Annotated in this window: 63 protein-coding genes (1 of these 63 running past the window's edge); 34 read left to right on the top strand and 29 right to left on the bottom strand. The window is 72.1% G+C overall.

Features of this window, described 5'->3' with window-relative positions:
• The 4 genes from KK097_RS11225 to KK097_RS11240 form a co-directional block, all read left to right on the top strand.
• Positions 1-1114 (top strand): sortase (locus KK097_RS11225; RefSeq protein WP_214544808.1); only part of this gene is annotated, 1114 nt, incomplete at its 5' end.
• Positions 1115-1212: 98 nt separating this feature from the next.
• Positions 1213-1989 (top strand): phosphate ABC transporter ATP-binding protein, encoded by a 777-nt coding sequence (locus KK097_RS11230; protein WP_228513776.1) that lies wholly within the window; start codon positions 1213-1215, stop codon positions 1987-1989.
• A 111-nt stretch (positions 1990-2100) separates the two neighbouring features.
• On the top strand, positions 2101-2640 hold the full coding sequence (locus tag KK097_RS11235) for a hypothetical protein (RefSeq protein WP_214544809.1): 540 nt from the start codon (positions 2101-2103) through the stop codon (positions 2638-2640).
• Between the two features lie 55 nt (positions 2641-2695).
• Entirely contained in the window at positions 2696-3274 is a 579-nt protein-coding gene (locus KK097_RS11240) for a TetR/AcrR family transcriptional regulator (RefSeq protein WP_214544810.1), read from the top strand.
• An 82-nt stretch (positions 3275-3356) separates the two neighbouring features.
• Here KK097_RS11240 and KK097_RS11245 read toward each other — a convergent pair whose 3' ends face one another.
• Complete coding sequence (locus tag KK097_RS11245; RefSeq protein ID WP_214544811.1) at positions 3357-4001, bottom strand: GntR family transcriptional regulator; 645 nt, start codon at positions 3999-4001, stop codon at positions 3357-3359.
• A 97-nt stretch (positions 4002-4098) separates the two neighbouring features.
• Here KK097_RS11245 and KK097_RS11250 point away from each other — a divergent pair, with 97 nt between their 5' ends.
• From KK097_RS11250 to KK097_RS11265, 4 genes are all read left to right on the top strand, one after another.
• The gene (locus KK097_RS11250; RefSeq protein WP_214529932.1) at positions 4099-4806 is read left to right on the top strand and encodes a DUF969 domain-containing protein; all 708 of its coding nucleotides are present in this window, start codon (positions 4099-4101) and stop codon (positions 4804-4806) included.
• The gene (locus tag KK097_RS11255; RefSeq protein WP_214529933.1) at positions 4803-5885 is read left to right on the top strand and encodes a DUF979 domain-containing protein; all 1083 of its coding nucleotides are present in this window, start codon (positions 4803-4805) and stop codon (positions 5883-5885) included. Before KK097_RS11250 ends, KK097_RS11255 begins: the two co-directional genes overlap by 4 nt.
• The gene (locus tag KK097_RS11260; RefSeq protein WP_250896668.1) at positions 5872-6927 is read left to right on the top strand and encodes a DUF2891 family protein; all 1056 of its coding nucleotides are present in this window, start codon (positions 5872-5874) and stop codon (positions 6925-6927) included. The genes KK097_RS11255 and KK097_RS11260 overlap by 14 nt, the downstream gene beginning before the upstream one ends.
• A gap of 62 nt (positions 6928-6989) precedes the next feature.
• Positions 6990-7172 (top strand): hypothetical protein, encoded by a 183-nt coding sequence (locus tag KK097_RS11265; protein ID WP_214529934.1) that lies wholly within the window; start codon positions 6990-6992, stop codon positions 7170-7172.
• Between the two features lie 45 nt (positions 7173-7217).
• Here the strand turns inward: KK097_RS11265 and KK097_RS11270 are convergent, their stop codons facing one another.
• The 4 genes from KK097_RS11270 to KK097_RS11285 form a co-directional block, all read right to left on the bottom strand.
• The gene (locus tag KK097_RS11270; RefSeq protein ID WP_214544812.1) at positions 7218-7520 is read right to left on the bottom strand and encodes a putative quinol monooxygenase; all 303 of its coding nucleotides are present in this window, start codon (positions 7518-7520) and stop codon (positions 7218-7220) included.
• 63 nt (positions 7521-7583) lie between these two features.
• Positions 7584-8468, bottom strand: a complete 885-nt coding sequence (locus KK097_RS11275; protein ID WP_214544813.1) for a 5-oxoprolinase subunit C family protein — start codon at positions 8466-8468, stop codon at positions 7584-7586.
• The gene (locus KK097_RS11280) at positions 8465-9097 is read right to left on the bottom strand and encodes a 5-oxoprolinase subunit B family protein (protein ID WP_214544814.1); all 633 of its coding nucleotides are present in this window, start codon (positions 9095-9097) and stop codon (positions 8465-8467) included. The genes KK097_RS11275 and KK097_RS11280 overlap by 4 nt, the downstream gene beginning before the upstream one ends.
• A complete protein-coding gene (locus KK097_RS11285; protein WP_214544815.1) occupies positions 9094-9864 on the bottom strand; it encodes a LamB/YcsF family protein in 771 nt (256 codons plus the stop codon). The genes KK097_RS11280 and KK097_RS11285 overlap by 4 nt, the downstream gene beginning before the upstream one ends.
• A gap of 170 nt (positions 9865-10034) precedes the next feature.
• Between KK097_RS11285 and KK097_RS11290 the strand changes: the two genes are divergently transcribed.
• The gene (locus KK097_RS11290; RefSeq protein WP_214529939.1) at positions 10035-10205 is read left to right on the top strand and encodes a hypothetical protein; all 171 of its coding nucleotides are present in this window, start codon (positions 10035-10037) and stop codon (positions 10203-10205) included.
• A gap of 106 nt (positions 10206-10311) precedes the next feature.
• On the opposite strand, the gene KK097_RS11295 is transcribed toward KK097_RS11290, so the two are convergent.
• The 3 genes from KK097_RS11295 to KK097_RS11305 all read right to left on the bottom strand — a co-directional run bounded on the left by KK097_RS11295 (position 10312) and on the right by KK097_RS11305 (position 12399).
• Complete coding sequence (locus KK097_RS11295) at positions 10312-10656, bottom strand: hypothetical protein (protein ID WP_214544817.1); 345 nt, start codon at positions 10654-10656, stop codon at positions 10312-10314.
• A 146-nt stretch (positions 10657-10802) separates the two neighbouring features.
• Entirely contained in the window at positions 10803-11624 is an 822-nt protein-coding gene (locus tag KK097_RS11300) for an alpha/beta hydrolase (RefSeq protein ID WP_214544819.1), read from the bottom strand.
• A gap of 109 nt (positions 11625-11733) precedes the next feature.
• Complete coding sequence (locus tag KK097_RS11305; RefSeq protein ID WP_214544821.1) at positions 11734-12399, bottom strand: hypothetical protein; 666 nt, start codon at positions 12397-12399, stop codon at positions 11734-11736.
• Between the two features lie 57 nt (positions 12400-12456).
• On the opposite strand from KK097_RS11305, the gene KK097_RS11310 reads away from it, so the two are divergent.
• The 3 genes from KK097_RS11310 (at position 12457) to KK097_RS11320 (ending at position 14408) form a co-directional block, all read left to right on the top strand.
• The gene (locus tag KK097_RS11310) at positions 12457-13488 is read left to right on the top strand and encodes a YeiH family protein (protein ID WP_214544823.1); all 1032 of its coding nucleotides are present in this window, start codon (positions 12457-12459) and stop codon (positions 13486-13488) included.
• A gap of 78 nt (positions 13489-13566) precedes the next feature.
• Positions 13567-14178: a hypothetical protein gene (locus KK097_RS11315; RefSeq protein ID WP_214544825.1), complete on the top strand. Its 612-nt coding sequence runs from the start codon at positions 13567-13569 to the stop codon at positions 14176-14178.
• Complete coding sequence (locus KK097_RS11320) at positions 14178-14408, top strand: helix-turn-helix domain-containing protein (protein WP_214529945.1); 231 nt, start codon at positions 14178-14180, stop codon at positions 14406-14408. The genes KK097_RS11315 and KK097_RS11320 overlap by 1 nt, the downstream gene beginning before the upstream one ends.
• Positions 14409-14487: 79 nt before the next feature.
• Here the strand turns inward: KK097_RS11320 and KK097_RS11325 are convergent, their stop codons facing one another.
• From KK097_RS11325 to KK097_RS11340, 4 genes are all read right to left on the bottom strand, one after another.
• Positions 14488-15564: an ABC transporter permease gene (locus KK097_RS11325; RefSeq protein WP_214544827.1), complete on the bottom strand. Its 1077-nt coding sequence runs from the start codon at positions 15562-15564 to the stop codon at positions 14488-14490.
• Positions 15561-16442 carry an ABC transporter ATP-binding protein gene (locus KK097_RS11330; protein WP_214544828.1) on the bottom strand — a complete coding sequence of 294 codons (882 nt, stop codon included), beginning with the start codon at positions 16440-16442 and terminating at the stop codon, positions 15561-15563. Before KK097_RS11330 ends, KK097_RS11325 begins: the two co-directional genes overlap by 4 nt.
• Positions 16443-16800: 358 nt before the next feature.
• On the bottom strand, positions 16801-17526 hold the full coding sequence (locus KK097_RS11335) for a response regulator (protein ID WP_214544830.1): 726 nt from the start codon (positions 17524-17526) through the stop codon (positions 16801-16803).
• Positions 17508-18785, bottom strand: a complete 1278-nt coding sequence (locus tag KK097_RS11340; protein ID WP_250896669.1) for a sensor histidine kinase — start codon at positions 18783-18785, stop codon at positions 17508-17510. The genes KK097_RS11335 and KK097_RS11340 overlap by 19 nt, the downstream gene beginning before the upstream one ends.
• A gap of 64 nt (positions 18786-18849) precedes the next feature.
• On the opposite strand from KK097_RS11340, the gene KK097_RS11345 reads away from it, so the two are divergent.
• The gene (locus KK097_RS11345; protein WP_214544831.1) at positions 18850-19203 is read left to right on the top strand and encodes a YciI family protein; all 354 of its coding nucleotides are present in this window, start codon (positions 18850-18852) and stop codon (positions 19201-19203) included.
• Here the strand turns inward: KK097_RS11345 and KK097_RS11350 are convergent.
• Positions 19109-20311: an MFS transporter gene (locus KK097_RS11350; protein WP_214544833.1), complete on the bottom strand. Its 1203-nt coding sequence runs from the start codon at positions 20309-20311 to the stop codon at positions 19109-19111. The two genes, KK097_RS11345 and KK097_RS11350, sit on opposite strands and share 95 nt — an antisense overlap.
• A gap of 62 nt (positions 20312-20373) precedes the next feature.
• Here KK097_RS11350 and KK097_RS11355 point away from each other — a divergent pair, with 62 nt between their 5' ends.
• On the top strand, positions 20374-20961 hold the full coding sequence (locus KK097_RS11355; RefSeq protein ID WP_214544835.1) for a TetR/AcrR family transcriptional regulator: 588 nt from the start codon (positions 20374-20376) through the stop codon (positions 20959-20961).
• Positions 20958-21851: an alpha/beta hydrolase gene (locus KK097_RS11360; RefSeq protein ID WP_214544836.1), complete on the top strand. Its 894-nt coding sequence runs from the start codon at positions 20958-20960 to the stop codon at positions 21849-21851. Before KK097_RS11355 ends, KK097_RS11360 begins: the two co-directional genes overlap by 4 nt.
• 118 nt (positions 21852-21969) lie before the next feature.
• On the opposite strand, the gene KK097_RS11365 is transcribed toward KK097_RS11360, so the two are convergent.
• Complete coding sequence (locus KK097_RS11365; protein ID WP_027465989.1) at positions 21970-22452, bottom strand: ATP-dependent zinc protease family protein; 483 nt, start codon at positions 22450-22452, stop codon at positions 21970-21972.
• Between the two features lie 87 nt (positions 22453-22539).
• Between KK097_RS11365 and KK097_RS11370 the strand changes: the two genes are divergently transcribed.
• From KK097_RS11370 to KK097_RS11385, 4 genes are all read left to right on the top strand, one after another.
• Positions 22540-23718, top strand: coding sequence for a RimK family alpha-L-glutamate ligase (locus KK097_RS11370; RefSeq protein ID WP_110861118.1), 1179 nt, complete (start codon positions 22540-22542; stop codon positions 23716-23718).
• A gap of 69 nt (positions 23719-23787) precedes the next feature.
• Positions 23788-24861, top strand: a complete 1074-nt coding sequence (locus tag KK097_RS11375) for a 3-oxoacyl-ACP synthase III (protein WP_182064995.1) — start codon at positions 23788-23790, stop codon at positions 24859-24861.
• Complete coding sequence (locus KK097_RS11380) at positions 24858-27575, top strand: alpha/beta fold hydrolase (RefSeq protein ID WP_307858797.1); 2718 nt, start codon at positions 24858-24860, stop codon at positions 27573-27575. The genes KK097_RS11375 and KK097_RS11380 overlap by 4 nt, the downstream gene beginning before the upstream one ends.
• A gap of 160 nt (positions 27576-27735) precedes the next feature.
• Positions 27736-28731: an NAD-dependent epimerase/dehydratase family protein gene (locus KK097_RS11385; protein ID WP_214544837.1), complete on the top strand. Its 996-nt coding sequence runs from the start codon at positions 27736-27738 to the stop codon at positions 28729-28731.
• 86 nt (positions 28732-28817) lie between these two features.
• Here the strand turns inward: KK097_RS11385 and KK097_RS11390 are convergent, their stop codons facing one another.
• From KK097_RS11390 to KK097_RS11430, 9 genes are all read right to left on the bottom strand, one after another.
• Positions 28818-29471, bottom strand: coding sequence for a gamma-glutamylcyclotransferase family protein (locus tag KK097_RS11390; RefSeq protein WP_307858431.1), 654 nt, complete (start codon positions 29469-29471; stop codon positions 28818-28820).
• Between the two features lie 86 nt (positions 29472-29557).
• Positions 29558-29998 carry an Asp23/Gls24 family envelope stress response protein gene (locus tag KK097_RS11395; RefSeq protein ID WP_214544838.1) on the bottom strand — a complete coding sequence of 147 codons (441 nt, stop codon included), beginning with the start codon at positions 29996-29998 and terminating at the stop codon, positions 29558-29560.
• Between the two features lie 78 nt (positions 29999-30076).
• Complete coding sequence (locus KK097_RS11400; RefSeq protein WP_214530785.1) at positions 30077-30250, bottom strand: CsbD family protein; 174 nt, start codon at positions 30248-30250, stop codon at positions 30077-30079.
• A gap of 83 nt (positions 30251-30333) precedes the next feature.
• Complete coding sequence (locus tag KK097_RS11405) at positions 30334-30897, bottom strand: hypothetical protein (protein WP_214530784.1); 564 nt, start codon at positions 30895-30897, stop codon at positions 30334-30336.
• Positions 30894-31469 (bottom strand): DUF6286 domain-containing protein, encoded by a 576-nt coding sequence (locus KK097_RS11410; protein WP_214544839.1) that lies wholly within the window; start codon positions 31467-31469, stop codon positions 30894-30896. The genes KK097_RS11405 and KK097_RS11410 overlap by 4 nt, the downstream gene beginning before the upstream one ends.
• A gap of 9 nt (positions 31470-31478) precedes the next feature.
• A complete protein-coding gene (locus KK097_RS11415) occupies positions 31479-31793 on the bottom strand; it encodes a hypothetical protein (RefSeq protein WP_214530783.1) in 315 nt (104 codons plus the stop codon).
• A complete protein-coding gene (locus tag KK097_RS11420) occupies positions 31790-31981 on the bottom strand; it encodes a DUF2273 domain-containing protein (protein ID WP_214544840.1) in 192 nt (63 codons plus the stop codon). The genes KK097_RS11415 and KK097_RS11420 overlap by 4 nt, the downstream gene beginning before the upstream one ends.
• The gene (locus KK097_RS11425) at positions 31978-32436 is read right to left on the bottom strand and encodes an Asp23/Gls24 family envelope stress response protein (protein ID WP_214544841.1); all 459 of its coding nucleotides are present in this window, start codon (positions 32434-32436) and stop codon (positions 31978-31980) included. The genes KK097_RS11420 and KK097_RS11425 overlap by 4 nt, the downstream gene beginning before the upstream one ends.
• A gap of 160 nt (positions 32437-32596) precedes the next feature.
• Entirely contained in the window at positions 32597-33826 is a 1230-nt protein-coding gene (locus KK097_RS11430) for an AraC family transcriptional regulator (protein WP_214544842.1), read from the bottom strand.
• Positions 33827-33908: 82 nt separating this feature from the next.
• Between KK097_RS11430 and KK097_RS11435 the strand changes: the two genes are divergently transcribed.
• The 6 genes from KK097_RS11435 to KK097_RS11460 all read left to right on the top strand — a co-directional run bounded on the left by KK097_RS11435 (position 33909) and on the right by KK097_RS11460 (position 40991).
• Positions 33909-34199, top strand: coding sequence for a metal-sensitive transcriptional regulator (locus KK097_RS11435; protein WP_027466001.1), 291 nt, complete (start codon positions 33909-33911; stop codon positions 34197-34199).
• 32 nt (positions 34200-34231) lie between these two features.
• On the top strand, positions 34232-34450 hold the full coding sequence (locus KK097_RS11440) for a heavy-metal-associated domain-containing protein (protein ID WP_214544843.1): 219 nt from the start codon (positions 34232-34234) through the stop codon (positions 34448-34450).
• Complete coding sequence (locus KK097_RS11445) at positions 34447-36678, top strand: heavy metal translocating P-type ATPase (RefSeq protein WP_214530780.1); 2232 nt, start codon at positions 34447-34449, stop codon at positions 36676-36678. Before KK097_RS11440 ends, KK097_RS11445 begins: the two co-directional genes overlap by 4 nt.
• Before the next feature lie 241 nt (positions 36679-36919).
• Positions 36920-38641, top strand: a complete 1722-nt coding sequence (gene pgi, locus KK097_RS11450; RefSeq protein ID WP_110861107.1) for a glucose-6-phosphate isomerase — start codon at positions 36920-36922, stop codon at positions 38639-38641.
• A gap of 235 nt (positions 38642-38876) precedes the next feature.
• Positions 38877-39377: a hypothetical protein gene (locus tag KK097_RS11455; protein WP_214530778.1), complete on the top strand. Its 501-nt coding sequence runs from the start codon at positions 38877-38879 to the stop codon at positions 39375-39377.
• A gap of 156 nt (positions 39378-39533) precedes the next feature.
• Positions 39534-40991 (top strand): sugar porter family MFS transporter, encoded by a 1458-nt coding sequence (locus KK097_RS11460; protein WP_214544845.1) that lies wholly within the window; start codon positions 39534-39536, stop codon positions 40989-40991.
• A gap of 70 nt (positions 40992-41061) precedes the next feature.
• On the opposite strand, the gene KK097_RS11465 is transcribed toward KK097_RS11460, so the two are convergent.
• The 3 genes from KK097_RS11465 to KK097_RS11475 form a co-directional block, all read right to left on the bottom strand.
• Positions 41062-42036, bottom strand: a complete 975-nt coding sequence (locus tag KK097_RS11465) for a zinc-binding dehydrogenase (protein WP_071406109.1) — start codon at positions 42034-42036, stop codon at positions 41062-41064.
• Between the two features lie 27 nt (positions 42037-42063).
• Positions 42064-42486 (bottom strand): organic hydroperoxide resistance protein, encoded by a 423-nt coding sequence (locus tag KK097_RS11470; protein WP_027466009.1) that lies wholly within the window; start codon positions 42484-42486, stop codon positions 42064-42066.
• 105 nt (positions 42487-42591) lie between these two features.
• Positions 42592-43080 (bottom strand): MarR family winged helix-turn-helix transcriptional regulator, encoded by a 489-nt coding sequence (locus KK097_RS11475; protein ID WP_214544847.1) that lies wholly within the window; start codon positions 43078-43080, stop codon positions 42592-42594.
• A gap of 107 nt (positions 43081-43187) precedes the next feature.
• Here KK097_RS11475 and mvk point away from each other — a divergent pair, with 107 nt between their 5' ends.
• The 5 genes from mvk to KK097_RS11500 are packed head-to-tail and all read left to right on the top strand — an operon-like array spanning position 43188 to position 48483.
• Positions 43188-44171 (top strand): mevalonate kinase, encoded by a 984-nt coding sequence (gene mvk, locus KK097_RS11480; protein WP_214530775.1) that lies wholly within the window; start codon positions 43188-43190, stop codon positions 44169-44171.
• A complete protein-coding gene (mvaD, locus tag KK097_RS11485; protein ID WP_214544849.1) occupies positions 44165-45178 on the top strand; it encodes a diphosphomevalonate decarboxylase in 1014 nt (337 codons plus the stop codon). The genes mvk and mvaD overlap by 7 nt, the downstream gene beginning before the upstream one ends.
• A complete protein-coding gene (locus KK097_RS11490) occupies positions 45175-46257 on the top strand; it encodes a phosphomevalonate kinase (RefSeq protein WP_214530773.1) in 1083 nt (360 codons plus the stop codon). Before mvaD ends, KK097_RS11490 begins: the two co-directional genes overlap by 4 nt.
• Entirely contained in the window at positions 46250-47314 is a 1065-nt protein-coding gene (locus KK097_RS11495; protein ID WP_214530772.1) for a hydroxymethylglutaryl-coenzyme A reductase family protein, read from the top strand. The genes KK097_RS11490 and KK097_RS11495 overlap by 8 nt, the downstream gene beginning before the upstream one ends.
• Entirely contained in the window at positions 47311-48483 is a 1173-nt protein-coding gene (locus tag KK097_RS11500; RefSeq protein WP_214544850.1) for a hydroxymethylglutaryl-CoA synthase, read from the top strand. Before KK097_RS11495 ends, KK097_RS11500 begins: the two co-directional genes overlap by 4 nt.
• 171 nt (positions 48484-48654) lie before the next feature.
• Here the strand turns inward: KK097_RS11500 and KK097_RS11505 are convergent, their stop codons facing one another.
• Positions 48655-49638: an SRPBCC family protein gene (locus tag KK097_RS11505; protein ID WP_214544852.1), complete on the bottom strand. Its 984-nt coding sequence runs from the start codon at positions 49636-49638 to the stop codon at positions 48655-48657.
• On the bottom strand, positions 49638-50021 hold the full coding sequence (locus tag KK097_RS11510) for an ArsR/SmtB family transcription factor (protein WP_214544854.1): 384 nt from the start codon (positions 50019-50021) through the stop codon (positions 49638-49640). The genes KK097_RS11505 and KK097_RS11510 overlap by 1 nt, the downstream gene beginning before the upstream one ends.
• 79 nt (positions 50022-50100) lie before the next feature.
• On the opposite strand from KK097_RS11510, the gene KK097_RS11515 reads away from it, so the two are divergent.
• Genes KK097_RS11515 through KK097_RS11530 form a run of 4 tightly spaced genes read left to right on the top strand, consistent with a single transcriptional unit; the run spans position 50101 to position 53126 of the window.
• A complete protein-coding gene (locus KK097_RS11515) occupies positions 50101-50568 on the top strand; it encodes a hypothetical protein (protein WP_214530768.1) in 468 nt (155 codons plus the stop codon).
• Positions 50568-51473, top strand: a complete 906-nt coding sequence (locus tag KK097_RS11520; RefSeq protein WP_214544856.1) for a hypothetical protein — start codon at positions 50568-50570, stop codon at positions 51471-51473. The genes KK097_RS11515 and KK097_RS11520 overlap by 1 nt, the downstream gene beginning before the upstream one ends.
• Before the next feature lie 4 nt (positions 51474-51477).
• Positions 51478-52698: an alpha/beta hydrolase family protein gene (locus KK097_RS11525; RefSeq protein WP_214544858.1), complete on the top strand. Its 1221-nt coding sequence runs from the start codon at positions 51478-51480 to the stop codon at positions 52696-52698.
• Between the two features lie 8 nt (positions 52699-52706).
• Positions 52707-53126 carry a DUF7882 family protein gene (locus KK097_RS11530; RefSeq protein ID WP_214530765.1) on the top strand — a complete coding sequence of 140 codons (420 nt, stop codon included), beginning with the start codon at positions 52707-52709 and terminating at the stop codon, positions 53124-53126.
• A 366-nt stretch (positions 53127-53492) separates the two neighbouring features.
• On the opposite strand, the gene KK097_RS11535 is transcribed toward KK097_RS11530, so the two are convergent.
• Positions 53493-54608 carry the 3' portion of a sulfite reductase subunit alpha gene (locus tag KK097_RS11535; RefSeq protein WP_214544860.1) on the bottom strand. The gene runs 675 nt beyond the window's last position, so only the last 1116 of its 1791 coding nucleotides appear in the window; its start codon lies off the right edge, out of view; the stop codon is at positions 53493-53495.

The following is a 54608-nucleotide window of genomic DNA, read 5'->3' on the forward strand; positions in this document are numbered from 1 at the left end:
ACCCCGAAGACTCCACCCCCGAAGACACCACACCCCGAACACCCCGAACACCCCGACGGACGGATCGATGACGAGCTTCACCTCCTGGTTGCCGGGCCGGCGACCCACCGGCGAACCGGACGCGAGCGGCCGCCGTCGCGCCGTCCGGACGTGGCGGCCGATCCGGGCGCTCCGTCCGTCCCGCACCCGGCGTCCGACCCGCCCGGTCAGCGGCTGGTCCCACGAGTCCGTCGGCCCCGCCGCCCGGGCGATCCCGGTCCTCGGCGCCCCCGACCGCTGGCGGTTCAGCGGGTCGGCGATCGTCGTCGTCGGTCTGTTGCTCGTCGGCTTCGCGCTGCAGTTCACGGCCGTGTCGCAGGTCACGTACTCGCGCGACCAGCAGCTCGCCCGTGACGCGTTCCGCTACCAGCTCGCCAACGCCACCGCCCCCGTCGGCCAGACCGGCACCGACGGGCGCCTGGTCCCCGAGGGCACCCCCGTCGCGATCGTCCGGGTGCCTGCACTCGACCTCGACACGGTCGTGCTGCAGGGCACCACGTCGGAGACCACCCGCTCCGGCCCCGGCCACCGTCGGGACACCCCGCTGCCCGGTCAGGTCGGCGCGAGCGTCGTCTACGGGCGCCAGACCGCCTACGGCGGCCCCTTCGGTCGCATCGACCAGCTCGACAAGGGCGCCGTCATCACCGCGACGACCGGGCAGGGGACCGCGAAGTACCGGGTCGTCGACGTCCGCCGCACCGGCGACCACGTCCCCGCACCGCTCGAGGCCGGCGACGGTCGGCTCACCCTGGTCTCCGCCGCCGGGCTGCCGTTCCTGCCCGACTCCGTCGTCCGCGTCGACGCCGAACTCGTCTCGAAGGCCGCTCCCACCCCGACGCCGTCGCTCGGTTACGCCGCACTCGCCCCCGCCGAACTGACGATGGCCGGTGACGGCTCGGTGTGGCCGTTCCTCGTGCTCGGCCTGATCGTCCTGGCCGGCATGGTCGCGCTGTTCGCGGTCGGGATGCGCTTCTGGGGCCGTCGGCAGACACTCGTCGTCGCCGTCCCGGTGGTGCTCGCCGTCGGGCTCTCCGCGGCGTCCCAGCTCACCGTCCTCCTGCCCAACCTGATGTGACCGAAGAGACCACGATGCCCGGAACAGAAACCGAAACCCTCCTCGCCGAGTTCGACAGCTGGTTCGACCGCGTGCCCCCGGCACCGGATCCGTCGACCCTGCCCGCGACGCTCGACGCCCGATCCGTCTCCGCCTGGTTCGGTGACCACAAGGTGCTCGACCGTGTCTCGCTGACCATGCCGGCCGGCCAGGTCACCGCCCTGATCGGGCCCTCCGGCTGCGGCAAGAGCACGTTCCTCCGCACCCTCAACCGCATGCACGAGCTGGTCCCCACCGCGTCGCTCGCGGGCGAGGTGCTCCTCGACGACGTCGACATCTACGACGCATCCCGGCGGATCACCGAGGCCCGGCGGCAGATCGGGATGGTCTTCCAGAAGCCCAACCCGTTCCCCGCGATGAGCATCCAGGACAACGTGCTCGCAGGACTCGCCCTGACGGGCGTGCGGCTCGACAAGGCCGCGAAGGCGGCACTCGTCGAGGAGACGCTCACCAAGGCGGGCCTGTGGAACGAGGTCAAGGACCGTCTCCGGCAGCCCGGCGGCGGCCTGTCAGGTGGGCAGCAGCAGCGGCTCTGCATCGCTCGTTCGCTCGCCGTCCGTCCGCGGGTGCTCCTGATGGACGAGCCGTGCTCCGCCCTCGACCCCACGTCGACCCGGCGCATCGAGCAGACGATCACGGAGCTCGCCACCGACGTGACGATCGTGATCGTCACGCACAACATGCAGCAGGCGCAGCGCGTCTCCGACCGCTGCGCGTTCTTCCTGGCCGAGGCCGGGACACCCGGTGCGATCGTCGAGCACGGCCCGACCGACGCGATGTTCCAGACACCGCAGGATCCGCGCACCGCCGACTACGTCAACGGTCGCTTCGGGTGACGGACTGGAGGCGCGGTGCGGGTTCGCGCCGCGCCTCCCGTCCGGCTGTGGTCGCGGACCACGGCACCAGCGGATGCCCGTCACGCCTGTCCGGGCAGTACGGTCGGGGATGTGAAACATCAGAACCGAGCGATCGAGCAGATGCGGCGGAGTGGGGTCCGGGCGATCCTGATCGCCAGCATGGCGCTCGGGGCCTCGATGCTGAGCGCTCCGAACGAGGCGTCGTGGAATCCGGGGGCGTTCCTGCTCGTCGGTGGCGCCCTCTGCGCCCTGCCGTTCTTGCTGGGACGGCATCGGCGCAGAGGCACCGTGCGGGCCGGGATCTCCACGTCGGACTGGGTGGCTCTGTCGACCGGTCTCGGGGCAGGGCTGCTCGTCGGCCTCCTCTTCTTCGACGGCTCGGCTGCCTTCGCCGCGCTCTTCCCGGTCCCGTTCGTGGCGATCCACGCCGCCGTGAGCCGCTCGGACGGGAGCCTGCGAGCCCGGTCGATCGTGCTCGCGGTGACGGCGGCGTTGGTCGTCGCGATCCTCGTCACGGGTGACGATCTGCAGCGCGGCTTCGCGGACCTCGTCCAGGGGGCCGTGGTCGCCGGCGTCCTGTTGACGCTTGCGCTGGTCCTTCGGAGCGCTGTGCGGAGACAGCGGGCCTGAAGCTGCTGCGGTGCACTCCAGCGCTGCGGGCTGCGTGATCAGTACGGTGGTCGCCATGGCCCGATTCACGCCCCCAGCCGCTGACGCGATGCGCGCCCGGCTCCTGCTCGCCGCGCGGGACGAGTTCGCCGCGGTCGGACTGGCCGCCGGCAGGGTCGAACGGATCGGTGCCACGGCGTCGAGCAACAAGGCACAGGTCTTCCACTACTTCGGCAGCAAGGAGGGGCTGTTCGACGCCCTCGTCGCCGACACCGTGACCGAGACGTTCGCCGAGGCTCCACTCGACACCGCCGACCTCGCCGCCTGGGCCGGCCGGGTGCACGACTCGTACGTCCGTCGCCCCTGGGCCCAGCGGCTCGCGACCTGGCACCGACTCGAGCGTGCCGACGTCCCGCTCGAATCGGTCGTGAGCGCCTACGCCGATGCCGTGGCCGAGGTCGAGCACGCCCAGCGTGCCGGGGTCCTGCCGCGGGCGTTCCGTCCGGCGGTGCTCCTCGGGCTCGTCCTGCACACCGCGGCGTTCTGGAGCGCGACCGCTCCGGAGTACGACCCGCTGGTGCAGGCCGTGACGCCGCCGCGGCGTCGCCAGGTCGTGGTCGACGCGGTCACGGCCCTGCTCGGCGGGAAGTCCTGATTGAGGGGTCCGCAGGGATCAGCGTGAGCGCGCTCGGACCGCGCGTGTGGGGCGGAGCCGCACCGGGCCTCCTGGCCGCCCCTCAGTCGGCTGCGTCGGCGGCGACCCGCAGCGTCCGCTCCGCATCGTCGAGGTAGTCGGCGAGCAGCGCGGAGGCGGCGTCCTGGTCGCCACCGCGCAACGCGGACACGATCGCGTCGTTGCGTTCGACGAAGTCGGCGTGGAACGAGGCCGGGTCCGCGGTGGTCAGGAAGGCGAGCCGCATCTCGGCGAGCAGGCCGTCCATCAGGGCGTGGATCCGCTCGCTCGGCACCGCGCGCACGAGCTCGGAGTGGAACCGGATGTCGGCGGTCCCGACCGCACCCCAGTCGCCCGCGGACGCTGCTGCCCGGGCATCCGCGACCGCTGCTGCGGCGTCGGCGAGTGCCGGCGAGTCGGGTGTGCAGGCGCGGACGGCTGCCTCCTCGAGCACCCGTCGAGCCGCGTAGAGATCGGTGACGTCGGCGGCGGAGAGCCGCCGGACGAACACCCCGCGGTTGAACACGTGCTCGACCAGACGGTCGCGGGCGAGCAGCCGGAACGCCTCGCGCAGGGTGTTCCGCGACACCCCGAGCTGGTCGCTCAACCGCTCCTCGGACAGCTGCGCCCCGGGGGAGAAGTCGCCCGAGGCGATCATGGTGCGCAACCGCGTGGCCGTGGAGTCAGCGCCGCCGACGGTTCGGGTCATGGCACCGATCCTGGCATGCGTGGCGATTGTGAAGGGCGTGTTACAGAGCGGAACCGGCTCTTGCGATTGTTGAACAATGCGGTCCAGACTGTCCCGCATGTTCGTCCTCATCGGCGTCGCCGTCGTCATCGTCGGCTTCGCGCTGCGCATCAACGCGCTCCTCGTCGTCACGGTCGCGGGCATCGTGACCGCGGCCATCGGCGGGATCGGTCCCGTCGGCATCCTCGACGCGTTCGGCAACGGGTTCGCCTCGAGCCGGTCCGTCACGACCTTCGCGCTCGTCCTGCCCGTCATCGGCCTGATCGAGCGCTACGGCCTGCAGGACCAGGCGAAGCGACTCATCGCGAAGCTCGACAAGCTCACGACGGGTCGTCTCCTCGCCGGGTACCTGGTGATCCGGCAGGTCACCGCGGCGGTCGGCCTGACCAGCATCGGTGGCCCGGCGCAGACCGTGCGTCCGCTGGTGTACCCGATGGCCGAGGGCGCCGCGACCAAGAAGTACGGGCGGATCGACGAGCGGATGCGCGAGAAGATCAAGGGCTATTCGGCCTCGTCCGACACCGTCGGCGTGTTCTTCGGCGAGGACGTCTTCGTCGCCGTCGGCTCGATCCTGCTCATCACGACCTTCGTCGACTCGACGTACGGGCTGTCCCTCGAACCGATCGACCTGGCGCTCTGGGCCATCCCCACCGGCATCGCAGCGCTGATCGTGCACGGCGGACGCCTGCTGCTGTTCGATCGCCGACTCGACAAGATGGCGGCGGACGCCCGTGCCGACGCCCCGACCCTGGGGGCAGCAGCGTGATCACCAGCGAATGGCTCTACTGGCTCATCGGCGCGTTCTTCATCGCCGTCGCCGTCCTGATCGTCACCGACACCGCGCACGCGAAGCGCCTGGGCAACGCGGCGTTCTGGGGCATCCTCGGCCTGTCGTTCTTCTACGGCACCTTCGTCGCCGCGGGCACCGTGCCGGCCTGGACGCTCGGGATCGCCGTCCTCGTGATGGTCGCGCTCGCCGGGCTCGGCTTCACCGGCACGACGAGCCGCACCCGGGTCGCGAGCATCCCCGGCGCGGGCACCGGTGCCGAGACCGGCCCCGCCGAGCCCACGGGCGTGACGCAGAAGATCACGAACGCCGGCAGCGGCAGCACGAGTGTGCTCGCCACCACCAGTCCCGACGAGCGCGCCGGGTTCGCGACGAAGTACGGCAACCGGCTCTTCATCCCGGCGCTCGTGGTGCCGGTGGTCGCCGTGCTGGTCGCGACGCTCGGTCCACTCGTCTCGTTCGGTGGCGAACCGCTGCTGGCCGAGGGCAGTGCGACCCTGACCGGCCTGGGCATCGGTTCGGTGCTCGCCGTGGTCGTGGCCGTGTTCGTCCTGCGCCCGCCGAAGGTCGCCACCCCGATCCGCGAGGGCGGACGGCTGCTGCAGGCGATCGGCTGGGCGGCACTGCTGCCGCAGATGCTCTCGACGCTCGGCATCGTCTTCACCCAGGCCGGGGTCGGTGACGCCGTCGGCACGATCATCAAGTCGGTCCTGCCCGACGGCTCGCTGCTCGCCGCCGTGGTCATCTACTGCCTGGGCATGGCCCTGTTCACGATCATCATGGGCAACGCCTTCGCCGCCTTCCCGATCATGACGGCCGCGATCGGCTGGCCCGTCCTGGTGCAGGGCTTCGACGGCAACCCGGCCGCGATCTTCGCGATCGGCATGCTCGCTGGCTTCTGCGGCACGCTCGTGACCCCGATGGCCGCGAACTTCAACCTCGTGCCGGCCGCCCTGCTCGAGATGCGGGACAAGTACGGCCCGATCAAGGCGCAGATCCCGACCGCCGCCATCCTGCTCGTCGTCAACATGGGAGTCATGTACCTTGTCGCATTCTGATGCCGCCTCGATCGACCTGACCCGGGCCGCCTGGGCCGACCGCTTCGCGGCCGTCGTCGCGGACAACACCACCCGCGAGTACCCCTACGCAGCGCACCACGCGACGTCCGGACCGGACGACCGGGCACTGCCCGTCGAGCTCCACCCCGCCTTCGCCACGTCCTACGACTGGCACTCGTCGGTGCACATGCACTGGCTCGCGGCGCGCCTGGTCGCGCACGGCCTGCCCACCGAACTGGAGGCCCGGCTCACCTCGATCCTGCAGGCGCACCTCACGACGGATCACCTCGCGACCGAGGCGGCCTACCTGCGCGAGACCCCGCACTACGAGCGCCCCTACGGCTGGGCCTGGCTCGCGCGGCTCGCCGCCGAGGTCTCGGCATCCGAGGCGCCCGCCGTCCGGGCACTGGCCCCGGGGTTCGCGCCGGTCGTCGACGTCCTCGAGGACCTGGTCGTCCGGTGGATCGACGGCGCAGCACACCCTGTCCGGCACGGCGTGCACTCGAACTCGGCGTTCGGGTTGCTGCTCGTGCTCGAGGCCGCCCGGTCGCTCGACCGTCCGGCCCTGGCCGCCGCGATCGAGGGGGCCGCGAAGGAGTGGTTCGGCACGGACGCCGGCTGGCCGTTCGCCTGGGAGCGGAGCGGGCACGACTTCCTGTCCGCAGGCCTGGCCGAAGCCGACCTGATGCGTGCCGTGCTGCCGGCCCCGGAGTTCGCCGCGTGGGCGCGCGGGTTCTTCGCCTCGGTGCAGCCGGGCGACGCGATCCTGCGCTCGACGGTGGTCCGCGACGAGAACGACCCGCAGCAGGTGCACCTGTTCGGGCTCGACCTGTCGCGTGCGGGGTCGGCCCGGCGCATCGCGGACGCACTCGGCGACGGCGGCTCGGACGGCACCGGCGTCGCCGACCTGCTCGACGACGCGGCGGACCGGCTGCTGACCTCCGGGCTCGCGGCGAGCGTGGGCGAGGAGTACTACTCCACCCACTGGCTGGCGAGCTTCGCCTGGGACGCCATGGAGGCCCGGGAGCACGCCGCTCGCTGACCGTCGTCGGGAGCGCTGACCGTCTGCGGACACGTCGAGGATCCGGAGGTACCTTCGGGGCCATGAGCGATCCGAAGGACGACGACACCCTCGACGACTTCCGCGAGGCGCAGGAGACCGACTACGAACCGGAGCCGACCGTGCTCGACCCCGACGACCTGCCCGTGGTCGACGACGCGGACGACGAACTGCTCCCCGACGACGACCGGCCGGTGCCGCTCGACACCGACGACGACACGATCTGAGTGATCGCGCCGTCGTCGGGCCGCGGCACCGGCGTCGGCGTCACCTCAGTCGAGCGGGACGGTCCGCGCGAAGGTGCGGGTGATCGGCGCGGTCGCCAGGAGCGGGCCGATGGCTGCTGCGCCCTCCGGGGTCGCGCGCCACGCGACGTAGGTGTCGTGGTCCTCGGCGGTCGTCCACGACTCGACGACGACCATCGTGTTCGGGTCGGCATCGTCGACCAGGACCTCGAGCGACTCGAGTCCGTGGAACGACGCGGTCTGTTCGAGCGTCTCGCGGATCGCCGTCTCGACGGCATCGGCGGGGGCGTCGCTCTGGAACTGGACCTCGAGCAGGACGGTCATCGACATGGGGAACCTTTCGTCAGCGGTCTCCAAGCCAACCCCGGACCCCCTGCACTTGTTCCGGGCCGGTCAGTCGACGATGCGGAAGCGGATCACGTCGCCCGGGCGGAGCTGTGCGGCACGGTCGACGGACTCCGGCGTCAGGACCGCGACGACCGGGTAGCCGCCGGTCACCGGGTGGTCGGCGAGGAACAGCACCGGGAAGCCCTCGGGTGGGACCTGCAGCGACCCGGTCTCGACGCCCTCGCTCGGCAGCTCCCCCGTGACGGCGCGGGCGAGCGGCGTCCGTGCGGTGGTGCGGACCCCGACGCGGTCGCTGTCCGCACTGACGGAGAAGTCCTGGCCGGTCAGGGTCGTCCGCCACTCCGGGGCGAACCAGTCGTCGCGGGGACCGGGTACCAGGTCGAGCACGACCGGCTCGTCGGGCCACCGCGGTTCGGGTTGCGGCACGGCGTCCACGATCGGCCACGAGACCCGGGCATCCCCGACGGGCAGGACGTCACCGGCCGTCAGCGGCGGCGGGCCGAGGCGCGCGAGGGAGTCCCACGAGCGACTGCCGAGCACGGGTTCCACCGCGAAGCCGCCGAGGACCGCGACGTAGGTGCGGAGTCCCACGGTCGCGGTGCCGATCCGGAGCATGTCGCCCGGTGCCAGCAGCACGACCTCGTGGGAGGCCGCGCCGCGGACCCGGCCGTCCGCCCGCTCGACCTCGACGGGGCAGGCCGCGCCGGCGGTGGCCGCGACCACGTACGTGTCGGCGCGGAGCGTGACGGAGCCGAGCAGGGCCTCCAGGACGGCGGCGTCGGGACGGTTGCCGACCAACCGGTTGGCGAGCGCCGCGGAGCCGCGGTCGGCGGCGCCGGCCGCGCCGAGGCCCATGTCGCTGAAGCCCGGGCGCCCGAGGTCCTGCGTGGTCGCGCCGTAGCCGACCTGCACGACGGTCAGCGCGGTCATGCCGCACCCGCCACGACGAAGCGGACGAGCGTGCCGGCGGGGGCGAGCGCCGGAGGGGTGCGGTCGAGCGACCACATGGGGACGTCGGTCCGGCCGATGAGCTGCCACCCACCCGGCGAGGTACGTGGGTAGACGGCGCTGAACTCGCCCGCCAGCGCGACCGCGCCGCTCGGGACGGCCGTGCGGGCGGTGGCGCGGCGGGGCAGGTCGAGTGGTCGATCGCTGCCGGTGAGGTAGCTGAAACCGGGGGCGAAGCCGCAGAACGCGCTCGTCCAGAGCTGCCCGGTGTGCCAGGACACGAGGTCGTCGCGCGGCATGCCGGTCAGCTCGGTGACGGCGTCGAGGTCCTCGCCGTCGTACGTGACGGGGATGACGAGCGGCTCGGAGTCGCCCGCGTCGATCGTGTCGGTGTCCGGGGTGACGCGCGTCAGGTCCGAGCGGAGTCGTGCTGCGTCCGTCGTCGTCGGGTCGTACCGGAGCAGCAGCGTCCGGGCTCCGGAGACGACCTCGGTCACCCCGGGCAGCGCGGCGTCGGCGAGTCCGGCACGGAAGGCGATGACGTCGGCGAGGGAGTCGAACGTGGCGAGGAGTGCGGTGCCGCCAGCGGAGCGGACCTCGGGACCGGTCACGGCACGAGTGGTGCGAACGGGGCGATCGTGACGCCGTGCTCGGTCAGGAGCGTCCGGATCGCACGGGCCATCGCGACGGCGTCCGGGGAGTCGCCGTGCACGCAGACCGAGTCGGCACGGACCGCGATTTCCGAGCCGTCGACCGCGGTGGCGACGCCCTCCGTGACCATGCGGAGCACGCGGGCCGCGACCTCGTCCGGGTCGTGCAGCACGGATGCCGGCTGCTTGCGGGACACCAGGGATCCGTCGGGCTCGTACGCGCGGTCCGCGAAGGACTCGCTCACCGTGCGGAGTCCGTACCGCTCGGCCGCGAGCAGGAGTTCCGACCCGGGCAGCGCGAGCACGGCGAGGGACGGGTCGACGTCGGCCACGGCACGGACGACCGCCTCGGCCGGCACCGGGTCGGCGCAGGCCGTGTTGTAGAGGGCGCCGTGTGGCTTGACGTACGTGACGGCGGTGCCGGCCACGCGGGCGGCGGCGGCCATGGCGCCGAGCTGGTGGACGACGTCGGCGTGCAGCTCGTCGGGCGTCACGTGCACCGGGCGACGACCGAAGCCGATGAGGTCGCGGTATGCCACGTGGGAGCCGATCGCGACTCCGCGCTCGGCGGCGGCGCGGGCCGTCGCGAGCATGATCGTCGGGTCGCCGGCGTGGAAGCCGCAGGCGACGTTGGCGCTCGAGACGAGGTCGAGCATCGCGTCGTCGTCGCCCATGGCCCAGGCGCCGAAGCCCTCGCCGAGGTCGCTGTTCAGGTCGATCGTCGTCACGGGTGCTCCCTGTCCTCGCGGGTTGTTGAACAATCTACCCAGCGAGTCGGTCCGTGTCATCCGTCCTCCGGTCCGGGGACGGCTGTTTCCGAGGCGCGCCACGTACTGTTCGAGTCCTCAGTACCACCGGAGGCAGCGTCTCCGGATCGACCTCTGCACTGGAGCAGCTCATGTCTGACAGCGACAACACCCACGGCGCCCCGAAGAACGACTCGGAGGGCACCGAGAAGCCGGGCGGCCTCGGCGACGACAACACGATCCCGAACAACCCCGACGGCCTGGCTGCCGGCCACACCGGCGAGGACTCGCACTTCAACCCCGAAGAGGACGGCGAGCAGTAGGCGCTTCGCCCCCGGGTTCACCCAGAACGACACCGTCGTTGTCGGACGAGAGCGGCGGTGTCGTTCTGCGTCGGCACGGCTCCCGCGCTGACCGACCCGCCGGGGTTCAGTGCTGCGGCGACCGCTTGCCGAACAGCGCGTCGAGGAACCGCGAGAACCGGGACTCCGGTTCGTGGGGTGTCTCGATCGATCGCGTCGGCGACCGGAACGCCAGGTCGTGCAGCATGTTCCGCTTCGACCCGTCCCAGTTCGCGAAGAGGTACGCCCCGCCGATGAACGTCATGCTCCGGACCGGGGTCCGCTTCCACGAGTCGGCGGCCACGTAGTAGCCCGCGTAACCGGCGCGGATGTGCTGGATGACGGTGTCCACGTCGATGACACCGGTCGGCGTCACGACGGCGGTGATGCCCGTGCGGTCGCGGGCGACGTACTCGATGAGGTGTTCGGTCACGATGGAACTCTTCGTCACGGTGGTGAAGCGCCACGGCAGGGAGCGTGGCGGAGGGGATTCGGAACCGCCGTTGCTTCCGATTCCACGATACGTCCGAGGTCGGCGTGCCGTTCCCCGGATGCCGCCGTTCGCCGCCGGATGAGCGCTCAGTGGATGGTCGCTCGGTCGACCCAGCCCGTGATGCGCTCGATCGCGTCGTCGAAGTCCCGGGTGCCGGGTCGGTTGAGGAACGCGTGACGACTGTCCGGCAGGACCTGACGTTCGACCTCGACGCCCGCATCCTCGAGCTCGGTCGCGAAGCGTTCCCCCGAGGTGCGCATCACGTCCCGCTCGGCGTCGACCACCAGGGCACGCGGGAACCGGCCGAGGTCATCGACTGCCGGGTAGACCGCGGTGGGCCGGCCGCCCGCGTACGCGCGGTTGCTCAGGTCGAGCAGCAGTGGCGCATGGGTGAGCCGTCGGTGTCCGCGGACGAGTCGCTGGACCGACCGGTCGCGGGGGAGCCGCTCGTGGAAGAACCCGTAGGCGAGCACGAGGCCGATCAGCGGCGGGGCGGTCGCGACCGCCGAGGCCGCCAGGCATGCCCCGGCACTCGCCCCGCCGAGCACCAGGCCGGACGGTGATTCGTCCCGCAGGTGGTGGAGCACGGCGACGACCTCGTCCCGGGCGTGCGGCGCCCGTCGTCGTCCACGCGGGCCACCCCGACCGAGCCACGGCAGCCCGGGCAGCGGTCCGAGGCGGTAGTCGACGGTCACGACCGGCAGACCCTGCTCGGCAAGCGTGCGGGCGACGGCATCGGACTCGGGCAGGTCGAGGTCCCCACGGAAGAACCCGCCACCGTGCACCCAGACCAGGGTCGGGGATCCCGTGCTGGCGCTCCGGTCCAGCGGTCGGTACCGCCGGATGGGGACCGGTCCGTGTGGGCCGTCGATCCTGTCATCCGCGACATCGATCGTGTCCTGGTGCATCCCCCGCATGGGAGCAGTGTCGCAGCACGCGGGCTGCGGGCAGGTCCACGTCGCTTGAATAGGCATACTTTTGTAGCGCAGGGAGGGACACGGCCCTCGCCCCACGAGTTCAGTGATGGTCGTCCGGCGCGGACGCGACGCCGAGCTCGCGCTGCAGTGCGCGCAGGACCCGCACGAGGGTGTCGAGCTTGCCGGGCCCCGCCTCGAACCCACGCCCGAGCGTGGGACGGGGTTCCACGACGACGTCCTGACCGTCGACCGTGGTGATCCAGATGCCGAAGTCGACCCGCTGTCCGCGTGAGTCCTTCGTCGCGACGGAGAACCTGTCGACCCGCGCCCACGGCATGTCGAACACTGGCTGGTCCCGTGACGGTGCCCACGCGTGCAGGCCGAACTCGTCGACGGTCCAGATCTCGGGGCGGGGCTTCGGGAAGTCGTCGGAGGTGCGCAGGCCCGAAGTCAGCACCGGCAGGTGGAATCGAGGTGCCCTGCCGGCTCCGATGCGCGCAAGCGTCCGGCGGTCGGCTCGGCCCGACGCCATCGTCGACACTGCCAGCAGGAGTCCGAACCCGACCACGATCAACGGCCACACCACGAACGACGCCTGGGTCCGGGCGTTGTCGATGCCGCGCAGGAAGTCCGGGAACGCGAACTCTGCGACGAGCAGGGCGAGCCCCACCGCCGTGGTGATCGCCGCCGCGAGCAGCACCGGCCCCCGCCGCAGCATCTGCCCGTCGCGCAGCCGCTGCACCCACCGTTCCGCCGCGTACTCCACCAGCCCATCCTGCCCGTCACGACCACGGATCGTCCGCGAGCGCGACATGCTGGTCCCATGCAGTCCGTCCGTGCCGCCGCCCCCGGCGTCGCCGTCGCCGTGGCGATCGGGATCGTCGCCACCTTCGTCGGCCGGGTCGTCCCGGTGGTCGGCGGCCCCGTCCCCGCCGTCCTGATCGGTGCTGTGGTGGGGTGGCTCGTCCGGCGTCGCACCGGTGGCACGCTCGCGGTGCTGGCACCCGGGGTCAAGTTCTCGTCGAGCCGGGTCCTGCAGTTCGCGGTGGTCCTGCTCGGGGCGCAGCTGTCCATCGGCGAGGTCCTGCGCATCGGCGGTGAGACCCTGCCGGTGATGCTCGCGACGCTCGTCGTCTGCCTGGTGGCCGCGTGGGGGATCGGCCGACTCCTCCGGGTCTCGGGAGCACTCCGCACCCTGATCGGCGTCGGCACCGGGATCTGCGGCGCCTCGGCGATCGCCGCCGTGACACCCGTCATCGGCGCGGTCAGTGCGGACGTCGCCTACGCGATGTCGACGATCTTCCTCTGCAACATCGCCGCGGTCTTCGCCTTCCCGCTGCTCGGACATGCCCTCGGCCTCAGCCAGCACGCCTTCGGCGTCTTCGCGGGCACCGCCGTGAACGACACGTCGTCCGTCGTCGCCACGGCGACCGTCTACGGCCGCCAGGCGACCGACACCGCGGTCGTCGTGAAGCTGGTGCGCACCTTGATGATCATCCCGATCGCCATCGGGCTGGCCGGACTGGAGGCCCGCCGCGCCGCCCGCGAGCAGCTCGCCCCCGCCTCGGGGCCGGGTCGCGGGTTCCGTGTGTTCCGGTTGGTGCCGTGGTTCCTGATCGGGTTCCTCGTGGTGGTGCTGCTCCGGACGGTCGGGGTCCTGCCCGCGTCCGTGGCGCCGGGGTTCGCGACGGCCGCCTCGTTCCTCATCACGGTGGCGCTCGCCGCGATCGGCTGCTCGACGGACTTCGCGGCGCTCCGCCGTGCGGGCTTCCGGCCGATGCTGCTCGGCATCGCGCTCTGGGTCCTGGTGGCGGGGACGAGTCTCGGCATGCAGGCGGCCTTCGGGCTGCTGTAGGGGCTTGCCGGACTCTGACCTATCGTTTATCGTTACATCGACAATCGATGGTATCGACGATCGACAGGGGAAGAAGCCATGACCACACCCGTCTACGAACCGCCCCGCGGGCGGAACTCCTACCTGGCCTACGTCGTGGCGTGCGCGATCGGCATCGCGATCGTGGTGTGGCGGTACGTCGACCTGCTGGTGCGCTCGATCACCTCGGGCACGGTGGCGGTACCGATCCGGATGCGGGAGACGAGCGACGTCCCGCAGCCTCCCGGTGGTGCGACGGTGACCTCCGACCAGCTCGTGCTCCGGGCGCCGATCGCCGACGTGCCGGGTGGCGCGATCGGGTACATCCGCATCGGCGACGCCATCGAGGTCCTGCTCGTCTGCGCCCTCATCGCCCTGGTCGCGGCGGTGGCCTGGAAGATCTCGCGCGGCGGGCTCTTCGACCGCTCGACCACACGGATCCTCGACTGGCTCGCCGGAGCGGTGCTGGTCGCCGGGTTCCTGCCGTCGTTCGTCCGGCGGATGGGGTGGAACTGGGTCGTGTCCGGGCTCGGTTGGGACGGGTACCTGCCCGCCCCGCTGGTCGAGCACCAGTTCCTGCCGGTGTACCTCGGCCTGCTCGTCGTGGTCTGCTTCCGGTTCGCGCTCACCGCCTCGCAGCGGATGGTCCGCGACCAGGCGGGACTGGTCTGATGCCGCCGGAGCAGGAGGACGGCCACGCGGTCGTCTGTCACCTCGACGACCTGCTGGCTGCGCGGGGGATGACCCTCACGGAGCTCGCCGACCGGGTCGGTGTGACCGTGGTCAACCTGTCGGTGCTCAAGAACAACCGGGCTCGGGCCATCCGGTTCTCGACCCTCACGCGACTGTGCGAGGTGCTCGGCTGCCAGCCGGGCGACGTCTTCTCGGTGCGCGCGGACTGACGACGGGAGGCCCGCCCGACGTGAGCGGGTCTGCTCACGCGGGACGGGCCTCCCGTCTGGGTCTGCCGGGTCTGCGGCGTCAGCCGCGCAGCGCCTCCGACAGCTTCACGCGACTGCCGGTGCGGAGCAGGGCGTTCTCGTAGACGCGAGCGCCGATGACCACGACCGCGACGACCGACGCGGCGACGATGACGAGCGACAGGATCGGCTCCCACCACTCCGCGGTCCCCAGGAAGATCCGCATGGGCATGCCGATCGGGGCGCTGAACGGCACGTACGACATGATGCCGAGGATCGTCGGGTTGTCGTACGCCACGATGATCAGGAAGTACGGGATCATCACGAGCATCATCACCGGGGTGGTGACGCTGCCGACGTCCTCTTGACGCGAGACGAGCACGGCTGCGGCGGCGAACAGTGACGCGAGGAGCACGAACCCGATCGCGAAGAAGCCGATGAACCACAGGATGCTCGGGCCGAGCATCGCGAACATGTTGTCCTGCCCGGTCACCGCCAACGTGACGATCGCGGCGACGGCCACCGCGACGATCTGGGCGAAGGCCATGATGCTGTTGCCGAGGACCTTGCCGGCGAGCAGCGCCCTGGCCGGGATCGCGGACATCAGGATCTCGACCACCCGCGTCGACTTCTCCTCGACGACGCTCTGCGCGATCGACTGGCCGAAGGTCACCGCCGACGCGAAGTACACGACGCCGAACGCGATGGCGATGAGGTAGACGAGGCCACCGGGCAGTGCGTTCGGGTCGAGCAGCTCGATGCGCGGAGTGACGCTCAACGCCGAGACGACCTCGGACGGGGCCTCGTCGAGCCCGACGACCTTGTAGCCGAGCGGGTCGTCCGACGGCACGATCGCCGCGTCGACGTCGCCCTTCGTCACGAGCCGTTCGGCGTCGTCGACCGATGCCGACTTCGTGACGTCGAGCCCACTGGTGGTCGGCAGCGAGACGCCGTCGACGACCGCGACCGGGGTGGTGTCATCCGCGGTGGCCTTGCTCACGATCCCGCCGACGACGATCGACGCGACGACCATGCCGATCAGGATGAGCGCCGAGACCACGAAGGCCTTGCTGCGGATGCGCGCCTGGATCTCGCGTGCGGAGACGAGCCGTACGGCCTGCACGAAGGAGTTGTTCATCGGACGACCTCCCGGAAGACCTCGCTGAGCCGCGGCACCCGCGGCGAGAACGACCCGACCGTGCCGTGCTGGACGGCACGCTGCAGGACGCGCTGGGCGGTGGCCGCATCGGCCTCGAAGACCGCGTAGCCGCCGTCGAACTCCCGCACGGCCACACCCGGCTCGTCGCGGAGCCAGGCGACGTCCCCGTCGACCAGCAGCTCCCAGGCGGCGGGGCCGGCCTGCTTGCGGAGTTCCTCCTGCGGACCGGCGGCGCGGATCGTGCCGCCGGCGATGACGACGACGTCGTCGCAGAGCCGCTCGACCACGTCGAGCTGGTGGCTCGAGAACAGCACCGGGACGCCCCGGGCCGCGGTCTCGCGCAGGACGCCGAGCACCGTGTCGACGGCCATCGGGTCGAGGCCCGAGAACGGCTCGTCGAGCACGAGCACCTCGGGGTCGTGTGCCAGCGCCGCTGCGATCTGCACGCGCTGCTGGTTGCCGAGCGAGAGCTTCTCGACGGGGTCTCCGGCGTGCGCGGTGAGTTCGAGGCGTTCGAGCAGCTCGCCGGTCCGGTTCGTCGCGGCGCGCTTGTCGACGCCGTGCAGCCGGGCCAGGTAGGTGACCTGCTCGGCCACCGGCATCTTCGGGTACAGGCCGCGTTCCTCGGGCATGTAGCCGAAGCGGCGGCGGTCGGCGGGACGCACCGCGGTGCCGTCGATCGAGACCGAGCCGGCGTCGGCCTGGAGCACGCCGAGCATGATGCGCATGGTGGTGGTCTTGCCGGCGCCGTTGCCGCCGACGAACCCGGTGAGGCGGCCGCTGCCGACCGTGAACCCCACGTCGTCGAGCACCCGGCGGTCACCGAAGTGCTTGGTCACCCCTTCGATGGTGAGCATGTCGTTCCCCTTCGTCGCGACGCTGGTCGTCGCTGCGTCCGACGCTATTGGCCGGGAGGCACGCCCCACCTCCGCCGTCAGGCGGGACTTGGGTGGGTGGTCGGCTCCACCGCGTGGGGGAGGAACGCGCGTCGGCCCGGTGGGGCGGGTGCGCCGGGTCGGCACGGTGCGCGCTGGGTGCGGGTCGGCACGGTGCGCGCTTGTTCGGCTCGTGCGGGTTTGGTTGCTCGGTGCGTCGTGCTGGCGGAGCACGGTGCAGTCAAGGCCGCACGGGTTGAGCGACCCTGCTCGGTGCGGGCTGGGTGCGGGTCGGCACGGTGCGGGCTTGTTCGGCTCGTGCGGGTTCGACCCGGCTCGGTCAACCGGCGACGCCGTGCTCGAAGGCCCAGACGACGGCCTGGATCCGGTCGCGCAGTGCGAGCTTCTGGAGCACGTTCGACACGTGGGTCTTGACGGTGGCGTCGCCGACGTAGAGCTCGGCGGCGATCTCCGCGTTGCTCAGGCCCCGGGCGAGGAGCCGCAGCACCTCGGTCTCCCGCTCGGTGAGCCCGGCGGTGGCGAGCGCTCCCGCGCCCGTCGTGGCAGGTGTCGCGGTCGTCGCGGTCGTGGTTGTCGCCGAGGTCCGGGCGGCAGCCGACGCCGTCGCCCGGCTGATCACCCGGCGCGTGACGTCCGGCGCGAGCAGGGCGTCCCCCGCGGCGACGGTCCGGACCGCATCGATCAGCCGCTCGGGGGAGGCGTTCTTCAGCAGGAACCCGCTCGCCCCCGCCTCGAGCGCCTGGAACAGCGCGTCGTCGCTGTCGAACGTCGTGAGGATGAGCACCGCCGGCGGGTCCGGCAGCGCCGCGATCCGCCGTGCGGCCTCGAGCCCGTCGACGCCGGGCATCTGCACGTCGAGGCAGACCACGTCCGGGTGGAGTTCCTGCACGGCCTCGACGGCACGCGCTCCGTCCGAGGCCTCGCCGACCACCCGGAACCCGGGCTCGGACTCGAGGATCACGCGGAAGCCTGCGCGGACGAGCTCCTGGTCGTCGGCCAGCACGATCGTCAGGTCGGTCGTTCCGTTCACGTCGTCGGCAGCCATGCCCGCACCAGGTAGCCTCCCCGGGCTCGTGGCCCGATCTCGATCCGTCCGTCCACGGCGGCGACGCGTTCCCGCATCCCGACGTGTCCGAGTCCGCTGCCGGAGGTGCTCCGGGCGGCACGGGCGCCGAGCCCGTCGTCCGTGACCTCCACCTCGACGCCGTCGTCCAGGTACCGCAGCCGGACGTCGGCGCGGGCGGTCGGGCCGGCGTGCTTGAGGATGTTCGTCACCGCTTCCTGCACGATCCGGTACGCCACCGCGGCCACCGTCGGCGGCACCGGGCGCTCGTCGCCGACGACCACGTACTCGGCGGGGTGACCGGCGACCCGGGCGGACTCGGCGAGCTCACCGATCCGGGTGATCCCCTCGGTGCTCGGGGCGTCGGCGCCACTGGCCGTTCCGCGGCCGTCCGCATCGTCGTCGGAGCGCAGGGTACCGAGCATCCGCCGGAGCTCCTCCACCGCGGTGCGGGCGCTCTCCTCGACCACCCCGAGCGACGCGGCGGCCTGCGCCGGGTCGCGGTCGATCACCCGACGTGCGGCACCGGCCTGCACGCCCATCAGCGACACGTGGTGGGCGACGACGTCGTGCAGCTCGCGGGCGATCCGCACCCGCTCGATGGTGACGGCCTGTGCGGCCGACCGCTCCCGCTCGGTGGCGAGTTCGGCGGTGCGTTCGGCGAGCTCGTGTCGTGCGACCGCGGAGGCCCAGGCCCGGTTGCCGGCGTACCAGGCGGCACCGAAGTAGATCACGTTGATGAAGATGTTCAGCAGCGAGATCGCGACGTACGGGGCGACGGGCGAGTCCGTGTCGTTCGGCAGCGCGTTCGGTGACGCCCACCCGAACGAGATCGCGACGAACAACCAGGCGAACATGCTGCCGATGACGACCCAACGCACCGCCTCGGCCCGGACCCGGTCGGAGCACCACGCCCCCACCGTGTACAGCGCGATGAACAGGGTGAAGTTGACGAGGAAGACCTCGGGGACCTGGAGCAGCTGCGTGGCGGCGAAGGCTGCCGCCGACACCAGTGCCACCGACATCGGGAAGCGTCGGCGGAACGCGATCGGGGCCGCGTTCGCGACGATCATCAGCGCGGAGACCCACCAGGCGGCCTGGTCGTCACCGTACGTACCGGCCGACCCGTACAGGAAGGTCGTGACGGCGAGTCCACCGGCCAGCACCACGGCGAGCACCGTGTCCTGCCGGTACTCGTGCCGCCCCACCGGCAGTCGCGACCACTCCGCCGTCGTCCCCATGCAGGAAACGCTACTGGGTGTGCTCGGGCAGGAGTAGCCTCCCGCCAACGAACAGGGAGATGCCATGCAGTTCCTCGTCAACGTCGTAGACGACGGCCAGGCCGCTGCCGTCGGCAACACGTACTCCGCGACCGACGCCGAAGCCGCCGCGGTCGAGGCCTTCAACGAACGGATGGCCGACGCGATCGTGTTCGCCGCCGGGGTCTCCGCGCCGGCGGACGCCATCGTGGTCGACGCCCGCGGGGACGCGGCCGACACCACGCCCGGGCGCGCCACGACCGGGCCCGCCACCAACTCCGACGAGTACGTCGCCGGGTTCTGGGTCATGGACCTCCCGGATGCCGAGACGGCGGCACGGGTGGCGCACCAGGCGTCGCAGGCGTGCAACCGGGCGATCGAGCTCCGCCCGCTGCTCTGACGGCACGGACACCATCCGGCCGACGGGCCACCGCGGGGACGGCGCTCGCAGCGGTCACGACTGCCCCGACCACGAACGTCCCGACGAAGCCGATCGCGCCGACGAGCGCTCCGGCACCCGCCGCACCGACGGCCTGCCCGAGCACGAGCGCGACGAACAGCATCGACGTGCCCGCCGACGACCGCTCGGCATCGATCTCGGTCGTCCACGCGATCAGCGCCCCGGTCGCCGCCGTGTAGCCCCAGCCGAACACGGCACACGCCAGCAGCGCCGCGACCGTCGACTGTGGCGCTGCCCCGAGCACGGCGACGGCGACGGCGACCGACCCCGCCGTGACCGCCCAGAGCGTCCGTGCGCGCAACCCGTTCGTCCAACGCGCGGTGACCACGACGGCCGCTCCGCCGATCCCGAGCGCGATCCAGGCCGACACCGAGACGACGACCGACGCGCCGGCCTCCACCAGCGCCGAACGTCCGTAGGTCCAGACGACGGCGGACCCCGCCCCGAACAGGAGCGCCAGCACGAGGACCCCTCGGTGCGCCGCGAACCACGGAGCGCCGGGCAGTGGCGCCCGGGACGCAGCGGCCCCGCCGCGGGACACCATGAGCAGCAGCGCGCCGACGGCCAGGGCGAACACCCCGGACACCGCCCAGGCCGTCCGCCAGTCGGGCAGCAGCACGAGCGCGAGCACCCCGGCACCCACGAGCCCCGGGCCGGTGCCGGCGTTCACGATCGCCTGCGCTCGACCGAGCAGCGCCGCCGGCACCTGCTCGGCGACGATCCGCACGAGGGCGGGCGACGCGAGTCCGGCACCTGCCGACGCGAGCACGGCGCTGACGCCGAACGCCAGCGAGCCGCCGGCCGTCGCCATCGCGATCGCACCGACCCCCGCCACCAGGGTCGCGATCGCGACGAGCACCCGGGGCATCCGTGCGGCGAGCAGGAACCCGGCCACTGCACCGACGCAGTACAGCGCCGAGGCACCCGACGAGACCCACCCGGCGGCGTCTGCCCGGAGCCCCAGGTCGCGCTGCACGTCGGGCAGGAACAGCCCGTACGCCAGGCGCACCAGGCCGTAGGTGGCGGCGATCAGGCCGAGTCCGCTCACCAGGAGCAGTCGATGTCGTAACGAAAACGATCGTTTCACTTTTCAGAGCCTAGGGTGCTCTCATGGTGATGCGCCCAGGGACCGAGCAACGGCTGCTCGACGCCGCCGAGGAGCTCTTCTTCTCACAGGGCATCGCCGCCACCCCGATCGACGCCGTCCTCGAACGGGCCGGGGTCTCGACAGCCACGCTGTACCGCGGCTACGCGAGCAAGGAGTCGCTCGTCGCCGCGGCCCTCACCCGTCGCCACGATGACTGGATCGCCACCTGGGATCGTGCGGTCGCCGCCGAACACGACGACCTGGGCCGACTCCTGGCGGTGTTCGACGCCCTCGACGACTACCGCTCGACGCCCACGGGCTCCCGCTGGTGCGCCTTCCTCGGCACCGCCGCCGAGTACGCGGACGCCCCCGCCGAGGTCCGGCAGGTCCTGGACCTCGAGACCACCACGTTGCGCCGTCGGCTCGTGGCGCGGGCGGCGCCGGTGGTCGGTCCCCGTGCCGAGGCCCTCGCCGACCAGATGCTGCTCATCGTCTCCGGTTCCCTTGCGATGCGGTTGCGCGACCCCGCGCTCGACACGACGACGGCACGTTCCGTCGCCGCGTCCCTCATCCGGGAACACACCCCAGACGGAACGGCGCCCACCACATGACCCGATCGCGTGCTGCCACGATCACCCGCCGTTCCCTGCTCATCGGTGGCGCGGGCGTCGTCGCCGCGGGAGCCGTGGCCGAGGGGATCAACCTCGGCCTGCTGCCCGGGCGCTCGACCCTGTACCGGGTCCTCGGTCTGGACGGCACCGACGGCACGGTCCCCGACGTCGAGCCGGTTCCCACCACTTCCGGCACCTTCGTGTCGACCGCGCGGAAGGGCCGCACCGTCGGCTGGACGATCGCGGCCCCGGCATCCGACACCCCCTTGCCGGTGGTGGTCGCCCTGCACGGCCACGGCGACGACCACACCTCGTTCTTCGGGCGGAGCCTGGGCTACGACCGGTTCCTCGCAGCGCACGTCGCCGACGGCGGAGCCCCGTTCGCGATCGCCTCGATCGACGGCGGCAACCGCTACTGGCACCCACGAGCCGACGGGGACGACCCCGCCGCGATGGTCGTCGACGAGTTCCTGCCCCTGATCGCCCGCCGCGGCTTCGACACGGACCGCCTCGCCCTGACCGGCTACTCGATGGGTGGCTTCGGCGCCCTCCGGCTCGGCGGAGTCCTCGGCGCCTCGCGCGTCCGGGCCGTCTCGGCCATCAGCCCCGCGCTCTGGAAGTCGGCCGCCGACACCGCCCGCGGCGCCTTCGACGACGCCGCCGACTTCCGCGCGAACACCGTCCTCGGGCGGCAGCGCGCCCTCGACGGAGTCGCCGTCCGCGTCGACTGCGGCAACGGTGACGGGTTCGCGCCGGCGGTGCACGCCTACGTCGACGGCTTCGACACGCCTCCGGCCGGGGGCTTCGAACCCGGCGCCCACACGCACGGCTACTGGCGCCGCCTGGCGCCGCAGGAGCTCGCCTTCCTCGGCCGCCACCTGGGCCGCTGACCCGACGAGCGCCCGGGACGCGCGTCGAGGCGGACGGGAGGCCCGTGGCGGCCCCGCACCGCGCCTCCTGGCCGTCGACCGGTCACCGCAACGGCCCGCGCCGCGTGCCCAGGAGCGCTCAGGCGCGACCGCGGTTGCGCCGCCGGATCTCCTTCGGAGCCCGCCCGGCCATGAAGGACCGTGCGGGATCGACGAGGAAGCCCTGCCGGAGCGCCTCGCGACCGACGAGCATCCGGAACCCCATCTGGTCACGGTTGCTCAAGGTGACCTCGGACTCGACGACCTGCCCGGCCAACGCGATCCGCGTGCGGACCACGATGCGCTCCTGGGTGTGTCCGGTCGAGCTGCGGACGATGCGGCGGTCGTGCACGTCGCACTCGATGGTGGAGGCGTCGGCGTCGGTGTCCTGCCAGGGGTGGAGCGAGAACCGGACCCGCTCGCCGGGCAGTTCCTCGAGGTCGAAGGCGTGCAACGCGGAGCTCCGGGCGCCGGTGTCGAGCTTCACCTTGATCCACGGCACGCCGAGGTCCGGCAGCCCCGCCCACTCCCGCCACCCGGCGACGACGAGCCCGCTGTCGGAGGACTTCGGAGCTCGGGCCATGTGCCCATCCTGTCGCATGCTCCGTGGCCACGTCCGCATGCTTTGATGGGGCGTCGCCGTCGATCCGACCCAGCGGAGAACCCCTCGATGAAACTCGCCATCCTGTCGCGCGCGCCCCAGGCGTACTCGACCCAGCGCCTCCGCGCAGCGGCACTCGACCGCGGTCACGAGGTCAAGGTGCTCAACACCCTGCGCTTCGCGATCGACCTGTCCGGCGACGACCCGGACCTGCTCTACCGCGGCAAGCTGCTGAGCGACTACGACGCGGTGCTGCCGCGCATCGGCAACTCGATCACCTACTACGGCACCGCCGTGGTGCGGCAGTTCGAGCAGATGGACGTCTACACGCCGAACACGGCGAACGGCATCACGAACTCGCGGGACAAGCTGCGGGCGAACCAGATCCTGTCGCGGCACGACATCGGCATGCCGGCGACGACCTTCGTGGCCGGCCGCAACGACGTGCGCGGCGCCATCGAGCGGGTCGGTGGCGCGCCCGTCGTCATCAAGCTCCTCGAGGGCACGCAGGGCATCGGCGTGATCCTGGCACCCGAGGCGAAGGTGGCCGAGTCGATCGTCGAGACCCTGCACTCCACCAAGCAGAACGTCCTGATCCAGCGGTTCATCGCCGAGAGCCGCGGTCGTGACATCCGGGCCCTCGTCGTCGGTGACCGGGTCGTGGCAGCGATGCGCCGGACTGCCTCGGGCGACGAGTTCCGCTCCAACGTGCACCGCGGCGGCACCGTCGAGAAGGTCACGCTCTCGCCCGAGTACGAGGCGGTGGCCGTCCGCTCGGCGCAGATCATGGGCCTCAAGGTCGCCGGCGTCGACATGCTCGAGGGCAACGACGGGCCCCTCGTCATGGAGGTCAACTCGTCGCCCGGGCTCGAGGGTGTCGAGCGCGCCACCGGCCTCGACATCGCCGGTGCGATCGTCGACTTCATCGCGAACCAGGTCGCGTTCCCCGAGATCGACGTCCGCCAGCGGCTGTCCGTCTCGACCGGCTACGGCGTCGCCGAGCTCCTCGTGCACACCAACGCCGACCTGGTCGGCAAGACGATCAAGGAGTCCGGGCTCTGGGACCGCGACATCACGGTCCTCACGCTGCACCGCGGCTCGAACGTCATCCCGAACCCGCGCAGTGGCGTCGCCCTCGAGCCGGGGGACCGCCTGCTCTGCTTCGGCAAGCTCGAGGAGATGCGGTCGATGATCCCGGAGCGCAGGAAGCGGCGTGCGAAGGTGCGGAAGCTGCCGAAGGACGTCTGATCCGGAGCCGTCCAGCGCATCCGGATCGCGCACACAGGCCAGATGCGGAAGTATGTGTCGGTGACGATCATGACGGAACGGCCGGTCGACCAGGCATCGAGCAGTGAACCGGAGCAGCCCGGCAACGCCACGGCGAAGCACCGGAACGTCTCACTGCTCTCCGTGGCGACCACCACGGCGGAGCGTGTGACGACCTCGGCCGACATCGAGGCCAAGCTGCGAGGGGTCCTCCGTCGACTCCGTCTGCCGATGGGGCTGCTCGAGCGCGTCGCCGGGGTCATCGAGCGTCGCAACTGGGGCGAGGGGCAGACCTTCCAGGACGCCGCGATCGACGCCGGCCGCCGTGCCATGGCCGAGGCGGGGGTCCGTCCGGACGAGATCGGGCTCCTGATCAACACCTCGGTGACCCGTCCGCACCTCGAGCCGTCGGTGGCCGTCCGACTGCACCACGGGCTCGGGCTGCCGTCGTCCGCCATCAACTTCGACATCGCGAACGCCTGCCTGGGGTTCGTCAACGCCATGAGCGTCGCCGCGGGCATGATCGACTCCGGGCAGATCAAGTACGCGCTCGTCGTCGACGGCGAGGACGCCGACCAGGTGCAGCTCAACACCATCGACCGCCTGAACCAGGGCGGCCGGAACCGCAAGGACTTCATGAGCGAGTTCGCCAGCCTGACCCTCGGGTCCGGTGCTGCGGCGGCCGTGCTCGGCCCGGCGGACCTGCACCCCGAAGGACACCGGATCGTCGGCGGCGTCACCCGCGCGGCGACCCAGTGGTACGACCTGTGCGTCGGCAGCGTCGACGGGATGTTCACGGACGCGAAGATGCTGCTCAAGGGTGGCATGGAGCTCGTCGTCGCCGCCTGGACCGAGGCCCGCGCCCACTTCGACTGGGCGAACATGGACCGCTACGTGCTGCACCAGGTCTCCGACGTGCACACCAACGCCTTCGTCGAGGCCATCGGCATCCCGCGTGACAAGGTCCCCACCACCTACCAGCGCTTCGGCAACGTCGGTCCCGCATCGATCCCGATCACCCTGGCCGACGAGGTCGCGTCGGGCGGGATCCGTCGCGGTGACCGTGTGTTCCTCGGTGGCGTCGGCTCCGGCATCAACACGGCGATGATGGAACTCCACTGGTGAGGTCCCGGCTGCCCCGCGTCGCCGCGAGCACGGCTCCGGCGACGCAGCCGCCTTCGCTGCCCGACCTCGACCCGGCCTGGTCGCGTCTGGTCACGGTCCCCGCGTGGTCTGCAGATCGCAGGGGAGGAACGGATCGCGCCGCGCGCACCTGGCACCTCCTCGACACGGCCGGCTCCCTGGCCGCGCTCGGCGTGGAACCGGTGGGCACGATCCTCTGCGTGCACGGCAACCCGACCTGGTCGTACCTGTGGCGGTCGGTACTCCGCACCTCGCTCGAGGTCGCCCAGGCCGGCGGCCCGGCCTGGCGCGTGGTCGCCGTCGACCAGCTCGACATGGGCTTCTCGGAGCGCACCGGTGTCGAGCGGGGACTGGCGCAGCGCGTCGCGGACCTCGGCGCCCTGACCGACGAACTCGGGCTGGCCGGACCGGTCGTCACCCTCGGCCACGACTGGGGCGGTGTGGTGTCGCTCGGCTGGGCGGTCGACCACCCGGACGTCCTGGTCGCCGCGATGACGTGCAACACCGCCGTGCACCAGCCCGACGACGCCCCGATCCCGGCGCCACTGCGCCTCGCACTGGGCCCGGGGATGCTCGGCCGCGCGACGGTCGTGACGCCGGCGTTCCTCGAGACCACCCTCGCCATCGCGCACCCGAAGCTCGACCGGGCCACAGCCGACGGCTACCGTGCGCCCTACCGCGGTGCCGCCCGACGCGGTGGCATCGGCGGGTTCGTCGCGGACATCCCCGTCGACGCCCGGCACCGGAGCGCCCCCGAACTCGACCGCATCGCCGCCGGGGTCGCCGCGCTCGACGTGCCGGTGCTCCTGCTCTGGGGCCCGCGCGACCCGGTGTTCCTCGAGCGCTACCTGGACGACCTGACCGAACGCGTGCCGCACGCCGACGTCCACCGGTTCGAGGGCGCCGGGCACCTGCTGCCGGACGACGCCGACGTGGCGGGCGCGGTGTTCGACTGGCTTGGCGACCGCCTGCCGGACGGCCGTCGTCCTGCTCAGGCCCCCACGGGCCTCCAGTCCGACGCCGTGGACCCGGGCCAGCCCGCAGAGGCGACCCCGCCGCTCTGGGCACGACTCGACGAACTGCGGGGGAGCGACGAGCCCGCGCTGGTCGAGATGGCCGCCGCAGGTGGCCCCCGCACGATCACGTGGCGGCTGCTCGCACGATGGGTCGACGAGATCGCCGCCGGCCTCGACGACCTGGGTGTCCGCAGCGGCGACCGCGTCTCGCTCCTGGTGACGCCCGGCGCCGACCTGACCGCCGTCCTGTACGCCTGCGTGCGGATCGGCGCGGTCGTCGTCGTCGCGGACGCCGGACTCGGACTCGGCGGCCTGACCCGGGCCGTCCGCGGGGCCCGACCCGACTGGATCATCGGCGCGCTGCCCGGACTCGGCGCCGCGCGTGCCCTCGGCTGGCCGGGCCGTCGCATCGCGACCGTCTCGCTGCCCGCGCCGGCCCGGAAGGCGCTGCGGGTGGAGCACACGCTCGTCGACGTCGCTCGACGTGGCGCCCGCCGTCTCGCCCACGGCACCGCGCTGCCGGCGGCTCCGTCGTCGGACGCACCCGCTGCCGTGCTCTTCACCTCGGGGTCGACCGGGCCGGCGAAGGGCGTCGTGTACACGCACGGGCAGCTCAGCGCGGTCCGGGACGCCCTGGCCACCCAGTACGACGTCGGTGTCGGCACCGGGCTCGTCGCCGGGTTCGCACCGTTCGCGCTGCTCGGCCCGGCCCTCGGTGCCCGGTCGGTCGCGCCCGACATGGACGTCACCGCGCCCCGCACCCTGACGGCGAAGGCGGTCGCGGCCTCGGTCGCCGCGGCCGACGCCACCGTGGTGTTCCTGTCGCCGGCAGCCCTGGCGAACGTCGTCGCCACCGAGGCGGAGCTCACCGACGCCGACCGCCAGGCACTGAAGGGCGTGCGGCTGTTCCTGTCGGCCGGGGCTCCCGTCTCGGCTGCGCTGCTCACCGCGGCGACCGAGCTGATGCCGAACGCCAGCGCGCACACCCCCTACGGCATGACCGAGGGGCTGCTCATGACCGACGTCGACCTCGACGGGGTCCGTGCCGCCGGTCGGTCGGCCGACGAGGGGATCTGCGTCGGGGTACCGGCAGCGAACGTCCGCGTCCGCATCGCGCCGCTCGACGGTTCCGGGCGCTCGACCGGAGCCCTGACGGACGAGCCCGGGGTCACCGGCGAGATCGTCGTCGCGGCACCACACGTGCGCGACCACTACGACCGGCTCTGGCGCACCGACCGGGTCTCGCGCCTCGGCGTCGACGACCCGCGCGGGCACCGCACAGGGGACGTCGGGCACCTGGATGACGCGGGACGGATCTGGGTCGAGGGCCGGCTGCAGCACGTGCTCACCACCCCGGACGGGGTCGTCACGCCGGTGGGGCCGGAGCAGCGGATCGAGGGCGTCGACGGTGTCGGACGTGCCGGGGTCGCGGGGATCGGACCGATCGGCACCCAGCAGGTGGTGGCCGTCGTCGAGACCGACCCTGCGGTGCGCCGGCCCGGGCTGGCGTCGCCGTCGCTCGCTGCAGCGGTCCGTGCCGCCGCCGGAGTGCCGCTCGCCGCGGTGCTCGTCGTGCCCGTGCTGCCGACCGACATCCGGCACAACTCCAAGGTCGACCGCACCCGGCTGTCCCGCTGGGCGGCGTCCGTGCTCTCCGGCGGACGGATGGTCCGCCCGTGATCGGCGCGGAGGGCGCGTTCGGTGCGGCGGGCGCGATCGGTGCGGAGGGCGCGATCTCACGCGCTCACCGACACTTCGCGGGCCGTCGGGCGCGTGAGGTGTCGGTGAGCTCGAATCTCCGACCCGCCACGGTTCGAGACCGCGGACGGATGGTCCGCCCGTGAAGGTCCTGGTCACCGGCGCCAGCGGGTTCCTCGGGCAGGCCACCGCCGCCGCCGTGCGGGACGCCGGGCACGAGGTCCGGACCTTCCAACGTCGTCCCTCCGGTGTGGCCGGGGTGCAGGACGTCGCCGGCACGATGACCGACGACGCCGCGATCGCCCGCGCGGTCGACGGGGTCGAGGCCGTCGTGCACCTGGCTGCGAAGGTGTCACTCGCCGGGGACCCGGCCGACTTCGCCCGGATCAACATCGAGGGGACGCGCTCCCTGCTGCGCGTCGCCCGTGCCGCCGGGGTCGGGCGCTTCGTCTTCGTGTCGTCGCCGTCGGTCGCGCACACCGGGTCGTCGCTCGTGGGCGCCGGTGCCGGTCCAGCCGAACCGTCCCGCGCTCGTGGCGACTACGCCCGCACCAAGGCCGCGGCGGAACTGCTGGCACTCGAGGCCGACGCCCCGGACTTCGCCGTCGTGGCGGTCCGGCCGCACCTGGTGTGGGGCCCCGGTGACACGCAGCTCGTCGGACGGATCGTCGAGCGTGCCCGGACCGGACGGCTCCCGCTGCTCGACTCCGGCGCAGCGCTCATCGACACGCTCTACGTCGACAACGCCGCGACGGCCATGGTCGCGGCGCTCGAACGCGTCACGGACGACGGTGTGCACGGCAACGCCTACGTCGTCACGAACGGTGAGCCACGGCCCGTCGCCGACCTGCTCGCGGGCATCTGCACGGCATCGGGCGTCCGACCGCCGCGGTGGCACGTGCCGGCAGCGGTCGCACGGGCCGCGGGCTCCGCGGTCGAGGCCGTCTGGCGCGTCCGACCGGGCGAGGACGAGCCGCCGATGACCCGGTTCCTGGCCGAGCAGCTGTCGACGGCGCACTGGTTCGACCAGCGACGGACCCGGCGCGACCTGCGGTGGACCCCGTCGGTCTCGATCGACGAGGGGCTCGAACGCCTGCGCGCCGCGGAAGCCGGGCCCGGTTCCGGAGTTTCGCGATGAGCGACAGTTCGCGGGCGCCTCGCCCCGAGGAGTGTCGCTGAGCCCGAAACTCGCCCGCGGACGAGCGGACGGCTGCGCGCGGCGGCTCAGGCCTCGTCGGCCGCCACGTAGACCCAGGCCGTCCAGCCCGAGGCCAGCGTGACCCGGATGCGCTGGTAGTCGGCGACCTCGTAGCGGTCGACCGCGCGGAGCTGCCACTCGTACCCGAGGGTCAGCGCCACGCCCTCGACGACGTCGTCCTGGCTGCCGCGGCGGAGGATCGGGTGCCGGTCGGAGCCGCTCGTCCGGATGACCTCCGGGTCGGTGATCGTCACCCAGTCGAGTCGCCAGCCGGGCAGCGAGGCCGGGGTGGTGGGGACGTGGTCGCCGAACAGCGACTCCTGCACGAGGGGCTGCTGCAGCGTGCCGTAGGAGAAGACCCGGTGCGTCTCGCCGGGGAGCGGGGTCGGGCGCTTCACGGGACGCGGGGCGATCGTCGGTGTCGAGGTCCAGACGAGCGCACCGGCCAGGCCGGTCAGGCCGAGGTGCAGCAGGCCGATGATGCCGATGACGCTGCCCCACAGCACGCCCGAGGTGTCGCCGGGACACGGGTACGTCATCCCCTCGTCCTCGAAGTCGACGCACTCGGCCCCGCCGTTGGTGATCCCGACCGCGATCGCGATGATGCCGACGACGAGACAGACGAGCGCGAACGCGCCGAGACCGATGACCCAGCGCTGGCCGGGGGAGAGACGCTTCACGTCGCGAGGCTAGCGGACGGGCAGTGGACCCCGGGACCACCCGGGTGGGCCGAGCGGGTCGGGTGGGGCGGGCCTCCAGGCGGTGGTCACGCGTGGTCGGGGTGGGGCGGCGACTGCTCGTCGTCGAACGGACCGTGCACGTCGAGGACGCGCACGTCCACCGAGGTGCGGAGGTCGGACAGCTGCCGCGTCGCCGCGGTGACCTGCTGCCGGACCTCGGCGGCGACCTCGAGCACCGGGTGCGGGTAGCTCACGACGACGGCGACCTGCACCTCGAGGGTGCCGTCCTCTTCGTCGACCTGCACGCCGGCGGTGCCCGCCGAGTGGCCGAGCTGCTTCCGCAGCTGGTCGGCGGCACGGGCGGCGATCCCGCCGAGGTGGTGCACTCCTGGCACGCCGAGCGCGGTCTCCGCCGCGGTGCGCGCGACGATCGTCGCGGTGCTCGCGTCGTCCGGCAGCGGCTCCGTCAGAGCTGCGGGCAGGGGCACCTCGGTGACCTGCGTGTCCGCATGGGGGTCGTGCTGCATGGTTCCTCCTCGTTCGGGATCTGCGCGGGGACGCATCGGGGCACCCGTTCGACGGGTGCCCCGATGCGGTCGTGCGACCTACTTCTTGAAGACGTCCTTGACGTCCTCGCCGGTCTGCTTCGCGCTCGCAGCGGTCTGGTCCTTCTTGCCCTCGGCGACCTTCGAGTCGTCGTTGGTCAGGTTGCCGACGGCTTCCTTCGCCTTGCCGGCGAGGTCCTGTGCGGCGTTCTTGATCTTGTCGTCGAGTCCCATGACGGGTCCTTTCGTGGGTGGGCGGTGTGCCCGGTGGTGTGGTGGTGGGCCGGGAGGCCCGGGGTGCGTCCGGCTGACGGGTGTCAGTGGACGCGGGTCGGCTTCGCGAGCGCGGAGCGGGTACCGCCGGTCAGGTGCACGAGCACCGGGACCGGACGGCCGAGGGTGCGGTCGAGGACCGCGACGGCTCGGTCGACGGCGTCGAGCACGCTGACGGCGTCCCCGCCGCGGCGGACCGCGACACGGATCCGGGCGGCGCGCTGCCGGCGGACGAGGTAGGTGTCGACTCGGGACCCGACCACGTCGCGGACACCCGCGAGTTCGTGCTCGAGGACGTCCCGGACGAGTGCGACGTTGACGGTGACCGCATCGTCGCCCGAGTGCTCCCGGACGGCGACGGACGTGCCGCCACCACCGCGGGTGAACACCCACACGAGCGACAGGACGATCACGAGGGCCGCGGCCCCGGCGACGATCCACAGCGCGGACGCGGGGACGTCGAGGCTGCGGGGGAGGTCGACGTACGGCGTGACGGCGTCCTGGACGGCGGGCAGCACGCCCGCGCCCATCGCGATCCCGACGACCACGGCGACGAGGCCGAGGACGAACAGGATGATCCGGTTGAGGGTCCGGTTGCTCTTGGTCATGCGAGGGTTCCCTTCTCCTCGACCCGGACGCGGACGCGTCGGCCGAAGCGCTCGTCGAGACCGCTCAGGCGTTCCACGACGGCGGCGCGGACGCTCGCCTCGTCGACCGGAACACCGGTGACGGGGACGATGCGGACCTCGGTGGAACGGCCACGGGCGGTGGCGGAGGCGTTCCCCTCGGGGACACCGGCCGCCGTGCCGGCAGCGTTCGCCGCGGTGGAGGCGACGATGCGGGCGTCGATGACGACCGCACCACGCTCGTGCTCGACGACCGATCGGTGCTGGCGGCCGGGCTTGAGCGCCAGGACGACCAGCACGACGCCGAGGACGACGAGTACACCCGCGATGACCTCGACGATGGTGACGAACGCGGCGTCCGGGCGGAGCGCCGTGTCGACCACGGTCTGGGGGTCGGCGACCAGCGGCGGGCGTCCGATGGCACTGAGCACCGCCTCGGTGCCGATCCAGGCGGCCACCAGGGCGAGCACCACGAGTGCCACCGCCACTGCTGTGGAGCGGGAGCGGTGCACGCTCCGACGACGGATGCGTCGTTCGACGGAACCGTTGCTCATGATGGCCTCCTAGCGGGCACGGGACTCGCGCTCGCGCACGATCCCGGTGAGTTCGATGTGGGCACTGCCGACGCGACGCCCGGTCAGGTCGCTCACGCGGCCCTTGACCTGGTCCGCGATCCGGATCGACCCGGAGACGATGTCGTCGCTCGCGGCGATCGGCCCGGTGATGTCGAGCGACAGTGCTCCCGACGCGTCGCCGAGGCCGACGCGCACCCGCTTGGCGGGGGCGCCGAGCCCTTCGGCTGCGACGGCCCGCGCCAGCGAGGTGAGCGCGCGTGCGGTGATCTCGACGCGGCCCGGGACGTCCGGGCCGGCGTTCACCGGGAGCTCCGGCGTCCGGTCAGCACGTCGGTGAGGGCGCCGCGGTCGATGCGCCCGGTGGCGAGTGCGGCCACGAGGGCCCCGATCGCACCGAACACGAGCACGAGCACGAAGCCCCAGAACCCGAACTGCAGTGCCACGACGGCGAGGACTGCGCCGATGAGGGCGCCGATCAGCGTGTTGCTCATGCGACTCGGGCTTCCTGCTTCTCGTCCTCGTTGTCGTCGTCGTCACCCGGGATGTAGACGTCCTGGACGGTCACGTTGACCTCGGCGACCTCCATGCCGACGATCTGCTCGAGGGCACGGGCGACACCGGCACGGACGCCGTCGGCGACCTGCTGGAGCGACACCGGGTACTCGGCGACGATCACGATGTCCGCGGCGACCTGCTTCTCGCCGACCTCGACCTTGACGCCCTGACCGAAGTCACGCTGGCCGATGGCGTCGCGGAGGGCGCCGATGGCACGGGCTGCGCCGTTGCCGAGGGAGTGCACGCCGTTGACCTCGCGGGCGGCGATGCCGGCGACCTTCGACACGACGGTGTCGTCGATGACGGTCTTGCCGGTGACGCCGCTGGTACCGGCGTGCGAGGTGGCACGGGTCGCCGTGGTGGCCGGGGTGGGGGTGATGGTGTCAGCCATGTTCGTTCCTTCCGTTGACCCGCCGGGCGTTCCCAGCGGTTGCTGTTCACGGATGAGACGGGCTGTGGAAGAGATTCGTCACACACGACTTCTCGGATTCGGTAGAAATCCAGGGATCCCCGGAAATCCGGGGATCTGCGTGTACCCCCGGGGTGTTCCGTCAGGCAGTTCCGCTGTTTCCGGCCGCGTCGTTGCGTTCTGCAGTGGCCCGCATGGCGCGGACACAGGCCATCGGGGACTCGCCACGCTCCTCGCGGAAGAGCTGCTGCAGGCGTCGGGGGAGCACCCCTGCGGCGGCGGCGATGTCGTCGAGCGTGAGCGGGTCGTCGAGGTGCTGTTCGATGTACGACACCGCACGGCGGACCCGCCACGACGCCTTGCCGGCCTCCGGTCGCGCAGCCAGCGACGCGCGTTTCGTCACAGCCGGGTCCTCACCGAACCGGTCGCGGTAGGTCTCGGCGAACCGGCCCGGGTTGGTGAAGCCCCAGCGGCGGGCGATCGCGGCGATGCCGGAGGACACGAGCGGGCAGTCCGCCGGGGCGACCGGGCCACCCCGGTCCGCCAGGAGCAGCTCCTCGCGCACCCGGTCCAGGCGGTGGTCGCGGAGGAACCGGTGCGGGGTGGTGTCGAGCGTCCGGGCGAAGACGTCCTGCAGCCCGCGCTGGCTCAGCCCGCACGCGGCGGCGATCGTGGGGACCGAGGGGCGTTCGGCGGCGTGCAGCTCGATGAACCGGATCGCGTCGCGGAGCCGGTTCGCCACGGGGACGTCGTCACCGCGGTTGCGGATGGGGAACGTGTCGAGGATGACGACGGCCAGGCGGCGGTTCAGGGCGGTCCGCATCGGTCCGAGCACGCGGTCGTCGACCAGGGCCGGCCCGAGGTCGCGGATGAGGTGCCGCAGGGGTTCGCGCCGGGCTACGACCTCGTCCTGCTGGTCGAACAGCAGTGGGCCGTCGGGCAGGCGGTAGCCGAGGTCGCGGCCGACGCTGCGCAGGAACCGGTCGGACACGTGCACGCCGTTGTAGACGGTGCCGTCGGACTCGAACCGGTAGGCCTCGGACGCCGACGCGATGTACGGGCTGCCCGGTGCGACCACGCGGGTGCGGTCGGCGAAGTGCATCTCGAGCCGGCCCTTGGTCAGCCAGAACACCACGTGGTCGTCCCGCACACCGATGACCCCGCCGCGCCGACCGCCCTCGGCGCGCATGGTGCGGAGCGTCAGGTCGTCGTCGCCCACGACGGTGTACTCGTACCGGGTGTCGTCGGTGGCGAAGGTCTCCGAGGCGAAGTCCGACCCGCCGTACTCGGCCGCGAAGATGTCCGAGTAGTCGGAGCCCTCGCCGTCGGAGAACCGCAGCCGGCGGAATCCGTTCGTCGTCGAGGGGTCCATGCGCAGATCATGCCACCGGTTGCGTCCAGTCCGGGATGGAATACCCTAGGGGGGTACCGTATTGAGAACGGTGGAGGCGGACATGCACGAACACGTCGGGTACATCGGCGACAAGGACGACCTGCTCAAGCGACTCCGTCGCGCCGAGGGGCAGGTGCGCGGCATCGCGCGGATGGTCGAGGACGAGACGTACTGCATCGACGTCCTGACGCAGATCTCGGCGGCGAACCGGGCGCTCGAACGCGTGGCGCTGTCGCTGCTCGAGGACCACCTGGCGCACTGCGTCGCCGAGGCCGTCGCCGAGGGCGGGGACGCCGCCGACGAGAAGGTGCGCGAGGCCAGCCAGGCGATAGCCCGGCTCGTCCGCTCCTGACCCCGACGACCCACCACCGAAAAGGAGACACCATGACCACCGAAACGCTGCTCGTCGAGGGCATGACCTGCGACCACTGCGTGATGAGCGTCACCGAGGAACTCACCGAGGTCGACGGGGTGTCGGGCGTCGACGTCCGACTCGTCCCCGGCGGATCCTCCGAGGTCACGGTCAGCTCGGCGGCACCCGTCGACGTGGACGCCCTCCGCGCCGCCGTCGCCGAGGCGGGGTACGAGGTCGTGCGCTCGTGACCGACCGCACCGTCGAACTCGACATCACCGGGATGACGTGCGCCTCGTGCGCGAACCGCATCGAGCGGAAGCTCGGCAAGCTGCCCGGGGTCACCGCCACGGTCAACTACGCCACCGAGAAGGCGCAGGTGCAGGTCGCCGCGGACGGTACCGCCGACCCCGAGGCGCTCATCGCCGCGGTGGAGTCGGCCGGGTACGGCGCCACGGTGCCGGCCCCGCCCGCCGCTGCTGACGCCGACCCCGCGGTGGACGAGGACCCGACCGGCCCGCTGCGCCGGCGCCTGGCCGTGTCCGCCGTGCTCGCGGTGCCCGTCGTGGTGCTCTCGATGGTGCCGGCCCTGCAGTTCCCGAACTGGCAGTGGCTCGCCCTGACGCTCGCCGCGCCCGTCGCGGTCTGGGGCGCGCTCCCGTTCCACCGTGCCGCGTGGGTCAACGCCCGGCACGGTGCCGCTACCATGGACACCCTGGTGAGCGTCGGCGTCCTCGCTGCCTTCGGGTGGTCGCTGTACGCCCTGTTCCTCGGCGACGCCGGCACGACCGGCATGCACATGACGTTCTCGTGGTTCGCCACGGACCCCGAGGCCACCGACCTCTACCTCGAGGTCGCGACGGCCGTGACGGTCTTCATCCTCGCCGGCCGGTACATGGAGGCGCGCGCCAAGAAGCAGTCCGGTGCCGCGCTCCGTGCCCTGCTCGAACTCGGTGCGAAGGACGCCACCGTCCTGCGCGACGGCACCGAGCACCGCGTGCCGGCGTCGTCGCTCGCCGTCGGTGACGTCGTCGTCGTGCGCCCCGGTGAGCGGATCCCGAGCGACGGCCTGGTGCAGGACGGCTCCTCGGCCGTCGACCTCAGCATGCTCACCGGCGAGTCCGTGCCGGTCGAGGTGGGCCCGGGCGACCGCGTGACCGGCGCGACGATCAACGTCGGCGGCCGGCTCATCGTCGCGATCACCCGCGTCGGCGCCGACACCGAGCTCGCCCGGATGGGCCGCCTGGTGGAGGACGCCCAGACCGGCAAGGCCGAGGTGCAGCGCCTGGCCGACCGTGTGTCCGCGGTCTTCGTGCCGATCGTCATCGCACTCGCCGTGCTGGCCTTCGTCGGCTGGCTCGTGGTCGGCGGTTCGGTCACGGCGGCCTTCACCGCGGCCGTCGCCACCCTGATCATCGCCTGCCCGTGCGCCCTCGGACTCGCCACCCCCACCGCGCTGCTGGTCGGGACCGGCCGGGGCTCGCAGCTCGGCATCCTGATCGGCGGCCCGCAGGTGCTCGAGCGCACCCGTGGCGTCGACACCGTCGTGCTCGACAAGACCGGCACCGTCACCACGGGATCGATGACCCTGCGGTCGGTCACCGCCGTCGACGAGACCGACGACACCGTGCTCCGGCTCGCCGCCGCGGTCGAGGACGGCTCGGAGCACCCCGTCGCCCGTGCCGTGACCACCGCGGCTCGAGCCCGCGGCGTCGACCTGCCCGCGGCGACGCAGTTCACCGCCACCCCCGGCGCCGGCGTCCAGGCGGTCGTGGACGGCGACGTCGTCCTCGTCGGCACCACCCGCTGGCTCGCTGAATCGTGGTCCATCACCCTGCCCGAGGTCCTGTCCGACGCCGTCGACGGTGCCGAGGCCGACGGGGGCACGGCGGTCGTCGTCGCCCGGAACGGCAGCGCCCTGGGTGTGGTCGTCGTCGGCGACACCGTGAAGCCCGAGGCCGCCGACGCCATCGCCCGCTTCCGGGCACTCGGGTTGCACCCGGTGCTGCTCACCGGCGACAACGACGGTGCCGCACGCGGGGTCGCCGCCAGTGTCGGGATCGACGAGGTGCACGCCCGTGCGACCCCGGCGTCGAAGCTCGAGACCGTCCGTCGGCTGCAGTCCGAGGGGCGGAGCGTCGCGATGGTCGGCGACGGCGTGAACGACGCCGCCGCGCTCGCCGCGGCGGACCTCGGCATCGCCATGGGCGCCGGCACCGACGCAGCGATCGCGGCCAGCGACATCACGGTCGTGAGCGGTCGACTCACCGTGGTCGCCGACGCCATCCGGCTGTCCCGCGCCACGCTCGGTGTCATCAAGGGCAACCTGTTCTGGGCGTTCGCGTACAACGTCGCGGCGATCCCGCTCGCGATGGCCGGGCTGCTCAACCCGGTGCTCGCGGGTGCGGCGATGGCGTTCTCGTCGGTCTTCGTCGTGACGAACAGCCTGCGCCTGCGTCGCTTCGCACCGCAGCCGTGAACGCGGCAAGCCGCGCGTCCCTGGACCCGGCGAGTCGACCGCGGCCTGAACGCGGTGCGGCGACAACGGCCCTGAACGCGACCTGCCGGGGGCGTGACGCGCGCAGCGAACGCGAGCCGCGCCTCCCGGCCGACTGTGCGCACCACCTGCCGGAGCGCACTACGCTCGAAGGCGGTCCGCGACGCAGCGCTGCGTGACCCGCGGGCTGTACGTCTTGAACGTGATCCCCAGGAGGACCGAAGTGACCGAATCCGCTCCCGTCGACCCCACATCGACCGAAGGCTGGAAGAAGCTCGACAGCATCGCTGCCGACTTCACCCCGGACCTGCGAGGGTGGTTCGACAGCGACCCCGGTCGTGCCGAGCAGTACACCTTCCAGGCCGCCGACCTGACCGTCGACCTGTCCAAGGGCCTGGTGACCGACGAGATCCTCGCCGCGCTGCTGCAGGTCGCGAAGGACACCGGCGTCGCCGAGCGCTTCCAGGCGATGCTCGCCGGTGAGCACATCAACGTCACCGAGGACCGCGCCGTCCTGCACACCGCGCTCCGCCGCCCGAAGGCGACCGAGGGCCTCGTGCCCGCGGCACCCCTGACCGTCGACGGCCAGGACGTCGACGCCGACGTGCACGCCACGCTCGACAAGGTCTACGGCTTCGCCGAGCAGGTCCGCAGCGGCGCCTGGACCGGTGTCACCGGCAAGCGCATCGAGACCGTCGTCAACATCGGCATCGGCGGCTCCGACCTCGGCCCCGTCATGGTCTACGAGGCGCTCAAGCCGTACGTCCAGCCCGGCCTCGAAGCCCGCTTCGTGTCGAACATCGACCCGGCGGACATCTACGAGAAGACCGCGGACCTCGACCCCGAGACCACGCTCTTCATCGTCGCGTCGAAGACCTTCGGCACGCTCGAGACCCTGACGAACGCCCGCCTCGCCCGCCAGTGGCTGTGGGAGGAGCTCGGCCTGACCGACGCCGCCGACGACGAGAAGAAGAACGCCGTCGCCAAGCACTTCGTCGCCGTCTCCACCGCGCTCGACAAGGTCGAGGCGTTCGGCATCGACCCCGAGAACGCCTTCGGCTTCTGGGACTGGGTGGGCGGCCGCTACTCGGTCGACTCGGCCATCGGCACGAGCGTCGTCATCGCCATCGGCAAGGAGAACTGGGAGCAGTTCCTCGCCGGCTTCCACGCCATCGACGAGCACGTGCGCACCACGCCGCTCGAGCAGAACGTCCCCGTCCTGATGGGCCTGCTCAACGTCTGGTACACGAACTTCCTCGGTGCGCAGAGCCACGCGGTCCTGCCGTACACGCAGTACCTGCACCGCTTCGCCGCGTACCTGCAGCAGCTCACCATGGAGTCGAACGGCAAGCGCGTCCGCTGGGACGGCTCGCCCGTCACCACCGAGACCGGCGAGGTCTTCTGGGGTGAGCCCGGCACGAACGGCCAGCACGCGTTCTACCAGCTCATCCACCAGGGCACCCGCCTGATCCCGGCCGACTTCATCACGGTCGCCAACCCGGCCCGTCCGCTCAAGGACGAGACCGGCGACGGCAAGGGTGTCGCGCCCGGCACCGACGTGCACACGCTGTTCCTGGCGAACTTCTTCGCGCAGACCAAGGCGCTCGCGTTCGGCAAGAGCGCCGACGAGGTCCGCGCCGAGGGCACCACGGACGAAGGGATCGTCGCGGCGCGCACGTTCCCCGGCAACAAGCCGACCACGTCGATCATCGCGCCGGAGCTCACCCCGAGCGTCCTCGGCCAGCTCATCGCCCTGTACGAGCACATCGTGTTCACCGAGGGCACGATCTGGGGCATCGACTCGTTCGACCAGTGGGGTGTGGAGCTCGGCAAGCAGCTGGCGCTGCAGGTCACGCCGGCCGTCGAGGGCGACCAGGCCGCGCTCGACGCGCAGGACCCGTCGACCAAGGCGCTCATCGCGAAGTACCTGGAGCTGCGGAAGTAACGCAGGCGCCCACCTGACGGACGGGAGGCCCGTGGCGGATCCGCCACGGGCCTCCCGTCCGTCGTGTGCGTGCGTCGGCCGCGGGGCGGACGCCGGGCTGGTTTCGCGCTCAGCGACACCTCACGCGCGCCGCGGCCCGTGAGGTGTCGCCCAGCCCGAAACACCGCCGGCCGCCGCGCGAGCCGCCGCGCCGGCCGGTCCGCCGGTGTCGGTCGGAGCGGCTACCGTCGAGGGCATGGACCGCTCGGAGATGCTCGCCGCCGCTGCCGCCGCCCACGCCGCCCGGATCGCCGAGGCCGGCGGGGACGACACCGCCGCCCGTGAACGTGCTGCGTCGGTGCACGACCGTGACTCCCTGGCCGACGAAGCCATCCGCGCCGTGGAACGCCGCCGCGCGGGGGAGTCGGACCGCGCGGCCTCACGCACCGAGGGCGTGCTGTCGGACTGGCACCGGATGGGCACACGTCGCGGCATCACCCCGGACGCGCAGGTCCGCACCGCGTGGACCGTGACCGGGGTCCCCGAGCGCGGTGACGCCCGGGCCCTGGCGAACGTGCTGCTCTCCACCGCGGGGCACGCCGGACGCGTCGCCGACGCCGCACGCCGCAACCCGGCGCTGTCCGGCGCCGCGAGTGCCGCGGCCCGACGCACCGTGCGCCGCTACACCGACCACGGCGCCGACATGGCCTCGTTGGGGGACGTCCTGGGCGACGGACCCGTCGACGACGAGCGCTGAGCACCACCTCCACAGTTGGACCGCTCCCGTCCTCATCAGGCGTTCTGTGGACCGATCCAAAAGACCTGACGACAGAATGTCCAATTGACAGGACATGGAATCGGGTTACGATCAGTCCACGCGATGAAGCGCGATCACCGACGAAGGAGTCACCGAATGGTCGACATCAAACCGACAGCCCCGACTGTCGCACTGCCCCCGTTGGGGACCGGGCCGCACCGCCGACGTCTCGGCGTGCTGGCCCTCGTCGCCACGTTCGGCGGGCTGCTCTTCGGGTACGACACCGGCGTGATCAACGGCGCCCTGAACCCGATGAAGGCGGAGCTCGGCCTCACGAACTTCACCGAGGGTGTCGTCACCAGCTCGCTGCTGTTCGGTGCCGCGATCGGCGCCATGCTCGGCGGCCGCATCGCCGACGGCTGGGGTCGTCGCAAGACGATCATCCTGCTCGCCGTCACGTTCTTCGTCGGCACGCTGATCTGCGTGGTCGCACCGACGTTCGAGGTCATCGTCGTCGGTCGTGTGCTGCTCGGCCTCGCGGTGGGCGGCGCATCGACGGTGGTGCCGGTGTTCCTCGCCGAGCTCGCGCCGTACGAGATCCGCGGGTCGCTGTCCGGCCGCAACGAGCTCATGATCGTGATCGGCCAGCTCGCCGCGTTCGTGGTCAACGCGTTCATCGGCAACATCTGGGGTGAGGGCAACGGCGTGTGGCGCGTCATGCTGGCCGTCTGCGCGCTCCCCGCGATCGCGCTGTTCGTCGGCATGCTCCGGGTGCCGGAGTCGCCGCGGTGGCTCGCGTCGAAGGACCGCTACGACGAGGCCCTCTCCGTCCTCGAGCAGGTCCGGACCACCGATCGGGCCCGCGCCGAGCTCGACGACATCAAGCGGAGCAACGACCTCGAGGCGAAGGTCGAGCGCGTCAGTGGGTGGCACACGCTGCGCGGGAACAAGTGGCTCATCCGCATCGTGCTCATCGGTGCCGGGCTCGGGGTGGCCCAGCAGCTCACCGGCATCAACTCGATCATGTACTACGGCCAGACCGTGCTCATCGAGTCCGGGTTCCAGGCGTCGGCGGCCCTCATCGCGAACATCGCCCCCGGGGTGATCGCCGTGGTCGGTGGCGTCATCGCGCTGTACAACATGGAGAAGATCAACCGCCGCACGACGCTGATCCTCGGGTTCACGCTGACGACGATCTGCCACTTCCTCATCGGCATCGCGTCGGTGGCGCTGCCCGAGGGCAACCCGGCCCGCCCGTGGGTCATCCTGTTCCTGGTCGTCGCGTTCGTCGGCTCGATGCAGACCTTCCTCAACATCGCGGTCTGGGTCGTGCTGTCCGAGATCTTCCCGACCCAGATCCGTGCGCTCGGCATGGGCATCTCGGTGTTCTGCCTCTGGATCGCGAACGCGTTCCTCGGGCTGTACTTCCCGACGATCGTCGCCGCGACCGGCATCACCGGCACGTTCTTCGGCTTCGGGGTCGTCGGGCTGCTGGCGCTGCTCTTCATCTGGAAGTTCGTGCCGGAGAGCCGCGGTCGCACGCTCGAGGAGGTCGAGGAGGGCGTCACCACCGGCAACATCTTCACCGTCCCGGAGAAGGCGTCGCGCCGCTAGTCCGCACCACGGACGGACGGGAGGCCCGGTGCCAGCTGGCACCGGGCCTCCCGTCCGTTCTGTGGTCGCGCTACGGGCGCAGGAGCACCTTGCCGACGCGGCCGGCGGTGTCGCTGGCGCGCACGGCGTCGCGGACCTGCTCGAAGGCGAAGGTCTCGGCGACGGGGAGCGTCAGCGAGCCGTCGAGCACGCGGGTGATGAGCTCACCGAAGAGCTGCCCCTTCGTCTCGGCCGGCATCGTCTTGCTGACGACGGAGCCCCAGAAACCCTTCACGGTGAGCTGGCCGAAGATGACCTTGCCCGACGGGATCTCGAGCGTCGGTGACGCCATCGCGCCGAAGACGACGAGGGTGGCGTTCTCGCCCAGCACGGAGGCGATGTCGCCGGCGGCCTTGCCACCGACCGACTCGACGCCCGCGATGATCGGGGCGCCACCGGTGATCGCGGCGACCTGGTCCTGCCAGTCGTCGGCGTCGGTGGCGACGATGCGCTCGATGCCCTGCTCGCGGAGCTCGTCGACACCGGCGGCGCGACGGACGAGTCCGATCACGTTGATGCCGCGGGCGGCGCCGAGCTGGGCGACCATGCGACCGACCGCACCGTTGGCGGCGTTCTGGATGATCCAGTCGCCCTCGTGCAGGTCGAGCGAGTGCAGCAGGCTGATGGCGCTGAACGGCATCGAGACGAGCTGGGCTGCGGCCTCGTCGGTCATCGCGTCCGGAACCGGCACGAGTCCGGCGGCGTTCGCGGTGTAGTACTCGGCCCAGACGCCGAAGGCACCGCCGGCGACGCGCTGGCCGACCTGCAGGTTCGTGACGCCCTCGCCGAGTGCCTCGACGACGCCGAGCGCCTCGGTGCCCGAGGCGGCGGGGAGCTCCGGCTTGAAGCCGTAGGTGCCGCGGACGGTCCACAGGTCGTGGTTGTGGATGGGGGAGAGGACCGTGCGGACGAGGACCTCGCCGGCACCGGGCGTCGGGACGGGGCGCTCCTGCACCTCGAGGACGTCGGCGGGCTCGGCGAACGTCTCGTGGACGACGGCGCGCATGGTGGTGGGGATGGTGGTGCTCATGGGTCAGTCCTCCGAGACGACGATGGTGACGTCGATGTTGCCGCGGGTCGCGTTCGAGTACGGGCAGACCTGGTGGGCCGCGTCGGCGAGGGCCTGGGCCTGGTCGTGCTCCAGGCCGGGGATGACGACCTCGAGCATGACGGCGAGCTGGTAGCCGCCGTTGCCGTTCGGGCCGATCGACACGCGGCCGCCGACGGACGAGTCGGTGATCTTCACCTTCTGGCTGCGGGCGACGCCCTGCAGCGCGGAGTGGAAGCAGGCGGCGTAGCCGGCGGCGAAGAGCTGCTCGGGGTTGGCGCCGTTGCCGGAGCCACCCATCTCCTTCGGGATGGCGAGGTCGAACTCGACCGTGCCGTCGCTCGTGGCGACGTGGCCGTTGCGGCCTTCGCCGGTGGCCAGGGCCTCGGCGGTGTAGAGGGCTTCCATGGGGTTCCTTCCTTGTGGGGCGGATCGTGAAGTTGTGGGGTCGGTGCTCCGCGTGCTCTCGCGCTCAGCGACAGTTCACGGGCGCGCGTGGGCGTGAGGTGTCGCTCAGCGCGAAACGGCGCCGGCGCCGGCGCCCGCGCCCGCGCCAGCGTGGTCGCGGTCCGGGTCAGCAGCCGCGTGCATCGTCTCGGTCAGCCGCTGCAGCGTCGCGATGAGCTCGGCGGCGGCGCGCTCGTCCGACAGCCCCATCCCGGCTGCGATGCGTGCGGGGATGCCGCTCAGTTCGGACCGCAGTTCGCGGCCTCGGTCGCCCGCGGTCACGGTGACGACGCGTTCGTCGGTGCTGCGGCGCTCGCGGCGGACCAGGTCGCTCTGCTCCATGCGGCGGAGCAGTGGCGAGAGGGTGCCGGAGTCGAGCTGCAGGTGTTCCCCGAGGCTCGAGACGGTCTGGTCGCCCTCGACCCACAGGGTGACGAGCACCAGGTACTGCGGGTACGTCAGGCCCCAGGGTTCGAGCATCGTGCGGTACGCCTGCGTGGTGGCGCGGGACGCCGCGTAGAGGGAGAAGCACACCATCTCGTCGGTCACGGGCATGCGTCCACACTGTCACGCAACACGGTTGTGCACAACTCTTCGGAGCGGATGCCCAGGTCACGACGAACACGCCGACGGCCGAGGCGGTTAGGCTGACGTGACCCAAGATGACCAGCAGCGACCTCGACACCACCACGACCCCCGGCAACGGATCGGCGTCGTCCCACGGCAAGACGATCCTGATCGGTGAGCACGCCGTGGTGTACGGCGCACCCGCTCTCGTCCTGCCGGTGCTCGACGCACGGGTCGTCGCGACGGTCTCCCCGGTCGCCGCCGACGCCGAGCAACCCGGGCACAGCCTGCAGTCGACCGTGCACACCGGCCCGCTCGACCTCGCCCCCGCGGCCGTGATGCCGACCGTCACCGCCGTCACCGCGACCCTGCGCCACTTCGGGGTCACCGACCGGCACTTCCACGTCCGGGTCGACAGCGAGGTCCCGACGGCCAGGGGCATGGGCTCGAGCGCCGCGGTCGCCGCCGCCGTGACCGCCGCCGTCGCCGACGCCCTGGGCGAGACCCTCGACGTCGAGACCCACCACGAACTCATCCAGGAGTGCGAGCGCGTCGCCCACGGCCGCCCCTCCGGCCTCGACGCGCGCGGTGTCGTCGCGTCCGCGCCGGTCTGGTTCGAGGGTGGGCACATCGAACCCGTCACGCTCGGCGCCCGGTTCACCTTCGTCGTCGCGGACACCGGCGTCCCCGGGCACACCCGACAGGCGGTGTCGGCCGTCCGCGCCCGCCACGACCAGGACCCGGCCGGCGTCGACGCCGTGGTCGACCGGATCGGCGCACTCGCACGACGGGCACGGGGGACACTGGAGAACGGCGACGCCCAGGGTCTGGGTGCCACGATGGACGCCGCGCACGACCTGCTCAGCACACTCGACGTGTCGAGTGACGACCTGGACCGGCTCGTCGACGCCGCACGTGCTGCGGACGCCCTCGGCGCGAAGCTCACCGGCGGCGGGCGGGGCGGGTGCGTCCTCGCGCTCGCCACGGACGACGACCACGCGGACCGCATCGCGGCCGCACTCCGCGGCGCAGGGGCCGCAGCCACCTGGACCACCACGATCGGAGCCCGCGCTTGCTGAACGCCACTGCCGTCGCGCACCCCAACATCGCCCTCGTCAAGTACTGGGGGAAGGCGGACGCGCAGCTCGCGCTGCCCGCCACGGGCAGTGTCTCGATGGGGCTCGACGTGTTCCCGACGACGACCACCGTCACGGTGGACGGCGGCTCGGGTGACGGCCAGGAGGCCCGTGATCGGTTCACGCTGAACGGTCACGTCGTCGACGACGGTGCGCTGGTGCGCGTGCAGCAGTTCCTCGACCTGGTCCGCGAGCTCGCGGGGTCGTCCGAGCGTGCGTCGGTCGTGTCCGAGAACACCGTCCCCACCGGTGCCGGCCTGGCCTCGAGCGCGTCCGGCTTCGCAGCCCTGGCGACCGCGGCCGCCGCGGCGTACGGCCTCGACCTGTCACCGCGCGACCTGTCCCGCCTGGCCCGTCGCGGTTCCGGTTCGGCCACGCGCTCGATCCCGGGCGGTGTCGCCGTCTGGCACGCGGGCGACGACCAGGGCTCCTTCGCCGAGCCGATCCCGGCCCCGCCGATGGCCATGGTCGTGGTCACGATCGACGCCGGTCCGAAGCCCATCGGCTCACGCGAGGCCATGCGTCGCACCATCGCGACCTCGCCCTTCTACCCCGCCTGGGTGACCTCGACCACCGAGACCGTCGGCGACATGCTGACCGCCTGCGCCGCGGGCGACTTCACCCGCATCGGCGAGATCACCGAGAGCAACGCGCTCCGCATGCACGCGACGATCGAGGGCGCGTTCCCGCCGATCCGCTACCTCAACGCCCGCAGCGTCGCCGTGTTCGACGCCGTCGCCGAGCTGCGTGCCGGCGGCACCGAGGCGTACGCCACGGCCGACGCGGGCCCGAACGTCGTCGTGCTCACGAAGCCCGAGGACAGGTCGGCGGTCGCCGGGGCGCTCGCGTCGCTGGGGGACGTCATCGAGTCCGGCACCGGACCTGCCGCGCGGGTGCTCCGCTCCGAAGAGATCGGGAGCAATCCCGACCAGAAGGAGTCCGCGCAGTGATCGAGTTCCGTGCACACGGCAAGCTGTTCGTCGCCGGCGAGTACGCCGTCGTCGAGCCTGGTCAGCCGTCCGTCCTGATCGCCCTCGACCGCGCCATCACGGCGAAGGTGCGCGAGGGCCACGGCGCGGGCAGCGTGCACTCCGAGGAGTACGGGCACCTGCCGCTCACGTGGACCCGTGCCGAGGACGGCCTGGCGCTCGACCGCGAGCACCACCCCTACGACTACGTGATGGCGACGATCGACCTGGTCGAGAAGCTCCGCGCCGAGCACGGCATCGCCCCGCGGTTCCACGACCTGCGCATCGAGAGCCAACTGGACGACGCCAGCGGCCGGAAGTTCGGGCTCGGGTCCTCGGCCGCGGTCACCGTCGCCACCGTCGGCGCCCTCGACCGCTTCTACGGCATCGGCCTGACGCAGCGTCAGCGCTTCCAGGTGGCCCTGCTCGCCACCATCCGGGTCAACCCCCGGGCATCCGGCGGAGACCTCGCCGCGAGCACGTTCGGTGGCTGGCTGCGCTACAGCGCCCCGGACCGCGAGCGCCTCGCCGCCATGCTCGGCGACCACGCCGTGTCGGCGATCCTGACCGATGGCGACGCGTGGGACGGCTTCGACGTCCAGCGGCTGCCCGCCCCCGAGAACCTGCAGCTGCTCGTCGGTTGGACCGGCTCGCCCGCGTCCACCACGAAGCTCGTCGACGTGGTGCGTCGGCACCGCAACGGCGGGTACCAGGCGTTCCTCGACGAGAGCCGCAGCGCCGTCGACGACCTGACCACGGGCCTCCAGACCGGCGACGCCGAGCGCACGCTCGGTGCCCTCCGTCGCGCTCGCGGGCTGCTGCAGCGCCTCGGCGCGTCCGTCGGGTCGCAGATCGAGACCGAGCGTCTCGCGACCCTGTGCGACGTCGTCGAGGCGGCGGGCGGGGCGGCGAAGCCGTCCGGTGCCGGCGGCGGCGACTGCGGCATCGCGCTCGTCCCGGCGGACACCGACCCCGCCGGCATCCACCGCGCCTGGGAGGCGCACGACATCAGACACCTCAGCGTCGCGGTGCGAGCACCAGAAGGAGCCCTCGATGAGTGACCTGCTCACACCGATCCCCACCAAGTGGGTCGGCCCGATCCGCGTCAGCGGCAACGCCGTGCAGGGGGAGCACGAGGTGCCCCTCGCCACCTACGAGTCGCCGCTCTGGCCGTCCGTCGGCCGCGGTGCCCGGATCTCCCGGATGGTCGAGGACGGCATCGTCGCGACCGTCGTCGACGAGCGGATGACCCGCTCCGTCGTGGTCCGTGCCGACAGCGCCGCAGCCGCCCACGTCGCCGCGGGGCAGATCCTCGCGCGCCAGGACGAGCTCGCCGCGATCGTGGCCGGGCAGAGCCGGTTCGCGAAGCTCATCGAGGTGCACCCGGAGATCGTCGGGGACCTGTTGTTCCTGCGCTTCGCGTTCACCACGGGCGACGCCTCCGGGCACAACATGGTCACCCAGGCCGCGGACAAGCTCCTCCCGGCGATCCTCGACTGGCAGCCGGGCCTGCGGTACGTCTCGGTGTCGGGCAACTTCTGCACCGACAAGAAGGCCACAGCGGTGAACGGCATCCGTGGCCGCGGTCGGAACACCATCGCCGAGATCGTGATCCCGGGCGAGGTCGTCGAGAAGCGCCTGCGGTCGAGCACCGCGCGCATCGTCGAGCTCAACATCGCGAAGAACCTGATCGGCTCGACGATCGCCGGGGCCATCCGCTCGGCGAACGCGCACTACGCGAACATGCTGCTCGGCTTCTACCTGGCCACCGGGCAGGACGCCGCCAACATCGTCGAGGGTTCCCAGGGCATCACGAGCGCCGAGGACCGTGACGGCGACCTGTACTTCGCGACCTCGCTGCCGCACCTGATCGTCGGCACGGTCGGCAACGGCAAGGGCGGGGACCTGCCCGTCGTCGAGGACGCCCTGGTGCGCCTCGGCTGCCGCGACGACCGCGAGCCGGGCGCGAACGCCCGCCGCCTCGCCGCGCTCTGCGCCGCCACCGTGCTGTGCGGGGAGCTCTCGCTCCTCGCCGCCCAGACCAACCCGGGTGAGCTGATGGCCGCCCACGTCGCGATGGAACGTCGCGGCGCGAAGCCGGCGGGGGGCGCAGCATGACCGGCGTCGGCATCCACGACATCGCGATCGCGACCGGACACCACGTGCTCGAGCTCGACGACCTGGCCGAGCGACTCGGCGTCGACCCGGCGAAGTACCACGTCGGCATCGGGCAGGACGCCTTCAGCGTGCCCGCCCCCGACGAGGACATCGTCACGATGGGCGCCGCCGCCGCGAAGGAGCTCATCGACCGGCACGGCGTCGACGGCATCCGAACGGTGCTGTTCGCCACCGAGTCCGGCGTGGACCAGTCGAAGGCCGCCGGCGTGTACGTGCACGGCCTGCTCGGGCTGCCGAAGGCCGTCCGCGTCGTCGAGCTGAAGCAGGCCTGCTACGGCGGGATGGCCGCGGTGCAGCTCGCCCTCGGCATCGTCGCCCGTGCCCCGCACGAGCGCGTGCTCGTCATCGCCGCCGACGTCGCCCGGTACGACGTCGACACCCCCGCCGAGCCGACCCAGGGTGCCGGTGCCGCCGCGATCCTGGTGTCCGCCGACCCCGACCTGATCGAGATCGAGCCGGCGGCGGGCGTCTACACGGCCGACGTCGACGACTTCTGGCGGCCGAACGACCGCTCGACCGCGCTCGTCGACGGACGCCTCTCGGTGAGCGCCTACGTCAACGCGTTCGTCGGCGCCTGGGACGACCTGGCGGAACAGGGTGGGCCGGCGTACGACGACATCGCCCGGTTCGTGCACCACCAGCCCTTCACCAAGATGGCGATCAAGGCGCACCGCAAGCTCACGCAGCACGTCGGCGCCCCGTTCGACGAGTCCGACCTGGCGATCGGGTTCACGTACAACCGGCAGACGGGCAACACGTACACGGCGTCGCTCTGGATCGGGCTCGCGGCACTGCTCGACCTGGACGACGACCTGGCGGGGGAGCGACTCGGCCTGTTCAGCTACGGCTCGGGCAGCGTCGGCGAGCTCATCACCGGCGTCGTCCGGCCCGACTACCGCGAGCACCGTCGTACGGGTCGCGTGCGGTCGCTGCTCGAGGCACGGGTCCCGCTCACGGTCGACGCCTACCGCGAGCTGCATGCGGGCGGCGCCGCCACCAGCGAGGACGTCGAACGCCCGCGCGTGACGACCGCGCCGTTCCGCTTCGCGGGCGTGCGCGGCGGTGCGCGCCACTACGAGGCATCGGCGCAGCCGGATCAGCAGGCGTAACCGCTCGGTCCCACGTACCCCTCGTGCAAGCGACAGATCCCCGCGGAACATCCGCGGGGATCTGTCGCGTTCGGGGACCGGACCCGGCTCGTGCGCCGGGATCTGTCGCTTGCGCGGGACGGACGGGAGGCCCGTGGCGGCGCCGCCACGGGCCTCCCGTCCGTCTGCTGGTCACGCTGCGGACAGGACCTCGCGTTCGAGTCGCTGGTAGCTGGCCTCCATGCCCTCCGTCATGCCGGTGGCGAGGATCGCGTCCCGCTGGTCCCGGTCCGGGTAGGTGACGAGCAACGTCATCAGGGTGACGCCGTCGACCTCGTCGAACTGCAGGTCGTTCGTGTTCGGCGGGAAGGGCGCCCCGGTCATGCGCTCGGTCGACACCATCCGGCGTTCGGGTTCGACGACGAGGTTCTCGCCCTCGAACCCGAAGGGCTCGCCCTCGGTGTCACCCGTCGGTGCCCACGCCTGCCGGAACGTCCCGCCCGGGGTCAGGTCGTTCTCGTACACCGTCATCTCCCACCCGTCGGGGCCGAGCAACCAGCGGCGCACCAGGTCGGGCTCGGTGTGCGCCCGCCAGAGCAGGTGCCGCGGTGCCTCGAACGCCCGGGTGATGCGGACGTGGGTGTCGTCGACGACCTCGGTCACGGTCCCCTGGCCCAGCGCCCACGCTCGCAGGTCGGTGAGCACCCGGTCGAGCTGGCCGAACGCCTGCTGGTAGCCCTCGAGCATGCCCATCTCGAGCATCGCGTCGAGGTCGGCCGCCGAGGTGAAGGACGACACCACGGTGACGCGGGATCCGTCGTCGAGCGGCTCGAACGACAGCACGGTCTCGCCCGCGGGGAGGGACTCGTCGACGGCGCCCTCGGGGTCGGTGAACAGGTCGCGGAAGACGATGCGGTGGTGCTCGTCGACCTCGGTGACCTGCCAGACGGCGTGGAACCGCTCGCCCTGCGGTGACGTCATCCGGTAGTCGGCCCGGCCGCCGGGGCGCAGGTCGAAGGACGTGAAGGTCGCGGGGAAGGCGGGTGGGCCCCAGAACCGCTCGAGCTGTCGCGGGTCGGCGAAGGCGGCCCAGAGGCGTTCGACGGGGACGGGGAACTCGGCGACGAGGGTCATCGAGAGGGTGTCGGGATCGGTGTGGACGGACGTGGTGGGCATCATCGCTCCTGGTGTCGTCGGGTGTCGTTCGGTGCTGGGTGTCCGGACGCGTCGCCGTCGAGCAGGTCGCCGAGGCGGTCCATCCGGCTGTGCCAGAGGCGACCGTAGGCGTCGAGGAGGTCCCGGACCCGGTCGAGCTGCTGCGGCTCGGCGCGCACGATGCGGGTGCGGCCGCGTGCCTCCTTGCTCACGAGCCCGGCTCCTTCGAGGACGGCGACGTGCTTCTGGACGGCGGCGAACGACATCGAGTAGGCGTCCGCGAGTTCGCTCACGGACGACGACCCGACCAGCGTGCGCCGGACGATGTCACGACGGGTCGCATCGGCCAGGGCATGGAACACCCGGTCGACCTCGGCGTCGGACAGTTCGATTCGTACAACCATTTGGTTGTAGATTACGTCCGCCCGGTCTCGTCCACAAGGGGGACCTGCCGGTAGTCTGGCGGCGGAGATCGGAGGGTCGATGGCGGAGCAGCTCGGTGCGTCCGGTGCCGTCCGTGCCCTTGTCGCCACGCTCCCCCCGGCGCCGCGCCTGACCGACGTGGTCGCCGGTGTCGGCCGGATGGTCGGCAAGTCCACCCGCGTCGTCGACGTCGACGGCCCCAGCTGGGGGCCACTCACCGCGCTCGTGTCGCAGTTCGAGCACGAGAACCTCGTGCTCGTGCCGGCCGGGGCGCCCCCGCTCTACCGCATGCACTGCGTCCTGCACGAGCTCGGGCACCTGGTGCACGGCGACGTCGGGACGCCCAGCCCGTCGTCCGTCGCCGAGTTCGCGGCCGGCGGCCACGTCTGCCGTCGTGCGCTCGACGCCGACTCCGGCCTCGTGAGCATCTCCGACGACGACGAGCACTTCGCCGAGCGGTTCGCGTACGAGCTCGCCACCGTCCTGCTCGCCGGGGCCACCGGGGCGGACGAGCGGGCCTACGGCTGATGGCCGTCCTGCACGCCGCGGCCTTCTGGTTCGCGGCGCTGATCTTCCTCGCCCGCACGCCGTACGTGCTGCGGAACCCGCGCGGCCGGGCTGCCTGGGGTGCCACCGGCGTCGGGGCGCTCGGACTCCTGACCCTCGGCAGCGTCGTGCCGCAGCCGGTGCTCGACGGGGCCCTGGGCGGCTCGAACCTCATCAACCTGGTGCAGAACGTGTGCGCGACCGTGGCGTTCTGGCTGATGCTGCGGGCGAGCACGGACGACCTGCCGAGGCGTCCACTGTTCGCGACCCCCGTGGCGCTGCTCGTCGTGGTCGTGGCCTTCACGGTGCCGTTCCTGCTCGTCGAGGAGCGCGGCGGCACCGACTTCCACTTCATCGTGAACGAGATCGAGCAGACCCCCATGTGGCTCTACGCGACGGTGTACATGGTGGGTGTGGGGCTGATCGCCGCGACGACCCTGCGCCGCGGCGTGCTGCAGAACCCGGTGGCGCTCGTGGTGTTCCGCGTCGGGCTCGCCCTCGTCGTCGTGGCGAGCGTCGACGAGGTCGCCTCGCTCACTGCCGACCACTTCGGGCTCTTCCCGGCCGCCGTGCGGGACGGACTGCGCCTGGCCTTCGACCCGCCGTTCTACCTCGGCATCGTGCTCATTGTCGTGGCGATGGCCTCGCTGACGTTCCGGCGCTGGGGTCGTGACCTCCGGCACCGCGGGCACCACCGACGACTGCGCCGCATCGCCCGGCGGCACGCGGTCCGGGCGGTCGAGCGGCCGGGGGACCCGCAGGCCCGGACCTACGACCTGGTCATCGCGATCCGCGACGCCGAGGTGCAGGGACGGAGGCTCGACGACGCCGAGCTCGCCCAGGTGCGATCGGCCGAACGGACCCTGACCAAGAGCCTCGGAGGATGACGGCGTGACGATCGTGTGGTGGGTGCTCGGAGCCCTCGTGGTGCTGGTGGCGGTGTCGTTGGTCGTCCTGGTCGTCCTGCGCAAGGTCGTCGGCAAGATCGTGCTGCCCGGCGGTGACCGCTGGACCCCGGTGATCGAGGCCGACGGGGACTCCGTCCGGCTGCCGATCACCGTCGACACGGTGCGGCCGGGGGAGTACGGGCTGTGGCACGACGGCGCCGGGCACACCACGGTCGGACCGGTGCTCGAGGTGGACGAGGCAGCCGGGTTCGTCCGTCGGGCCGTGGTGCGGACCACCGGTGCGGTGTCGTCGCGGGTGCGGTGGAGCGGGCACGTGCACCCGGACCCGGCGGCGATGGACGTGGACTGGTCCGAGGTGTCGGTGCCGACGACGGTGGGGCCGGCGCCCGCGTGGGTGGTGCGGCCGGGTCCCGGCGGCGCTGCGCGCCCGGACCGCGCGGCCGAACGGGCTGCAGGCCCCGACCGCGCGGCTGCCCAGGGTGCCGACCCCGCGGCCGCCCGCACGTGGGCCGTCCACGTGCACGGCATCCGGACGACCCGGGTCACCGCGCTCCGGACGGTCCCGGCGGCGCTCGAGCTCGGTTGGACCTCGATCGTCCCGTCGTTCCGCGGGGACGGCGAAGCACCGTGGGAGGGCCGGGCCTCGCACCTCGGCGCCCGCGAGTGGGCGGACGTCGAGGCGGCGCTCGACCACGCCGTCGCCCACGGCGCCGAACGGCTCGTCGTCGTGGGGTGGTCGATGGGCGCGACGATCACGCACGAGCTCCTCGCCCGCTCGGCGCACCGCGACCGTCTGGCCGGGGTCGTGCTCGTCGCCCCGGCGCTCGACTGGTCGGTCACCGTGCGGTCCCAGGCCCGGCGCGCGGGACTGCCGGGACCCGTGGTCGGCGCTGCCCTCGGGGCGATGGCGACGCCGGTCCTCTGCCGGCTGGTGGGGCTGCGCTCGCCGGTCGACGTGCGCGCCCTGTCCTGGTTGCGCGCACCCCGGCCGCTGCCACCGACCCTGCTCATCCACTCCACCGGCGACACCACCGTCCCCTTCTCGGCCAGCCAGGAGTTCGCGGACGCCCACCCGGACACGGTGACGCTGGCGGTCAGCGAACCCGCGGAGCACGCGTGGGAGCGCAACGTCGACGCCGTCTGGTTCGACCGGACCATCACGACCTGGGCGTCACGAGCGGGGCTCACTGGTCCACTGGAGTAGAAGGAGCCATGGGGCAGCTCATCTACGACGGCCGACCGCTCGACCTGCGGATCGACGACCGCGCGCTCACGCACCTGCAGATCGTCATCGTCAACATGCTCCGTCGGGACCACCGGTTCGCGTTCTCGTGGAAGGACGACGTGGTCCACGGCAACGGTCGGAGCACGATCTGGCTGAACCCCAACGTGAGCCTGCACTTCAAGTTCACCGGCAGTCGTGTGCCCTCGATCAACCGCAGCTGGCTCGAGGACCTCTACGCCTCGGCCACTTCGGGGTCCGGGCTCGTGCTGACACCGGAGCCCCCGGACACGAGCACCGCGGACGACTCGGCCTGGTCGCGCGCCGTCGCGCCGGGTGACGCGGACGATGCCTCCGCGGCGACGAGCAAGAGCGCGTCGGGGACGACGAGGAGTAGCACAGCGCGCTGATCCGGGTCAACGGGTTTCGCTCAGACTGTCCGGATCGTACGGTTTCGGTACCGCGGTTCGCTGTCGTCCCCCAGCATCGGCCTTCTAGGGCGTCGATGCAGGCAGACACCGCGGGAGGAGGGGAACCCGAATGGCCGTGGCGCAGCACGCGTGCGGCACCGACCAACCATCGGTGGCCGCCGCACTGCACGACGGGAGTCCCGGATCAGGGGACTCCCCGTCCGGGACGCCGGGTCATCGCACCCGGTCCGTCGCGTCACGCTGCTGGGCTCGCCGGTCTGCCCCCATCGACCGGCGCTCCTCCGGGACCGCCCCGGCCATCGGATTCGGGTTCCGTGGCCGGGGCGGACTCACCGCCGTCGTCGCTCAGTAGACGTCGCGGACGTACCGCTTCGCGCGTCGCATGTCGGCCAGGTAGGCCTGCGCGTCGTCCTCGCCGCGTCCGCGGCCACTCCGGATGACCTGCAGGAGCGCCGCCTCGACGTCCTTCGCCATCCGCGACGCGTCGCCGCACACGTACACGTGGCCGCCGTCCTCGAGCCAGGCGAACAGCTCCGCCGAGCGCTCGAGCATCCGCGTCTGCACGTAGACCTTCTCGGCCTGGTCGCGCGAGAACGCCAGGTCGAGGCGGTCGAGCACGCCCTGCTCCTGCAGCTCGGTGAGCTCGTCCCGGTACACGAAGTCGGTGTCGCGGTGTTGGTCGCCGAAGAACAGCCAGTTGCGCCCGGTCGCACCCGACACGGCGCGCTCGTGCAGGAACCCGCGGAACGGTGCGACACCGGTGCCCGGGCCGATCATGATCATCGGGGCCGACTCGTCGGCAGGCACACCGAACGACGCGTTCGGCTGCAGGTAGACGTCGACGGTGCCGTCCGGGTCGACCCGGTCGGCCAGGAACGTCGACGCGACACCCGCGTACATCCGGTGCGGGTCGCCGTAGCGCACCGACGCGATGGTCAGGTGGATGCGGTCCGGGTGCGCCAGCGGGCTCGACGAGATCGAGTACTGGCGCGCCTGCAGCGGCCGGAGGTTCGGCAGCAGCTCGTCGAGTCCGGGGGCGGCCGGCCCGGCGTCGCGGAGCAGGTCGAGGACGTCACGTCCCCACAGCCAGCGGTCCAGCTCGTGCTTGTCGCCGTGCGCCACGACGGCTGCGAGCTCACTCGACGGCGCGCGCTGCACCAGGTCGGCGATGAGGTCCTTCGAGGGCGTGCGGATCTCGCGGTCGGTCCGCAGCACCTCGGTGATCGGTCGGCCGTCGAACGCCTCGCCGCCGTTCGCGCCGACCTGCTCGAGCAGGTCCGCCACGAAGACCTCGTCGTTCACCGGCACGACCGCCAGGGCGTCGCCGGCCGCGTACTCGATGCCGGAGTCGCCGAGGTCGAACTCGTAGTGCCGGATCTCCTTCGCGCTGCGCGGCGAGGAGAGCAGCCGGTTCTCGACCAGGCGCGACGGGTACGGGTTGCGCTTGTTCCACTGCGACCC

It is taken from the genome of Curtobacterium flaccumfaciens, from assembly GCF_018598405.1.
GTDB classification, from domain to species: domain Bacteria; phylum Actinomycetota; class Actinomycetes; order Actinomycetales; family Microbacteriaceae; genus Curtobacterium; species Curtobacterium aurantiacum.

Bases quoted from the DNA above. Each gene is read 5' to 3' on its own strand.
- KK097_RS11470 (WP_027466009.1), bottom strand. From the start codon at position 42,486: ATGGAAGCCCTCTACACCGCCGAGGCCCTGGCCACCGGCGAAGGCCGC.
- KK097_RS11435 (WP_027466001.1), top strand. From the start codon at position 33,909: ATGCACGAACACGTCGGGTACATCGGCGACAAGGACGACCTGCTCAAG.
- KK097_RS11300 (WP_214544819.1), bottom strand. From the start codon at position 11,624: ATGCACCAGGACACGATCGATGTCGCGGATGACAGGATCGACGGCCCA.
- KK097_RS11395 (WP_214544838.1), bottom strand. From the start codon at position 29,998: ATGCAGCACGACCCCCATGCGGACACGCAGGTCACCGAGGTGCCCCTG.
- KK097_RS11510 (WP_214544854.1), bottom strand. From the start codon at position 50,021: ATGGTTGTACGAATCGAACTGTCCGACGCCGAGGTCGACCGGGTGTTC.
- KK097_RS11320 (WP_214529945.1), top strand. From the start codon at position 14,178: ATGCCGCCGGAGCAGGAGGACGGCCACGCGGTCGTCTGTCACCTCGAC.
- KK097_RS11265 (WP_214529934.1), top strand. From the start codon at position 6,990: ATGAGCGATCCGAAGGACGACGACACCCTCGACGACTTCCGCGAGGCG.
- KK097_RS11245 (WP_214544811.1), bottom strand. From the start codon at position 4,001: ATGACCCGAACCGTCGGCGGCGCTGACTCCACGGCCACGCGGTTGCGC.
- KK097_RS11370 (WP_110861118.1), top strand. From the start codon at position 22,540: ATGAAACTCGCCATCCTGTCGCGCGCGCCCCAGGCGTACTCGACCCAG.
- KK097_RS11310 (WP_214544823.1), top strand. From the start codon at position 12,457: ATGCAGTCCGTCCGTGCCGCCGCCCCCGGCGTCGCCGTCGCCGTGGCG.
- KK097_RS11250 (WP_214529932.1), top strand. From the start codon at position 4,099: ATGTTCGTCCTCATCGGCGTCGCCGTCGTCATCGTCGGCTTCGCGCTG.
- KK097_RS11365 (WP_027465989.1), bottom strand. From the start codon at position 22,452: ATGGCCCGAGCTCCGAAGTCCTCCGACAGCGGGCTCGTCGTCGCCGGG.
- KK097_RS11375 (WP_182064995.1), top strand. From the start codon at position 23,788: ATGACGGAACGGCCGGTCGACCAGGCATCGAGCAGTGAACCGGAGCAG.
- KK097_RS11400 (WP_214530785.1), bottom strand. From the start codon at position 30,250: ATGGGACTCGACGACAAGATCAAGAACGCCGCACAGGACCTCGCCGGC.
- KK097_RS11330 (WP_214544828.1), bottom strand. From the start codon at position 16,442: ATGCTCACCATCGAAGGGGTGACCAAGCACTTCGGTGACCGCCGGGTG.
- KK097_RS11325 (WP_214544827.1), bottom strand. From the start codon at position 15,564: ATGAACAACTCCTTCGTGCAGGCCGTACGGCTCGTCTCCGCACGCGAG.
- KK097_RS11240 (WP_214544810.1), top strand. From the start codon at position 2,696: ATGGCCCGATTCACGCCCCCAGCCGCTGACGCGATGCGCGCCCGGCTC.
- KK097_RS11270 (WP_214544812.1), bottom strand. From the start codon at position 7,520: ATGTCGATGACCGTCCTGCTCGAGGTCCAGTTCCAGAGCGACGCCCCC.
- KK097_RS11345 (WP_214544831.1), top strand. From the start codon at position 18,850: ATGCAGTTCCTCGTCAACGTCGTAGACGACGGCCAGGCCGCTGCCGTC.
- KK097_RS11465 (WP_071406109.1), bottom strand. From the start codon at position 42,036: ATGCGCGCCGTCGTCCACGAGACGTTCGCCGAGCCCGCCGACGTCCTC.
- KK097_RS11355 (WP_214544835.1), top strand. From the start codon at position 20,374: ATGGTGATGCGCCCAGGGACCGAGCAACGGCTGCTCGACGCCGCCGAG.
- KK097_RS11410 (WP_214544839.1), bottom strand. From the start codon at position 31,469: ATGAGCAACGGTTCCGTCGAACGACGCATCCGTCGTCGGAGCGTGCAC.
- KK097_RS11340 (WP_250896669.1), bottom strand. From the start codon at position 18,785: ATGGGGACGACGGCGGAGTGGTCGCGACTGCCGGTGGGGCGGCACGAG.
- KK097_RS11420 (WP_214544840.1), bottom strand. From the start codon at position 31,981: ATGAGCAACACGCTGATCGGCGCCCTCATCGGCGCAGTCCTCGCCGTC.
- KK097_RS11495 (WP_214530772.1), top strand. From the start codon at position 46,250: ATGAGTGACCTGCTCACACCGATCCCCACCAAGTGGGTCGGCCCGATC.
- KK097_RS11425 (WP_214544841.1), bottom strand. From the start codon at position 32,436: ATGGCTGACACCATCACCCCCACCCCGGCCACCACGGCGACCCGTGCC.
- KK097_RS11405 (WP_214530784.1), bottom strand. From the start codon at position 30,897: ATGACCAAGAGCAACCGGACCCTCAACCGGATCATCCTGTTCGTCCTC.
- KK097_RS11430 (WP_214544842.1), bottom strand. From the start codon at position 33,826: ATGGACCCCTCGACGACGAACGGATTCCGCCGGCTGCGGTTCTCCGAC.
- KK097_RS11515 (WP_214530768.1), top strand. From the start codon at position 50,101: ATGGCGGAGCAGCTCGGTGCGTCCGGTGCCGTCCGTGCCCTTGTCGCC.
- KK097_RS11500 (WP_214544850.1), top strand. From the start codon at position 47,311: ATGACCGGCGTCGGCATCCACGACATCGCGATCGCGACCGGACACCAC.
- KK097_RS11520 (WP_214544856.1), top strand. From the start codon at position 50,568: ATGGCCGTCCTGCACGCCGCGGCCTTCTGGTTCGCGGCGCTGATCTTC.
- KK097_RS11475 (WP_214544847.1), bottom strand. From the start codon at position 43,080: ATGCCCGTGACCGACGAGATGGTGTGCTTCTCCCTCTACGCGGCGTCC.
- KK097_RS11315 (WP_214544825.1), top strand. From the start codon at position 13,567: ATGACCACACCCGTCTACGAACCGCCCCGCGGGCGGAACTCCTACCTG.
- KK097_RS11440 (WP_214544843.1), top strand. From the start codon at position 34,232: ATGACCACCGAAACGCTGCTCGTCGAGGGCATGACCTGCGACCACTGC.
- KK097_RS11335 (WP_214544830.1), bottom strand. From the start codon at position 17,526: ATGGCTGCCGACGACGTGAACGGAACGACCGACCTGACGATCGTGCTG.
- KK097_RS11290 (WP_214529939.1), top strand. From the start codon at position 10,035: ATGTCTGACAGCGACAACACCCACGGCGCCCCGAAGAACGACTCGGAG.
- KK097_RS11360 (WP_214544836.1), top strand. From the start codon at position 20,958: ATGACCCGATCGCGTGCTGCCACGATCACCCGCCGTTCCCTGCTCATC.
- KK097_RS11455 (WP_214530778.1), top strand. From the start codon at position 38,877: ATGGACCGCTCGGAGATGCTCGCCGCCGCTGCCGCCGCCCACGCCGCC.
- KK097_RS11460 (WP_214544845.1), top strand. From the start codon at position 39,534: ATGGTCGACATCAAACCGACAGCCCCGACTGTCGCACTGCCCCCGTTG.
- mvk (WP_214530775.1), top strand. From the start codon at position 43,188: ATGACCAGCAGCGACCTCGACACCACCACGACCCCCGGCAACGGATCG.
- KK097_RS11530 (WP_214530765.1), top strand. From the start codon at position 52,707: ATGGGGCAGCTCATCTACGACGGCCGACCGCTCGACCTGCGGATCGAC.
- KK097_RS11275 (WP_214544813.1), bottom strand. From the start codon at position 8,468: ATGACCGCGCTGACCGTCGTGCAGGTCGGCTACGGCGCGACCACGCAG.
- KK097_RS11505 (WP_214544852.1), bottom strand. From the start codon at position 49,638: ATGCCCACCACGTCCGTCCACACCGATCCCGACACCCTCTCGATGACC.